The organism is Litorisediminivivens sp. KMU-197 (assembly GCF_056858395.1).
This window is the reverse complement of record NZ_JBXEQG010000004.1, coordinates 390,807-444,736: the sequence shown is the minus strand read 5'-3', so window position 1 is coordinate 444,736 and position 53,930 is coordinate 390,807. Positions and strand designations below refer to the sequence as shown.

The window sequence follows — 53,930 nt, the reverse complement described above, 5'->3', positions numbered from 1 at the left end:
GTCGAACGCTCCGACTTCACTGTCCGGGGCGTTTCTTTTTGTCCGGACCCCAGAGCCATGATGCCCGCCAGCTCACCCACGAGCTCAATTGCCAAAGCATCGACTTCGGGCACCATTCTGATCTCCGTCTATACCCGTCACGGTTTGGTGCCGTCCCCGTTTCTCATATGCGCAGCCTAAGCTTCGACGGCCAAGGGACCTTCTCCGTCACGCAGCCGTCAGATGCCGCATCATCCCATCGCCTGCTCAGCCTGCCGTCGCGCCTCCCGTCAGCTCTTGCATCATCCGCATGGCCGGAAGCTGGGCCGCGGCTGGGTCGTAGATGCGGCCCGAGAACAGTTCCGCGATCTCGGTGGGGCGGTCGAAATGGGCGAGCTTGAGGAAGGCCAGAGGGTAGTCCCAAAAGGTGTTGATCAAGGTCTCGACCCGGTTCTGACCGCCGGCCACAAGGTCGCGGTAGCGCTGCATCCTGGCCGCCGCATCGTCCGGGGCGAGTGTCAACGCGGCCTCGATCGCCGGAGCCGCGAGAGCGGCCTCCTTGAGGGCGTTGGAGACGCCGAAGGAGAAGATCGGGTCGGAAAAGCGGTGCGCGTCTCCCAAGCAAAGATGCCGAGGCCCGGTGAATTCCGCGATCCGGTGCGAGTAGTTCGAGGTGCCCCAGACCTCGGAGACGGGCCGCGCCCCGGCCATGCGACCGGACAATTCCGGGTTGAGATCGTCCAGCGCCTCGGCCAGGAACTGCGCGGGCGTGCATCCGGAGGCGCGGTAGCTTTCGCCGGGGACCACGACACCGACGCTGGTGGTGGTCGAAGATATCGGGATGATCCAGGCCCAGTGGTGTTTCCGGCTGTAGAAGATCTGGGTATTGCCGTCATGGGGCGGAGCGTCGCGCGCGACATGGGTGAACTGGCCGTAGAAGGCGACTTGCTTGCTGTAGCTGCCCCGCTGGCGCGGCCCGGCCACGCCGGCGCGCGATAAAAAACCCGACAGACCCGAGGCATCAACGATGAAATCCGCGGCCAGCGTTTCGGTCCCGCCGTCGTAGTGGCCGAGGATGACGCCATCGGGCAGGCCCTTCGCGTCGCGTGTCACGGCGCGCGCGGTGGCCTGACGCAGCGTGCAACCGGCATCTTGGGCGGCGTCGAGCAGCATCCTGTCGAAGTCCGGCCGCCGCACCTGCCAGGTGGTGCCGGGGATCAGCTCTCCTTCGGCGCCGGGCTGGGCCACCGGCACCCAGAAGGCGGTGCGACCGTTCGGGCCATAGACGGACACGCCGCGCTTGGTTGGAAAATCCATCCGCTCGAGCGCGGTGCCAAAGCCGAGATCGCGCAGCATGACGCCGCATTCGCCGCTCAGAGATTCGCCGATATGTTCGCGCGGAAAGGGGCATTTCTCGACGATGACACAAGGGATGCCCTTGCGGGCGAGGCGCAGCGCCAGGGTGCTTCCCCCTGGCCCGCCGCCGATGATCACCACCCGTGGCGCAGAGGTCATGACGCGGCCCTCATGCGCGCCAGCATCGCATACATGGCGGAGGGGGTGATGAAATTCTCCTCGATCACGTCCTCGAGCGGAATGGACAGGCCCTGGCGTTCCTCGATGGCGCTGATGAGCTGCATGATCTGGAGACTGTCGAGCAGACCCATCTCGAGTATCGGGCTGTCGGGCGCCAGCGGCGCACCCTCGTACCTGAGCTCAGTCGCGATCCACTGGTTGAAAAAGGTCACGAACTCAGGTTCGGTCTGCATGGTCTAGTCCTTCGATCTGGTGGCGTAGGGTGGAGCGATCGGTTTTCCCGGTCGAGGATTGTGGCCAATCGGCGCGGATTTCAACCCTGTCCGGCATGGCGGACCGCGGCAGCCACGCCGCAAGGGCAGCTTGCAGGTCCGTTACGCTCAGCCCGGGTGTCGCAGGAGAGACCGCCAGCACAAGATCGGGCCGGGGGCCGCAGGCATTGACGACAAGCGCCGCCGCGGCCGAGACACCGGGATGCGCGAGCGCCGCGGATTCGATTTCGCCAAGCTCGATCCGGTGGCCGCGCAGTTTGACCTGACCGTCAGCGCGACCCAGGAAGTGCAGCACACCCTCGGCGTCGCGGCGCACCAGGTCGCCGGTATCGTGGCGCCGCGGGGTCTGGTGCGCGGGCGGTTCCCCGGCGCCGGTGACATAGCCCAGCATGACGCCCGGCCCCTCTACGACCAGCGTTCCGGCAGCGGACACCGTCAACGTCGTGGCGGGATCGCAGGCGCGTCCGATCGGCAGGGGCGCGTGATCGCTGGCCGGCAGCGCGTCGATTAGATGACAGGTCACCACGTTGGTCTCGGTCGGCCCGTACAGGTTGGCCAGATAGGGCGGCGCATCGCCCGAGAGGATGCGGCGCGCGGTCCCCGCCGTCAGAACCTCGCCGGCCGAGAGGACCCAGCGCAGAGCGCGCGCCCCGGGGCTCTTGGCGAAGAACCCCAGTCCGGCCAGCATCTGCAACTGGGTCGGGACCGCGTAGAGCAGGGTGGGGCGCACCGCTGCGGTAATTTTCGCCACCGCGCCGGGCATCCGGGCCTCGGCGGCCGAAGCAAGATACACCTCGGCGCCGAGCATCTGGCTGGCATGGAGGTCAAGCACCGACAGGTCGAAATGCAGCGGCGCGAGGCTGACGAAGCGGTCCTTGCCGGTCAGGCCGAACCGCCGCACCGCCCAGTCGATGAACACGCTCAGGTTGCCATGCGACAACAGCACGCCCTTGGGCGGCCCGGTCGATCCGGAGGTGGCGAGCATCAACGCGGGGCTGTCGGGGCCAAGCACCGCTGGCGGTCGCGGCGGGCGCAGGGGCATCGCATCCGTCGCGTCGCAGGGCAGGCGCAACCAATGCTCGGCGCGCGCCGAAAGGCTGGCTGAAAGCTCGGGCGTCGTCACCACCAGCCGCGGGGCGAAACGCGCGATCATTTCGTCCAGCCGACGGGGCGGGGCCTCTGCATCCACGACGGTGGCCACCGCGCCAGTGCGGAAGGCCGCGAGAATGCCCAGCGCTGCGACCGGCCCCTTAGGCAGGACAAAGACCACGCGATCCCCCGGACCGAGGCCGATCTCCGACAGCCATCCGGCGAAGCCGTCGCGCAGGGCGGCGGCGCGGACCTGATCAAGTGCGCCGTCTGAGCCCCAGCGCAGGGAGATGCGCGCCGGGTCGGGTTGGCGCGCAAGCAGCCGGTCGACAAAGAGCGGGCCGGGCGCGGTCATTGGGCGGGTCGCGTCGCGATGGCGCGAAGCTGCGCGGTGGCGGTGCCCGAGGCGGTCAGAACGCCCATGGTGTCGGCCACCGCCGTCGCCAGTCCCATCTCGTCGCGCCAGCCAGCGCCAGCGGCCAGTTCCTGGCACTTCTGGGCAAGGCTGGCCAGGGCCTCGGCCACGACGAATTTGGTCACCGCCGGGGTCCGGATCGCATCGCTTCCATGCACGACGCACCAGGCGCCGCGGTAGAGCGTCCAGCGCGCCGCCTCAAGACGGGCGGAAACCTCGGCCAACGCCAGCCCGAGCGACTGGTGTTCACGTGCGGGCCGCTCCAAATGGCGTTCGAGCGCTACAAGGTCGCGCTGCGCCGCACCGACGAAACCGGCAAGGATGCAGGACCGCTCGGCGCGCATTGCGGTGAGCGTCGCCATCAACCCTTGGCCCGGACGCCCGACCAGCGCTTCGGGCGGCAGCCGGACACCGTCGAGCGTGACCTCAGCCATCGGCGACCCGCGGAGGCCGATCGGGCCCCCGATGGCGCGGGTCCGCAGCCCGGCCGTTTCGGCGGGCACGGCGAAGAGCGAGGTGGCGAAGGCCGGGCTAGCGGCGTCCGGGTGACGGGCATTGACCAGCAGGACATCGGCGAAGCTGCCGTTGGTCACGCAGGTCTTGGCCCCGTTCAGGCGCCATCCGTCACCGTCGCGCACAGCCAGGGTCGCGAGATTGGCGGTGTCGGACCGGCCGCCCGGTTCGGTCAGCGCCAGCGCGCCCACCGCCGTGCCGCGGGTCAGCCGGTCCAGCCAGGTCGTGGCCGCCGGCGAGGGCGCGAAGGCCCGCAGGGTCATCGCTACGCCAAACAGATGCGCCCCCATGGCGAAAAGCGCCGAGCGCGACACCCCGGCGCGACCCAGCGCCTCGTGAACCAGAACTGCTGTCAGGGCGTCGCATGCGCCGGTCTCGTCCGCAGCGGTCAGCCAGCCGTGATCGCCCGCCGTCGTCCAGAACCCGCGCGAGGTGGTGGCGGGCAGGGGCGCCAGCCGTGCCGCATCGGCCTGGGCCTTGGCCTGGAGGTCGCGCTGACGGAGGCTGGCGGAGAAGTCCATGCTCAGGGCCCGGTCACTTCGCGGGCCTGAAGGGGGCGCTGGAGATAGGTGTTCAGATACTCTCTGGGGATCGCACCACGGCTGTTCAGCCACAAGGTCTCAACCCAGTCGCGGTAGCGGCTCAGCAGCAGAGTCGTCGTCTCTTCCAGCGTGGCCTCCTGCGGCACTTGGCCAAGCGCGTGCCCGAAGGATATCTGCAGCGTGCCCTCCGGCGTCAGGTGGTTCGAATATGTCAGCAGGAGCGGCTTGCGCTTGTGCGCGAGATGACAGAACCCTTCGGCGAAGTGATGATCGCGGCCAAGAAACGGCAGCTTCCGCCCGGTGCCCTTCCAGACGTCGGGCAGGATGTGCACGAGATGGGTCTTTGCGACCAGCGCGTCGTCACAGGCCTTGAAAACGGCCGCCGGAAACATCGTGCTCGAGGGCAGGTGCCGGAAGGTGTCTTTCATGCGGATGGTCAGGGCTCCGTCACCGACGTTCACGATCGGAACCCCGAGGTGCGAGAGGGCGGCCAGACACAGCCAGCCCACGCCCACATGGCTGCCGATTAGAAATACCGGGCGGTCTCCGTGCAGCGCCGCGTCCAGCAGATCGCGGTTCTTTAACCGCACCTTGTCGCGCAGGTCGGGCCCGGTGTCCTTCGCCAGCTTGTTGCCCAGCAGGCTCTGGAGGGTCAGCCATTCGGTCAGCCCGGCAAAGGCCATTTGCTCGGGCGGCACGCACAGCCCCTGTTCCCGGCAGAACCGCCGCAGCGGGGCGAGATCGAGGCCATCGAACAGCGGATGCGGCGCGTCCCCCGCCATCTGGCGTGCGACGCGCCCCAGATAGGCAAATGCGCCGTCCCAATCGAGACCCTGCAAACGCCCAAGTTCGTTGTCCCCGAACCCTTCGGCCTGTGCAACACCCAGCAAGGCAATGTGGGCATGGATCTCGGCCAAGGTCTTGCCGGGACCGGTCACGTCCCGATTGATGATATTATGCAGCAGCGGGTTGATCTGCGGCGCGGCGAAGTCGCCCTTGGCGTCCAGGTAGCCTCGGGTCGAAAAGTCCGGCGAAGGGTCCCAGCCCATCCGCCAGCCCGTCACGGCGTAATGTATCGCCGCTTCCTCGGCGGGGATACCATAGCGCGTCTCATAGAACGGACCGTCGACCTCGTCCCTGATCGCGGCGACGGTTCTCATGACAGGATCGTCGTCTTCATGCGGGTCACAGGCGCCGATGCTGCGCGCGTGTGCTGCGGCGTTCGGTGCGCGGCCCTCGTACTGGCCGAATCCCAGGTAATGCAGGAAACCGTCATCGCTGTCGGAGATGTCCGGGTTGGCCCGGGCATAGAACGCGCGCGAGAACCCGGGATTCGGGTCGCGCTTGTCACCACGTCGCCGAAGATAATGCGCGCTGAGCTCGAAAGGCGTCTCTCCCTCGGGCAGTTGCGAGATGTAGTGATCCCGATCGATGTAACGCTCCAGTAAGAATTCGACCGCCTCCTCGTTCGGAGCGAAGGTTGCAATGGGTCCCTTTGCATCCCGCCCTGCATCGGCGCCTGCGCTGTCCGTGCGCAAGTAATGGTGGAACGGGTTTTCACCGGTATGTCTCAGCTCGGGGTAAGCCTGCAAATGTCTGCTGGCCACGAAGTCGACGTTCGGCGCGCGGCCTTCGCGCCAGCCGTTCGTGCAGAAATGCCACAGCGGATCGACCTTGGCCCGGGCCACGTCCGGATTGGCGCGCAGGTAGAAGCCGGCGTCGAAGGCCGTGGCGACGAGTTCCATTTGCTCGCGCAACAGCCGCTCTGAATCATCCTGTTGCACGGCGGGGGCTGTCGCGACCGCCGGCCCGACCTCTGGCCCGACCCCCGGCCTGAGCGCGCGGCCCTCCGCCTTGCCGTGGCGGATGTAATGCAGCAGGGGATTCATCCCCGCCTGCCGCACGTCGGGATTGGCCTGAAGGTAGCCTTCGGTCGAAAAGCCCGGCGCGGGGTCAAGCCCCGCCTGCCACCCGATCCCCAGGTAATGCGACAGCGGATCCATGGTCAACGGATCATCGAGCTGCCCGGAATAGTATGCCGCATCAAAATACTCGGCCAGAGCCGCGACCATTCCATGGTCGTCCTCGCGCATGGGAACCTGCCTCACGATGTTCGCTCAGTCGGCCGGTTCTGCGACAGGCGCTCTTGACTGAATTTGACTGCAATGTTTTGAGATACAAAAGAAACCTATGTTCGGAGACAGGCCATGTCCCATCTTGTCATACACGCGGGGCAGCATAAGACAGGCACCACATCAGCGCAACATCGTCTTGCGGCCAACCGCGCGGTTCTGGCCCGGCATGGGATTGTCTATCCGGACACCACCGGCACCGACGCGCATCACGCGATGGCCGGCCGCGGCACGGGGCCTTCGGAGGCCCTGTCCGGGGAACGCGATTATCACGCCCTCTGGCAGGCGGTGGCCGACCGGCATGCGGACTCCGATGACGTTGTCTTGCTGAGCAGCGAAGTCTTCAGTGCCGATCTGTCCCACCACGGACCCGAGGGCGACGGGCTCGGCCCTTTGCTGAAAAGGTTCGACCGGGTCACGGTCGTGTTGATCCTGCGGCAGCCGATCGCGCTTCTCCAATCGCTGTTTCTCATGAAATCGAGCACACCGTCCGCCGCAAGCTGCGCCGGGTTCTTCGCCTATGCGGTCTCGCCGGGCCGCGCCGTGGGTTTCGGAGCGGAGTTGCTGGACATGATCGGGCAACGCTTCCCCGGCGCCGATCTGATCTGCGCCTCCTACGAGCCGCTGGCACAGACGCCCGACGGGGTGCTCGATTTCATTCTCGCCGCCACCGGCAGACCTGTCCGCGGTGCTGACCTGCCCGCGAGCGGTGAGGCGTGGCAGAACCGGACCGGGCTGCCGCTCCCGACCTACATGGCGCGCTGCATCGCCGACCATCCGATGTCCGTGGACGACAGATTGATCGGCTATGCGCAGGAGGCCCTCGAGGCGCACTTCGGCCAGCTGCCCGGCACCACCTGTTTCACGCGGATTGAACTGGCGCGCTACGCTCCGATCCTCGCGGAATGGCGCGAAGCGCTGCGCGCGCGGCTTGGCCCCGACACCCTGGTCGAGCCATTCAGGATGCCTGCCTACGACGGCTTCCTGCACCGTGATGACCTGACTCAGGGCAGCTGGCTGGAAGTGTGTCGCGTGCTCAACAGGCTGCGTGAGCTTCAGTAAAACTTTTTGGAGGCGTCGCCAGTGTCCTCGGCCGCGTCGAGTATCATCAGTTGCTGGCCGCAGGTCCATCCCGCCAAGGCCATGACCCTTTCGATGGCATGGGCGAGCGTGCCATCGAGTTGCCCGGCCTCCTCCTCGAAATCTTCGGTCTGAATGTCCAGATCGGCGAGCGGTTGCAGCGCAGACAGCCGGGCATAGAACATGGAGCCGGCGATAAAGTGCCCCTGCTGGCGACAAAACCCGATATCGAGATTCAAGCGCCGGACCAGGGCGCTGACATGGGTGCCATTGCGCAGGATGTAGGGGGTCAACGGTAGCACATGGCCAGCGGGACCGGCAAAGCCGATGTCCTTATGGCTCTGCAGCATGTCGGTCGCGAACCGCATGTTGGCCGGGTCGGTCAAAGGCCGAAACAGGGCATCCGCCCAATCGTTGCCATCCGTCCGGTGTGGCGATTTCTTGGTATGGAGTTTCAGAACGTAATCGTGGCCCTCTTCGGTGAGCCTCGGCAGTTGGGCGAGAAAGGGCGCGATGTCTCGTCCACGATTTTCGACCACCTGAATTTCGTGTTCCAAGCCGGACCGCGCCAGTTCCGCCACGATCTCTTCTTCCCGCGCCGATATCGTGGTGACGTAGAGCTTCATTGGCCAATCCGAGGCGGCCAGCAGTTCGAGAAGGCGGCGGGCGACGTCGGGGTAGAAGGCATGCAGGCAAACCGCCAGAGTCGTCTGTCGCGGACCGCGCGGAATGGTGGCGAGGCCGCCGTCGGTTCGGCCCTCTTCTTGCGCTTCGCTACGTGCGGTCTTGGCGCTCGCCGACGAGCCGACGACGACCATGTCGTTGAGTGCAGGCAGGCCGAAAGGCCCTGGCGCAACCTGCGGAAAGCCGTTGATCCGCCCTTCGGTCAAGAAATCGAAAAACGGCCGATTGGGCGAATGCCCCGACTGCCGCCGACGCGCGGCCCAAGTATCGGGGTGGAACCTCGGCGAGGGTGAGCGCCCGCGCCCATCGCCTAGCGAGGCAAAATCGAGGATCGCCTGCCACGGTGACAGGTCGGCGGTCTCGGTCTGATCCGACAGATGCGCGGGATCAATCCACTCGGAAACCTCGTGATCCAGCGTTTCCGCGCGCAATTGGCCGAGTGCCTCATCTATCCCGGGGGACAGCCACGGGCTCAGCGAGACATCCAAAGTCGAGATCACGTCCAGAGCCTGCCAGGCCGTGGCCATATCCGGCCTCAGATCTGGCCGCATCCGCAAAACATATGCGAAATCGATCAGCGGGTGCGGCCATGGCCGAGACAGCGGGCCAGCAAAGGCAAAATCCAGCAATTGCGCGACGGGATCGTCGATCTTGTAGAGCCGGGCATAGTGCGCCGTATCGATCAGCGGGAATAACGCCGGCCGCGCTGTCGCTGGGACAAGGGGGTAGAGGTCAATCAGTTCTTCCGGCAGGAAGATCTCCGCACCCGTGACCCGCCGTGCCGTATCCTGACAGATCAGGTTTCGGTTCAGCACGACTAAGAGCAGATCGAATAGGGGCTTCAGGTCGCGGTCTGTGTTCTGTGTCATCACGAGCCAGTCGTCGAAGCTTCCTCCGGCTTCGCCAAGACGATCGGGGGAGGGGGCGGTGGCGTGAGGCTCAGAAGCCGCCGCCATCGGGCGAGCGTCTCCATTGCGGCGCGGTTGGGCGCACGGCCTTGCCTCTGACCCTCGCCACGATAATGATCCAGTGCCGATTGGTAACGGCCCTGAGCGACCGCCCGCCGCGCTTCGGGATAGGTGTCGAGATACCAGAGCTCGTCGAAATTGCGTGGCATGGCGCGCATTCCCGCGAAATAGCCCGTCTCCGAGAAATGCTCGGTAACGGTCTGCGCTTGGCCCCAGTCCAGCTCGGCCTCGTGCTGGTAGGCCTGCATGTATTCGCGCTCGTTTAACGGCATCTGCGAGAGCGTCATGCTCAGCAGCCCGCGCAGCAGCGCCCCGTCGATTTCCACCCGGTCGACGGTTTCGAGGCGCTCGTCCTCGGGCAGACCCAGACGGCGCTCCAGGGCCGCGAGATCGGGATAGACGTCAGTCATGGCTGAAGCCTTGCACCGAAACGAGCACCACGCCAAGGCGACGGTCGTCCGGGTCCGGGGCGCGCAGCGACCGCGAGCAGCGAATCGAGAGGTTGAAATCGCTGGTTTGCCGGTCTGCAGGCAGCGCCACCTCCAGCGCGTGAAAACTGATCTCGGGCACGGCAAAGACGTGGCTGGCAAGGTGTTGCCTTCCGGCGCGAACCGCCACCTCTTGCGTGACCCCGTCGGCATCGCGAGTGGCGGGGCGGTAGATCTCCAGGCGCAGATGCGTGACCGCGGTTTCCAGTCGTGACCACTGCAGTACGACGAAGGGCGTAATCCAGCCATCGCTGTACCAGGTTCCGCAAATCGCCGTCGGAGCGCTGCTGGGAGCAGCGAGCATGTTCATGTTGCTTGACCCCCTCGGCAGATGCGCCTGCCTGCGCTTTGATAGTATGATCGCAATTTATGTTCAATGTTTTCAATGTTCAAAGGTGGCAGAGTATGCGATGGAAAGTCAACCTTCCAACTGGCTCGGCTTATGATGGTTGCGCCTGGCCTGAAGCTGGGTTTGCAACTCTTGCAAGCTTCGGGCCATGTGTTCTGTCCGCGTCGCATCCAGTTCAAGGGAGCGCAGTTCCGCCAGGTATTGTTCGGCGATAGGCAAATGACGGGCCGCTTCGTCAGTGTCTCCGGTCAGGATTGCGCGGCTTGCGGTCAAGAGCGCGATTTGCATATGCGCCAAGGCAAGCTGCCGAGTTTGGTTTTCGAGCAGACGCCCAACTGCGTGCCCGGTCGCGGCCAGCCATTCTTCTTCAATCAGAAACGGGCCAGCGCCCTCTTGCGGGTCGCGGAATTCGATCTGCAGATGTTCGGAGGCCGGCAACAGGGCGTTGATCGCTTCTATGTCGGCAGTATTTTTTTCAATGAACTTGCGTTGAAATTCAAGCGATGGCACGCGGTAGCCAGCCTTAGGCGAAGGAACCGAGGACTTGAGCGCGAGCTTCATCTTAGTGCTCGCGCGGCTCCCTTTCGGACTAACGGATTTGATGAAAATATACTCCGGTGCACGCAGTGAACGGTTGCTCATGAAATCGACGGGGTTTTCCAACAGGTCCTCGCTGACGCCAAGAATGTTGGCGAGAAGCGGTTTGATGCCGGTCGCGTGGCGGCTGTAGTTGTAGGTTTCAAGGCTGTAACCCGGAAGGTCCAGAGGGTTTTCGAGATAGTATCTGACGCCGCCGAGCCTACCCTTGGGAGTGCCATTGCGGCATGGTTTCATTTTTTCGTTTGGCCGACCGATGCCCTGAGAAACCGCTGAAATGTAAAAGGCGATCGGGTCGCGGATCATCATCACAACGCGCACCCGGGTGATGGCGTTCACCGAACAAAATTCCTGAAGTTTCCGAAACATCGGACTGTCCGAATTGGACAGAGGTTCGAAGAAATGTTCGGAGTGCAACACGATCTTTGGCAAGTCCGGCGCGAGCGGCCTGTCGCCGCCCTTCATCAGGACCTCGTGGTTGCCTGTTGGTATCTTCACAGGTCTCTTTTCGCCCTGAAGCTCATGAAAGCTCGGGCAGGGGTAGTGAAGACCCGCAGCGCCGAGGCGGTTGGCATTGTGCGCCAGTAGCGCTTGGGCATAGGTCGTGCCGGTCTTGCCGTGTCCGATGAAGATTAAGAGTTCACGGGAATGCATGATGTTTTCCGGTACTGTTAATAGTCCGAGAAATGTGGCAGATGAAATACCGAGTATCTATCACGATTTCTGTAGCACGGGCCCGGTATGCACCAGCACGAAAAGCAGGCTCTTTTGCGTCAGGCGAGGGTCGACTGGGATTCGCGGTGGGCGCAGCCCCGGATGAAGGCGTTCTGGTTGGACGAGGCTCTGCCACCAGAAGTTGAGGCGATGCTCGACAAAGGCTGGCTGCAGCCCGGCGAGGCGGTGCTTGACGTCGGTTGCGGCGACGGGCGCATAGCCGGCGCACTGGCCCACCGCGGTTTCGTGGCCACCGGGATCGACGCATCGCATTCCGCAATACGGCGAGGACAACGGGCATTCCGCGATCAGGCTGTCGCTCCGACGCTTCGAGTCTTCGATATCTGTAACAGCAGCGGTCGTCTCGGGCTTTTCGACAAGGTTCTAGACCGGGGCTGTCTTCACTGCATTCCCGAACCGATCCTGCCAGATTACTTCGCGGGGGTTGCCCGGCAACTCAAGCCGACAGGCCAGGTCTGTATCCTTTACAGAACGTCGTCGGCAGCCCAGGAATCCACCTCCGACCTTGTCGCAGTTCTGTCGTGGGCCTCGGCTGGACTTTTTGACATTCAGGACGTCGTCGCGACGCGCATCACTGGTAAGTCCCAGGAGGTTCCGGCAGTGGCCCTTCACATGCGACGCTGCGGCGCGTGATGATTTGAGTGGTGCCTGTCGGGGCGATTTGACCGGTCTATATCTTAATTTGCTCGAGTGATGGAAAGCGTACGAGCTTCGGTCCTTAAAACGCTTGCGCGCGGCCGGCCTTGGGTTGAATTCGACCAGCCTGGATGGCCTGTGCGGCCAGCGTCAAAGCCCGAGCGGCTGCTTCATCGGCTTGCCGGACAATCAAGGTGGTCCGCCTTGCCGAGGGTCATCACTTTCCCTTCACCGCCTGGCCCCTAGCCTTATCAACCCGCGCTTTTGGAGTATCCCGGCTTATCCGAAAACCGTCTGGGCGATACACCGGCACTCGATGGGACCATGATTGAACCAGTCGATACCATGATCCGTGCTGGCAGCATGCAAGGGTTTCGCCTGATGCTGTACTCCTTGAACGTCGATCCAATGCCGATACTGGAGGCCGCCGGCCTTTCCAGCGCGATGCTGGACACCAGGGATCAGATGATCGACGTCCGGACATACCGGCGGGCCCTGAACCTGGCGGCAGCCAAAACCGGCATGCGGGATTTCGGGCTACAACTGTCGCAACGGCAGGCATTCGACAAGATGGGTGCGGTTGGGTACCTCGCGCGTCATGCCCCGAACCTGGAAAAGGCGATCGAAAACATCATCCGGTTTCTCAGGGTTCATGACACGGGCTCTGCCACGCAGTTCGAGGTCAGCGGTCCAACTGCCCTTTGGACCCATGTCCTGTTGGGATTGGGCGAAGAACCGGCCGTGCAGCAGAACGAGCTTGCACTCGGGCTCACGGTGAACTTCATCCGGTCTTCTCTCAGTGAGAGCTGGTCGCCTTCCGCGATCTATTTCGACCATTCCGAACCGCCCGATCTGAAACCGTTCACTGCGGTGTTCCGCTGCCCGATCTATTTCAACCAGCCGATCAATGGCATGGAATTCCCCGCATCCGATCTCAAGGTGCCGCTCCGGCAGGCCGACGAGGGGCTTTACGACGTTCTGGAACGCTATGTGAGTTCGATAGATGACGGACTTTCATCGAGCTTCGTTGCGCAGGTCAGAAAGATCATCCAGGAGAATATGGAAAGCGGCAACATCAAGATCGACGCGGTGGCCGAGATCATGAACCTCAAGCGCCACGTCCTGCAACGTCGACTGAAGGGATAGGGGACGACCTATCAGGCCCTTCTCGACGATGTCCGCTACGAACTTGGCTGTCGCTATCTCAGGGATACGGCATCGCCGATCGCCGATCTCCGAGATCGCGGCGATCCTCGGCTATGCCGAAACGGCGGTCTTCACCCGCGCCTTTGCCAGACGGTCGGGCGTGACGCCGAGTTCGCGGCGGCAGCAAAACTACTGATGTCCGAGCTGCGCGGATGAGACACCATCCTCAAAGCCGCTTTTGATCCTTTGCACAACGACTGTTGCTCAGGATCAACCGCGACTCACTTTCATGCGCCACAAGGTTGCCAGCTTGGAGGTGCATGACGACCGAACTTACCCAGACATTGGCCAGTGAACTGTTTGCCGCCCTGCGGGACGAAACGCCTATTGAACCGATTGCCCTACGGGCACGTCCGCGAACGCCACGCCAAAGCCTTTGAGACCAAGCGTAAGTCCATCCGCGCGGCCATCACTCATCCACAAGCCAGCGCGGCTTGAGCAGGAGAGCGAGCATGAAACTCAAGTCAGACGTCGTCGCTGTCGGCCCGATCAAGACTGGTGCCCGCGCCCTGTGGAGGGCCACCGGCACCCGGGCCGACGAGTTCGGAAGCCCGATCATCGGGATTGCCAACTCCTTCACCGAGATGGCGTCAGGCCATGTGCACCTGGCAGCGCTGGGCCGCCTTGTCGCGACCGAGATCCGTGCCGCCGGCGGGGTGCCCAAGGAGTTCAACACCATCGCCGTCGATGACGGCATCGCCATGGGCCACGAGGGAATGATGTACTCGCTGTCCTCGCGCGAGGTGATCGCGGACGCCATCGAATACATGGCCAACGCCCACGCCATTGACGCGCTGATCTGTCTGTCGAACTGCGACAAGATCACTCCGGGCATGCTGATGGCCGCCAACCGGCTGAACATCCCGACGATCTTCGTCTCGGGCGGGCCGATGGAGTCCGGTCGGTTCGTGTATCGCGGCATCGAAAAGCGCATCGACGCCATCGACACGATCATGGTCGCCGGGGACAAGGACGCCACGCAGGCCGAAATCGACGAGGTCGAGGACAGCGCCTGCCCGACCTGCGGGTCCTGCGCCATGCTCGGCACCGCCAACTCAATGAACTGCCTGACCGAGTCGCTCGGTCTGGCGCTGCCCGGCAACGGCTCAATCGTCGCGACCCACAAGGACCGCGAGAAGCTGCTGAAAACGGCAGGCCGCCGCATCGTGGAAATGGCCAAGGCCTACTACGGCCAGAACGACACCAGCGTTCTGCCCCGCTCGATCTGCGACCGCGCCGGGCTGGAAAACGCCATCCGGCTGATGATGGCGATGGGTGGGTCGACCAACACCGTCCTGCACATCCTCGCGGTTGCGCAGGAAAGCGGCGTCGATTTCAGCATCGACGATTTCGACCGCATCAGCCGCGAGACGCCGGGTCTGACGAAGCTGTCGCCCTCGGCCGAGGAAATCTTCGTCGAGGACCTGCACCGTGCTGGCGGCGCGATGCGCATCCTCGCCGAGCTGGACCGCAACGGCCTCTTGAACGGCGATGCCTCCACCGCCTTCGGCAAGACCATCGGCGAGATGGCCGCCGAATGGGACATCACTGATTCCGCTAATGAAGAGGCGCGCGAGCTTTACCGCGCGACCCCGGGCGGCATCCGCTCGATCCGCGCGTTTTCGCAGGACAGCCGCTATGACGAGCTGGATCTCGCCAGCAAGGATGGCGTCATTAAGGACATGGAGAACGCCATTTCCGAAGAGGGCGGATTGTCCGTGCTCTACGGCAACCTCGCGCCCGACAGCTGCGTGGTGAAATCCGCGGGCGTGCCGGCGCACCTGATGCAGTTCCGTGGCACCGCGCTTGTCTATGAAAGCATGGAGGATGCGCTGGCCGCCATTCAGGACGGCACCGTTCAGGCCGGCCACGTGGTCGTCATCCGCTACGAAGGCCCGACCGGCGGGCCGGGGATGCGCGAGATGCTGACCCCGACCGGCATGATGAAGGCCCGCGGTCTGGGCGACAAGGCGGCGCTGATCACCGACGGCCGCTTTTCCGGGGCCACCTTGGGCCTGTCGATCGGGCATATCTCGCCCGAGGCGGCCTCCGGCGGCATGATCGCCCTGATCGAGGACGGCGACGTGATCGAGCTGGACGTTCCGGGCCGGGGTATTCACCTCGACGTCGATGACACCGAGATCGAACGCCGTCGTACCGAGAAGATGGCACGCGGGGCAAAGGCGTGGAAACCGGTGAACCGGGTCCGCAAGGTCTCGACCGCGCTGCGCGCTTACGCGCTGCTTGCCGGTTCGGCCGACAAGGGCGGCGCGCGCGATCTCGACATGCTTGCAAAGCTTGAACAGTACGCTGCCGCCACGGCGGCCGAGCGGATCGCCGTCAATTCCTCAAGGGCGCAGAAACCCGAGGAAGCCTTGCCGGGATAATTTCCGGCGCCCTCCCGCTTACAAAATTTCCCTCAAGGCCTCCGACGGTTACCCGCGGAGGCCTTTTTCTTAAGGTATGCGCCAATCCCGGACACCGCAGAACGGTGTCCGGTTCGTCCGCCATCGAACGTCAGGCACGGCAAAGCTTCGTCATGTCGCAACAATCCGCAGTAATGATGTCGCGCGCACCCGGCGTGAAGGCATGGCACAACCGCTCGGTCTGGCGCACGGTTTGGAAGGGCCGGGCGCGTTGGTAGTGACCGGTCTTCGGATCTCTGGGCCAGGATGCCAGAACCTCCGCGACGGCGCGGCGATGGGCGAAAGGCAGGGCGCGCAAGGTCCAGGCACCGGGATAGAAGCTTTCGGTCGGGGTGCCCTCGGCGAGGATCACCTCGTGCCGGGGCAGCATCAGGTGGACATAGGCAATGTGTTGGCGGCCCTGCATCTGGCGCACGCCGGGCAGGCCGGTGAGGCCCTTGGCCGGGCAGAGCAGGCCGGGACCGCCGGTGCCGTCGGGACGCAACATCCGGTGCTGCGGCGAGACCATGAGATCGGCCTTGGGCAACCCGTCGCCGAGAGACCCGGCAGGAAACAGGATCGGCTTGTTACGGTCGTACCCCTTGCCCCAGACATGGTCGGTTCGGCAGATCCAGCACACCGGTTGAAATCCGTTGTCGAGGGTCAGGACCCTGTCGCCAATTTTCAGGGTTTCGACCGGGAGGTCGCCGCTGTTGGTGGCGATGCGTGTGCCGGCCGCGAAGCAGACCACGAGATCGGAAAAGGCGCTGTAGGCGACACTGGCGCCTTCCTGATGGTTCGAGATCGTGTAGGTGACACCGGGGATCAGGGGCGTTTCGGAGACGATTGCATAGTTGAGGCCGTTCAGCGGCAGGTCGTTTTCGACGGGTTCGGCATTTTCGAACACGAGGTAGACGGTAAAGGGCGGGTCGCCGTTGTCGGGTGTGACGTCGAACTGGAAGCGGGGCGAGATCGGGGCGCCATCCGTGAAGATCGTCGATTGCGGCGCCACGACCTGATCTGCGTCGACGGCAAGATCCTCGAACGTGGCGTCATTGTCGATGATGCGCAGGACCTCTTCCCAGGCCGGAGCGACCGTGAAGCTGTGACTGCCCGCAGGATCCTGGTGCAATTCCCGGTTGGTGGCGTTGAGCGTCGTGTTCTGTGTGAGGATCGCGTATGCCATTCGCCCCCCGTGTCGCTGCGACCGGCACAGGCTACGGCCTGCCGCCTAGCCGCAGGTGAACGCGCGCGGGAAACTTGCCGACATTTTGAAAGAATTGCGGGGTGGACCGAACCGAGGCCGTAAAAGGCGCGGCCGGCCGGTGCAGGAGGCGCGCGGGGCCCGCCGTTCTGGGCAGGCCCCGCGGGCGATCAGGTCGAGGAAGAGGCGTTCAGCGCGGTGTTCATCAGCGCGCGGATCTTGTCTTCGCGGGTCTCGGCGACGATGCGGCCAAGCTCTTTGTCGCCCTTCAACACGACCAGGGTCGAGCGGCGCGGAATGCGCATGCGCTTGGCCATCTGCGACTTGCCGTAGGTGTCCCAGTCAACGTCGATGAAGGTTATGTTGGCCTCGTAGGCGGGGTTGTCCTGTTTCAGCTTCGCAATGATGTCGCCCTGCCGGCGGCAGGTGCTGCACCAGGGTGCGGTGAAATCGAGAAATACGGTGTCGCCGCGGTCGAGCCGTTGTTGCAGCAGCCCCGGACGGTATTCCAGCGCTTCGGCGCTGGCGATACCCGGAAGGCCAGCAAGCGTGGTGGCGCCGGCAAGGAGGATGAAATCGCGTCTCAGCATGACAGGTCCTTTGTTCAGAGCGTGACGGAAAGGTCGATGAGCCAGACGGGCATGACGTCCAGCGCCCAGGCCTCGATGTAATGGTGCAGCCGGAACAGCAGCATGGTTCCGACCACGATGAAGACAGCGCCGAGGATCGGCCTTGACACGTTGGCGAGACGGCGCAGGGCCGTCGTGTTGCGGGTGACATAGGCCAGCCCGACGATCAGGGTAGAGACGCCGGCCGCAAAAAAAGTCATGATCGCGGCGGCCTGGCCGAGGTTTTCGCCCTGCGACGCCAGCGAGATGGCGCCGCCGAGGGTCGGGCCGACACAGGGGCTCCAGACGGCGCCGAGCAACAGTCCACCGACGAACTGACCGTGCGCGGTGGTTTGGTCAATCCGGTCCATCGGCGCGTCGGCGCGAGCGGCGAGACCGGCGGTCGCGGTGGAAAACGCCGCAGAGAAGCGCGGGACGAGGAGGATGGCGCCGAACAGGATCATCAGCGCGGCGCCGGCCTGTGCGATGTCGTCCGAGGTCAGCCCGACGAGGTGGCCGAAGGCGGTGACGGAGACGCCGAGGGTGACGAAGGACAGGCTCATTCCCGCGGCCAGCCAGAGTGGCCCGGCGCGACCTGATTGCAGCGCCGAGGCGAGCACGATCGGCAGCACCGGCAGGACGCAGGGATTGATCAGGGTCAACAGCCCGGCACCATATGCAAACAAGAGCTCCATGGGGGATTAGTTGCGTCTGCGCGTTGAAATGTCACCTGACAAGTGGGTGAAGATCTGTGCGGGCGCACCGGCCTCACGGGGTCAGGCGACCGTGCGGGCGATCTTGGGAGCGCGTTGCCGGGACAGCTGGACAGCGAGGATCCCGGCGCCGATGATGGCGACGCCGATCATGTCGAAAAGCCCGAGGTGTTCGTCCAGCAGCACCGCGGCGACGGCGACCCCGAAGAACGGATTGAGGAAGTGGAAGGTGGCGGCCTTGACCGCTCCGATCCGGTTGACCAGCGTGAACCAGACGAAGGTTGCCAGCAGGCCGGGCACGAAAGTGGTGTAGAGGAAAGCGAGGATCAGCGGCCGGGTCAGTTGGACCTCGAAGGGATACTCAAGGGCGGCGGAGGCCACGGCAAGGATCGTGGCGCCGACCAGCATTTGCAGGCCGACAACCATCATCACGTTGCCGCCGGACGAGGCGCCCCGGACCGAGAGGGTCGCGATCGTCAGGGCGATGGCGCCAATGACGCAAAGGGTGACGCCGTAGAGATCGACCCCGGCCCCGAGGCGCGCGCCCATGATCAACGTGACACCCCCAACGCCAGCGACGAGCCCGGCAGTGGCCAGCGGCGGAAGCCGGTCGCGGAAGAAGAGCCAACCCGCCAACGCCACCATCAGCGGCATGGACGATGCGATGATCGAGGCCAGCGAGGCTTCGACGGTCTGCATGGCGACGAAGTTCAGTCCGAGGTAGACGGCGTTCTGGCAAAGTCCGAAGATCAGCGTCGCCTTCCACTGGGCGCGGGTGAGGCGGAAGCTCTGGCCCATCGCAAGGGCTATGGCGATGCCGATCACGCCCGACAGCAAGAAGCGCAGGGCGAGCGAGCCCATCGGTGGCGCATAGGCGACGATGATCCGCGCCGAGGTGAAGGCGGAGGACCACATGGCGGCAAAGGCCAGTCCCATCAGGATTGCGCGGATGTCCATGAGGCTCGGTTTAGGGGGGAAACGCAGGGATGAAAAGTGGGCGTTCGTCAACCGGCGTACCGGGCGAGACGCCCGAGGGCCACCGACAGTCCTTGGCGTCATGGAAGCAGGGTTGAGCGGCTATCCGGCGTTCAATTGGGCGTTTCGGATTGCGGGGTAGGCGGCGGTGAAGGTCTGGTATGCCTCGGCGAAGGGCGCGGTCAGGGTTGTGTCCGGGTCTATGGTGCGGGCGATCCGGGGTGGGGTCATGATCTCCTGCCACGGTTCGCCGGTGGCGGATCGCGCGAGGCGGGCGGCGCCGAGGGCGGCCCCGAATTCGCCGGAGACGGGCAGGTGAAGGGGAATGCCCAGCACCGTTGCAATGAGCCGGAGCCAGTACGCGGAGCGGGTGCCGCCGCCAATGGCGGTGAGGTGAGGAAGGCTTGCCCCGGTGCGCTTGAGGGCCTCGTACGAGTCGCGCAGGCCGAAGGCCACGCCAGTGAGGATCGCGCGGGTCAGGTCATCGCGGGTCGTTGCGGTGGATAGGCCGGTGAAAGCGCCCCGGATTTCAGTATCGTTGTGCGGAGTGCGTTCGCCGGAGAGGTAGGGCAGGAAGCAGGGCTGGCCGGGAGGCTGAAGAGCGCCCAGATTTTCAGTGAGCTCGGCGGGGCGCGCGCCGGTGATCCGGGCAAGCCAGTTCAGGCTGTCGGTGGCCGAGAGCATGACGCCCATCTGATACCATCGGCCGGGAACCGCGTGGCAGAAGGTATGGACCGCGGTTTCCGGTGCGGGGGCATAACCGTCGCGGGCGGTCAGCAACACGCCGGAGGTGCCCAGCGAGACGAAGCCTTGTCCCTCTTCGAGCGCGCCGATGCCGCAGGCGGCGGCGGCATTGTCACCGGCTCCTCCTGCTATGGTGACAGAACGCGTGAGGCCCCATTTGCGCGCAAGGTCGGGGCGGAGTTGCCCGGCCGGGGCGCAGCCTTCGACGAGGCGGGGCATCTGCGCGCGGCTCATGTAGGAGGCCGCAAGGAGCCTGTCGGACCAGTCGCGCCTGCCGGTGTCGAGCCAAGCGGTGCCGGCGCTGTCGGACAGGTCGGCGACGTGATCGCCTGTCAGGTAGAGGTTGAGGTAGGCCGCCGGCAGCAGGACTTTGGCGATCCTCGCGAACATCTCGGGCTCGTGGCGCTGCATCCAGACCAGTTTCGGCGCGGTGAAGCCGGGAAAGACGATATTGCCCGAAAGGGCGCGGTTCTCGTCGGTGTCCAGATTGGCGGCCTCGGCGCTGGCGCGGGTGTCGTTCCACAGGATGCAGGGCCGTAGGACGGTGTCGTCGGCACCGAGCACGCAGGCACCGTGCATGTGCCCGGCGACGCCAATGCCCTGCAGTCGAGCGAAGGCCGGGGTTTGGCGGAGCTCTTCGACGGCACTGTCGAGCGCGGCGATCCAGTCTGCGGGGTCCTGTTCGGACCAGCCGGGCCGGGGATGACGGGCCTCGTAATGGCGCTCTGTCGAGGCCAGGGGCGTGCCGTTCTCATCGGTCAGCAGCGCGCGCAGGCCGGAGGTTCCGAGGTCGATGCCGAGGTAGGTCATGCGCGGGCCGTCCCGAAGTGGTGTCGGGCGCATGATAGGCGGGGCGGACGCCGGTGCAAGGCGATCCGTGCCGCTGCTGTGCCGAAATTGCTGCCGGCAGGGCACCGAACCAACGCCGCCTTGGTGCTTTCAGGTTGCATCCCATGGCCGAAACCGACAAAACCCGTGACGCGCGCGGAGGCCCCGGGCGCAGCCCCGACGACTGCCAACGAGGCGTCATGAAACGCATCCTCTTCGCCCTGATCGTGGGACTGGCCGGCGCTGCCGTGCTGGTCTGGCTGGGCGTCTGGCAGGTGGAGCGATTGGCGTGGAAGGAAGGCATCCTCGACGCAATCGAGACCCGCATCGCCGCCGATCCGATCCCGCTGCCGGAGCACCCGGACGTTGCGCTGCACAAGTATGCGCCGGTCGAGGCGGCTGGATTTCTGGGGCCGTCGCTGCGGGTGCTGGTCAGTCGCAAGGGGCTTGGCGCGGGCTATCGCATCGTATCTGCCTTCGGCGTCACCGAGGACGGCCAGGTCCGCAAGGTCCTGCTCGACCGCGGTTTCGCCAAGGACTATCCCGCCGAATCCATTCCCGTCGCGGCCCCGGTGACGGTCCTCGGCAACCTGCATTGGCCGGACGACATGACGCCCTCGACGCCGGAACCTGACATTGCGGGCAATATCTGGTTCGGGCGCGACCTGCCGGCGATGGCAGCGGAACTGGGCACCGAGCCGGTGCTGATCGTCGCGCGCGAGATGCCCGGGTTTACCGATATCGAGCCGATGCCCATTGGCACCGAGGCAATTCCCAACGATCACCTGAAATACGCCATCACGTGGTTTTCGCTGGCCGCGCTTTGGCTGGGCATGACCGTCTTCTATATCTACCGCGCCACCCGAAAGGACGCCTGATGAAATACATCTCGACGCGGGGCAAAGCGCCCGAACTGACCTTCGAAGAGGCGATGCTGAGCGGGCTGGCGCGCGACGGGGGACTCTACGTTCCTGCCGAAATCCCGCAGATGAGCGCGGGCGACATTGCCGCGCTGGCTGGTCTCAGCTACGAGGAAACCGCGTTCCGCGTCATGCGCCCCTTCGTCGGCGACAGCTTCACCGACGCGCAGTTCCAGAACATCATCGCGCGCGCCTATGCTGGCTTTGGCCACGGCGCCCGCGCGCCGCTGGTGCAACTTGCGCCCAATCACTTCCTGCTTGAGCTGTTTCACGGGCCGACGCTGGCCTTCAAGGACTTCGCCATGCAGCTTATCGGCCAGTTGTTCGAGGAAGCCCTGAAACGGCGCGGCGAGCGGGTGACCATCGTCGGCGCGACCTCGGGCGATACCGGGTCGGCGGCGATCGAGGCGTTCCGCGGGCTTGACGCCGTCGATGTCTTCATCCTGTTCCCGCATGGCCGCGTCAGCGAGGTGCAGCGCCGCCAGATGACCACGCCGTCAGAGGCCAATGTCCACGCGCTTGCCGTCGACGGCAACTTCGACGATTGCCAGGCCCGGCTGAAGGACATGTTCAACCACTTCGACTTCCGCGACGAGGTGCGGCTGGCGGGGGTCAACAGCATCAACTGGGCGCGGGTGCTGGCGCAGGTGGTGTATTACTTCTCCTCCGCCGTGAGCCTCGGCGCGCCGCAGCGCAAGGTCAGCTTCACCGTGCCCACCGGCAACTTCGGCGACGTTTTCGCGGGCTACATCGCCAAACGCATGGGCCTGCCGATCGACCGGCTGGTGGTGGCGACCAACCAGAACGACATCCTGCATCGCTGCCTGACCTCCGGTGCGTACCGCAAGGGCGAAGTGCATGCCTCGATCAGCCCGTCGATGGATATCGAGGTCTCGTCGAATTTCGAGCGCGCGCTTTTTGACGCCTATGACCGTGACGGCAATGCCATCGGCCAGTTGATGGACGAGCTGGGCCAGGGCGGTTTCAACGTCAGCCAGGGCGCGCTTCAGCGCCTGCGTGAGCACTTCGATAGCGGCCGCGCCAGCGAGGAGGAAACCTTCGCGACAATCGCCCATGCCCGAAAGACCATGGGCGAACTGCTTTGTCCGCATTCCGCCATCGGCGTGAAGGTGGCCGAGGATTGCCGCGACCCGCAGACCCCGATGATCACGCTGGCCACCGCGCACCCCGCGAAGTTCCCTGACGCGGTCGAAAAGGCCGCAGGCCTGCGGCCGGGGCTTCCACAACGCATGGCGGACCTGTATGAGCGTCCCGAACGGGTGACGCGGGTCGACAACGACCTTGCCGCCCTCGAAACCCTGATACGAAAGAAGATCGCCACTTGACGGTAGAACTCCACACGCTTTCCAACGGCTTCCGCGTCGTGACCGAACATATGCCGGGGATGGAATCCGCCGCCGTCGGCATCTGGGTCTGCGCCGGTGGCCGCGCCGAGCGCGAAGAGCAGAACGGCATCGCGCATTTCCTCGAACACATGGCGTTCAAGGGAACGAAGACCCGGTCGGCCTTGCAGATCGCCGAGGAGATCGAGGACGTCGGCGGCTATATCAACGCCTATACCTCGCGCGAGGTGACGGCCTATTATGCCCGCGTGCTGAAGAACGACGTGCCGCTGGCGGTGGACGTGGTGGCAGACATCCTGCTGAACCCGGTGTTCGACCCCAAGGAGATCGAAATCGAACGCGGCGTGATCTTGCAGGAGATCGGGCAGGCCCACGACACCCCCGACGACGTGATCTTCGACTGGTTGCAGGAGAAAGCCTATCCGGGGCAGGCGCTGGGCCGCACCATCCTTGGCCCGCCCGAACGGGTGCAGGCCTTCGGACGCGACGACCTGTCGGGGTTTCTCGAACAGCACTACGGGCCGGACCAGATGATCCTTGCGGCGGCCGGTGCGGTCGATCACGCAAACCTTGTGCGGCAGGCCGAGACATTGTTCGGGCACATGACCCCGCGCCGCAACAGTCCCGACAGCCCGGCACGTTTCGGCGGTGGCGAAAGCCGCAACGTCAAGACGCTGGAGCAGGCGCATTTCGCGCTGGCATTTGAAAGCCCCGGCTACCGCGACGATGCGATCTATACCGCGCAGGTCTATTCGGTGGCGCTGGGCGGCGGCATGTCCTCGCGCCTGTTTCAGGAAATCCGCGAACATCGCGGGCTGTGCTACACCATCTTCGCGCAGGCTGGTGCCTATGCCGATACCGGTATGACGACGATCTACGCCGGCACGAGCGGTGAGCAGTTGTCCGAACTGGTCGGCCTCACCATCGACGAGATGAAGCGTGCCGCCGACGACATGTCCGAGGCCGAGGTCGCCCGTGCCCGCGCACAGATGAAGGCCGGATTGCTGATGGGGCTGGAAAGCCCGTCGAGCCGTGCCGAACGACTGGCTCGGATGATCCAGATCTGGGGCCGTGTACCGGAGCTGTCCGAGACCATCGCCAGGATCGACGCGGTCAGCGTGCCGGGCGTGCGCGACTTTGCCGGACACCTCGCGGCGCAGGCCCCTTCGGCCATGGCGCTTTACGGGCCGGTCGATGCCGCGCCGGATCTCGCGGGGCTGAACGCCCGGCGCGCTGCCTGATGCTGCTCGCGCGGCGTCGGATACGGCTGGAGACGGACCGTCTTTTCCTGCGCGCGCCGCTTCATTCGGATTACCGCGACTGGTCGGGCCTGCGCGCCACCAGCCAGGATTTCCTTTCGCGGTGGGAGCCGACCTGGGCCGGCGATCACCTGACCCGCAAGAGTTTCACCAACCGCGTCTACTGGGCGCAGCGTGCTGTGTCGAACGGATCGGCGCTGCCGCTGTTCCTGATCCGCCGCGACGACGAGGTGCTGTTGGGCGCGATCACGCTGGACAACATCCGTCGCGGCCCGGCGCAGTCCGGCACCCTGGGCTATTGGATCGGCAAGCCGCACGCCCGCTATGGCTATATGCGCGAAGCGATCCTCGCAGTGGTGCACCACGCCTTTCAGAAAATGGACCTGAGCCGCATTGAGGCCGCCTGCCTGCCCGAGAACACGGCCTCGCGTGGGCTTCTGGAAAGCGCAGGCTTCAAGTACGAGGGCGTCGCGCAGAGCTATTTGCAGATCAACGGGCGTTGGCGGACGCATGTATTGTATGCGGCGCTCAGGATGGACCGACGCGGAAAATCCGACGCGGGGTTGTGAGGCCTTGCAAAGGCGCCTTGATCGCAACGCGGCGGGCGTCAGCCGGCCGTCGTCGGATCTATGATCGTGCGCACCTCGGTGATCTTGGTGGCTGGAAATCCGCTGAGTTCCGCGTGATCCTTAACCGCCTTTTCGTCCTCGGCCAGATAGACGCAGAAGGTTTTGTCGCCGGTCACGTAGGAGTGCTGCCATTGCACGCGCGGAGCCAGTTCGCGTAGCGCATCGTTGGATTTCCGTGACGCGATGCACAGTTCCTCGCCATTCATGCCACCCACACCGGGCAGGTCGCGTTCGATAATATACTTCTTCATGAAGATACCTCATGACTTCTGTGGATTCGTTGGCAATGCATCACTCTGCATTACCATACGTCATCTAGCTACTGTTCTGCCTCCGCCTCCGCTACGCAGTGGCAGCATGTCCGAATATTGATTTCGGGTTTCCGGGCGCTCAGCGCTAAACTCGGCAGCAATCACAGGAGGCCACATGTTCCGCTGTCTCGTCGCCATTGCCGCCGCAAGCTTTTTCGCATCTGTCCTGCATGCCCAGGACCGTCGCCCCAGCCATTGCATCGCCATCGCGGATGCCGCCCCCGGACTGCATTACCTTCACAAGGCGGCTTGGTCGGACCCCGTGCCAGACTATTCGGTCCGCATCCATTATATTCAGCACGCCGCCTTCCTGATCCGCACCCGGGGCGGAATCAATGCGGTTACCGATTTCACCGGTTTCATCGGCACGACGCGGATGATCCCCGACGTGGTCACCATGAACCATGCCCATACCAGCCATTGGACGCCGGCGCCTGACCCGGCCATTGCTCATCCGTTGCAGGGCTGGGGCGACACCTTCGGCGAGGGGATCGAGCATTACGTGGACCTTGGCGAAATGGTGATCCGCAATGTCCCGACCGACATTCGCTCGGGCGGCGGGGTGGAGCCGAAGGGAAACTCGATCTTCGTCTTCGAGGTCGAGGGCCTCTGCATCGGCCACCTCGGCCACCTGCACCACGAACCCGACGATCAGCAATATGCGGCGCTGGGCCGGCTTGACGTGGTCATGGCGCCGGTCGATGGCGGGATGACTCTGCCGCTGCCGACGATGATCAAGACGCTGAAACGGCTGAAAAGCTCTGTCGTGATCCCGATGCACTGGTTCTCTGACTACGGGCTGGAGCAGTTCGCCGCCGGCATGGCCGACGAGTTCGACATTCAGCGCCCCGGCACTTCGTCGATCGAGGTCAGCCTCGCCACGCTGCCGCCGCGACCCACGGTGATCATGCTGCGCCCGTCGTGGCTGCGCGACGAGTAGCCAATCGACCGCCGAGCGGTTAGTCAGGCAGGCAGGAGACCGCCATGCCCGACCTTTGCCCCGCCGACGCCGGCTTTGCCGAAGCGCTTGCCGCCGATCTGCCCGACGACACCCTGCGCCGGCCCGAGCCGCGCTATCTTGAGGAACCCCGCGGCCGTTGGCAGGGGCAGGCGGGCTGCGTTGCCCTGCCGCGCAGTGTCGATGAGGTGTCGACCATCGTCCGCGCCTGCCATGCGGCACATGTCGGCATCGTGCCCTACGGCGGCGGAACGGGCCTTGTCGGCGGGCAGATCATGGCCGGGGGGCCAGCGCCGCTGATCCTGTCGCTGGAGCGTATGAATGGGATCCGTGCCGTCCATCCGGAGGAAAATATCCTCATCGCCGAGGCCGGTGCCATCCTCGCCGATGTGCAGGCCGCCGCCGAAGATGCCAACCGGCTGTTCCCGCTGTCGCTGGCCGCCGAGGGCTCCGCCCGGATCGGCGGCTGCCTGTCCACCAACGCCGGCGGGGTCAACGTGTTGCGCTACGGAAATGCCCGCGCGCTCTGTCTCGGGCTCGAGGCGGTGCTGCCCGAAGGCACGGTCTGGCACGGGCTAAAGCGGCTTTACAAGGACAACACCGGCTATGACTTGAAACACCTGCTGATGGGCGCCGAGGGCACGCTGGGCGTCATCACCGCCGCCAGCCTGAAACTCGTACCGCGTCCCGCCCGAACCGGCACCGCGATGATCGCGGTTCAGAACCCTGCGGCGGCGCTGTCCCTGCTGGCGCTGGCGCGGGATATCGCGGGCGAGACGGTCTCGGCCTATGAACTAATCTCGCGTACCTCTCTCGACTTCCTGACCGAAACGCTGCCCGACATCCGCCAGCCCTTTGCCGACAAGCCGGGCTGGCTTGTGCTGGTCGAGCTTGGCATGGGCCGCCGCGACGATCCCGCAGCGACGCTGGAAGCGATCTTTGGCGAGGCGCTAGAGCAAGGGCTGGCCTTGGACGGCGTCATCGCCCAGAGCGAGGCGCAACGAGCGGAGTTCTGGTCCCTGCGCGAGCATATCCCCATTGCCAATCGAACCATCGGCGCCATTGCCTCGCACGATATTGCGTTGCCCTTGGGCGTCGTGGCCGGTTTCATCGCAAAGGCCCCCGAGGCTTTGGCGGAATTCGGTGATATCCGGATCAACTGCTTCGGGCATCTCGGCGACGGCAACCTGCATTACAACGTCTTCCCCGCCAAAGGCCGCGACCGGTCGGACTACCGCGACCGGCAGGCGGGAATCCAGCAGACCGTGCATGATATGTGCACCCAGATGGGAGGCTCGTTCAGCGCCGAACACGGGCTGGGGCGGCTGAAGGTGCCGGATCTGGAACGCTACGGTGAGCCGGCGAAACTGGCTGCCATGCGGGCAATCAAGGCGGCGCTGGACCCGCGCGGCATCATGAACCCCGGCGCGGTTCTGCGGCCTATGGCTGATCCGGTCATCGAACAGTCCTGACGCGCCGGTAATTCACCCCTGCCGACCGGGGATTCTTGCGCTTGTACCGAAGCTGGCTTAGATCACCCCCATGAAGCTGCCCATCCTCATCCACCCCGATCCACGGCTCAAGAAGCTCTGCGCACCCGTGCCCGACCTGTCGGACGATTTGCGCAAGCTGGCCGACGACATGCTGGAAACCATGTACGCCGCGCCCGGTATCGGCCTGGCCGCGCCGCAGGTCGGTGTGATGGAAAGGCTGATCGTGCTGGATTGCGAAAAGGAAGAGGGCGCCGCGCCGAAACCGGTGGTGATGTTCAACCCCGAGATTGTGGCCAGCTCGGACGAGGAGAACACTTACGAGGAAGGCTGCCTGTCGATCCCCGACCAATATGCCGAAGTGACCCGGCCCGCCGAGGTCACCGTGCGCTGGCTCGACCGTGACGGCAAGCTGCAGGAACGGGACATGGACGGGCTCTGGGCGACCTGCGTTCAGCACGAAATCGACCACCTAAACGGCAAGCTCTTCATCGACTACCTCAAGCCGCTCAAGCGCCAGATGATCACCCGCAAGATGCAGAAGCTGAAGCGCGAACGGGCGCGCGCCATATGAGCCTGCGGCCAATCCGGCTCTGGCCCGACCCGGTGCTGCGGACGGTCTGCGCGCCAGTGGACGAGGATGTCTCGGCGCTGATCGCCGATATGTTCGACACCATGTATGACGCCCCCGGGCGCGGGCTTGCAGCACCGCAGGTGGGCGTCCCGCTACGGGTGTTCGTGATGGACACCGGCTGGAAAGAGGGCACGCCGACGCCGGTAGCCTGCATCAATCCTGTGGTGGTCTCGGCCAGCGCGGACCGGGTGGGCGGTGACGAGGCCTGCCTGTCGATCCCCGGCGTCGCGGCCGAGGTCATGCGACCGTCTGCGGTCACCCTGCGCTTCACCGACGAGACCGGCGCCGCACAGGAACGCCATCTGATCGGGGCCGACGCGAAATGCGCGCAGCACGAGTTGGATCACCTTGACGGCAAGGTGATCTTCGACCGGCTGGAGCGCGATGCCGCAGCCGCGCTTCATGCCCGGTACGCAGAGGTCTCGCCCGCATGACCCGCAAGGTGATCCCCTGGCCCGACAAGCGCCTGCGCATGGCTGCCGCGCCGGTCGAGGCAATCACCGACGACACCCGACGGCTCTGGGACGAGATGATCGAGGTCATGGAAGCGATGCCCGGCGTCGGTCTTGCCGCCCCGCAACTGGGCGAGATGGTGCAGCTGGCGGTCGTCGATGCCTCCGAAGAGCGCGGAAAGGTCATCCGCATGGCCAACCCTGCAATTCTGCATGCCTCGGTACAGTTTCGCGAGCATGAAGAGGCCAGTCCGAACCTGCCCGGCGTGTCCGCCAAGATCAAGCGGCCCCGCGCGGTGACGGTCAGGTTCCTGAACGAGCGGGGCGAGATGGAAGACCGTGACCTTGTCAGCCTTTGGGCGACCAGCGTGCAGCACCAGATCGACCATCTGAACGGACGGATGTATTTCGACCGGTTGAGCAAGGTAAAGCGCGACATGTTGCTGCGCCGGGCGCGGAAGACGCCATGAGGGTGGTCTTCATGGGCACTCCTGAGTTCTCGGTGCCGGTGCTGGACGCGCTGGTGGAGGCCGGCCACGACATCGCCGGCGTGTACTGCCAGCCGCCGCGGCCCGCCGGCCGTGGCAAGAAGGATCGCCCGACTCCGGTGCATGCCCGCGCGCTGGAACTGGGGCTCGAGGTGCGCCACCCGGTGTCGGTGAAAGGGGACGAAGCACAGGCAGACTTCGCGGCCCTGCAGGCGGATGTCGCCGTTGTGGTGGCCTATGGCTTGATCCTGCCGCAGACGGTGCTGGACGCGCCGAAACATGGCTGCCTGAACATTCACGCATCGCTATTGCCGCGTTGGCGCGGGGCGGCGCCGATACACCGCGCGATCATGGCGGGCGACCGGGAAACCGGCGTCTGCATCATGCAGATGGAGGCGGGACTGGACACCGGGCCGGTGATGTTGCGCGAGGCTACCGCGATCACCGCGCGCGATACTACGGCGGTGCTGCATGACCGGCTGTCGGCGATGGGGGCACGGCTTATCGTGGAGGCCCTGGCGCGGCTGCCTGCGCTGACGCCCGCGCCGCAGCCCGAGGAGGGCGTGACCTATGCCAGCAAGATCGACAAGGCCGAGGCAGCCATCGACTGGACGCGCCCGGCGGTAGAGGTCGACCGGCAGATCCGCGGCCTGTCACCCTTTCCCGGTGCTTGGACCATGGCTGACGGGACGCGGATCAAGTGCCTGATGTCCTCGGTGGCCAAAGGGCAAGGCACCCCCGGCCTTGTGCTGGACGATGCGTTCACCGTGGCCTGCGGTGACGGCGCGGTGCGGCTGGAGACCTTGCAGCGCGCGGGCAAGGGGGCGCAGGATGCGGAGACCTTCCTGCGCGGTATGGACCTGCCTGCGGGCACGATATTGGGGGACGGCTGATGTTTCCGGTTCTGATCGGCACCGTGGTGATCGCGGGGATCGTGGGCTACGTGTCCGAGAAATCGGGGTTTACCCACAATGGCTATCTGCAAAGCATCATCATCTGCATCGGCGGGGCGTTCCTGGCCTATTTCGTGCGGATCATGTTCGGGATCGGCTTCGGCTCGCCGGGGCTGAACGCGATTGCCTCGTCAATCGGGGCGCTCGTCATCGTGCCGTTCCACTGGCGGAAGTAGGGCCACGTCAGGGACCGGGCTGACCCGTCGAACAGGCGGGGTCTGCCATGCGGGCGCCATTGGTACCTCGTCTCACATGCGGCTTGCCTCCCGCGTGTTTGCAAAGCTAACCTTCTTGGAAAGCAAATCAGCAAAGCGACCCAAATGGCCATTCAGAAACTTTATGCCGGAGCCAAGTTGCGCGAGACGCGCACGCGGCTTGGCCTGACCCAGAAGGACTTCGCCGCCAAGCTGGGCGTGTCGCTGCCCTACCTGAACCAGATGGAGAACAACAACCGCCCGGTCTCGACCACCGTGGTGCTGGCGCTGGCGCAGGAATTCGGCTTCGACGTGACCGAACTCAATTCCGGCGATGCCGAGCGGCTGGTGTCGGACATGCGCGAGGCGTTGGCCGATCCGGTGTTCAACCAGGATGAACCCGGAGCACCGCCGTTGGCCGATCTACGGCTCACCGCCTCGAACGCGCCGGCGCTGGCGCGTGCCTTCCTTGAATTGCACCGGGCCTACCGACAGACCCACGAAAGGCTGGCCTCGCTGGACGCGGCGCTGGGCCACGAGGGCGGGGGATTGCAGTTGAGCCCGTGGGAGGAGGTGCGGGACTTCTTCCACTATTGCGACAACTACATCGATGCGGTGGACCGTGCGGCAGAGAACTTCGCGGCCTCGGCCAAGCGTTCCGACGTGCCCGCCGCCGCCGAAGCCTGGCTGAACGTGCAGGGGATCACCCTGCGCCTTGCCGATACGGACCAGCTGCGGAACTTCGACCGGTCGACCGGCACGCTGACCCTGTCGGACCGTACCACGCCACAGACGCGCAATTTCCAGTTGCTCCTGCAACTGGCCTTCCTGCAGCAGGACAAGTTGCTGAACGCAACGCTCGACCTTGCGCGGTTCCAGTCCGATACCGCGCGCGAGATCGCGCTGCTGGGGCTGGCGAATTATTTCGCGGGAGCGGCGTTGATGCCCTATACGCCTTTCCTGCAGGCAGCGCAGGACACGCGGCACGACCTGGAGCGCCTTGCCGCTCGGTTCGGCGCCTCCATCGAGCAGGTGGCGCATCGGCTTTCGACCCTGCAAAGGCCGGGCGCCAAGGGCGTTCCGTTCTACTTCGTTCGTGTCGATCAGGCCGGCACGATCACCAAGCGCCACTCATCCACGCGGCTGCAATTCGCCCGCTACGGTGGGGCATGTCCGCTGTGGAACGTGCATCGCGCCTTCGAGACGCCGGGGCGCTTTCTGCGACAGCTTGCCGAAACGCCGGACGGGGTGCGTTACATCTCGATCGCGCGCGACATCTCGAAAAGTGGCGGGCGCTACGGGGCGCCGGTGCGGCGCTACGCGATGTCACTGGGTTGCGAGGTCGAACACGCCGGGCAGCTGATTTACGCGGACGGTCTGGATGTCGGGCGCGACGCGGCCTTCGAGCCTATCGGAATATCCTGCCGCATCTGCGAGCGGACCAATTGCCACCAACGCTCGATTCCGCCGCTGGAGCAGCGGTTGCACGTTGAGCCGGACCATCGCGGCGTGCTGCCTTACCAGATCGAGTAGCGCGCCTTTTGCACGCCGCTCCGGTCCCGGCGCGACCGGTTTTCAATCGTTGTCAGCGTACGAAAAAGGCCGGGCGCATCACACGCCCGGCCCTGTTTCGCAATGGTAGCTTGATCAGGTGTACTTGCGGATCTCACCCGACTTCAGCCGCGACAGGTAGCTGTCCAACTCACGCTTTACGATCGGCATCAGGAAGTAGAGCGCGAAGATGTTGACCACCGCCATGGCAAAGATCGCCGCATCCGAAAAGTCGATCACCGGGCCGAGGCTGGCCGCCGCGCCGATCACCACGAAGACGCAGAAGATCACCTTGAACATTAGTTCCTTGGTCTCACCCTCGCCGAACAGGTAGGTCCAGGCCTTCAGCCCGTAATACGACCACGAGATCATCGTAGAGAAGGCAAAGAGCACTACTGCCAGTGCGAGGACGTACTGGAACCAGCCGAAGGAGGACGAGAAGGCCGCCGAGGTCAGGGCCACACCCGAATTGTCACCCACGGTCTGGATCGTGCCGCCTTCGTTTACCATGTAGAGCCCGGTCTGGGGATCGACCATCAGCTGCCCGGTGATGATGATCACCAGCGCGGTCATGGTGCAGATCACCACGGTGTCGATGAAGGGTTCGAGCAGCGACACGAAGCCTTCGGTGATCGGCTCCTTGGTGCGCACCGCCGAGTGGGCGATCGCCGCCGAGCCGACGCCGGCCTCGTTCGAAAACGCCGCCCGCTTGAAGCCCTGGATCAGCGCGCCGACCATGCCACCGGCGACGCCGAGGCCGGTGAAGGCGCCCTGGAAGATCTGGCCGAAAGCCCATCCGATCTGATCGAAGTTCATCAGCAGGATCACGATCGCCGTCACCACGTAGAGCACGCCCATGAAAGGCACGACCTTCTCGGTCACGCGGGCGATGGACTTGATCCCGCCGACGATCACCGCAAAGACGATGGCAGCGAAGATCAGCCCGGTGATCCAGCCGGGATAGTCGCCCACTACATTGGTCAGCTGGGCATGGGCCTGGTTGGCCTGGAACATGTTACCGCCGCCCAGCGCGCCGAGGATGCAGAAGATCGAGAACATGACAGCGAGGATCTTGCCGCCCGGCAGGCCGCGCTCGGCGAAGCCCTTGGTCATGTAGTACATCGGTCCGCCCGACACGTGGCCGTCGGCGAACTCGTTGCGGTATTTCACACCCAGCGTACATTCTGTGAACTTCGACGCCATGCCCAGAAGACCGGCGAGGATCATCCAGAAAGTGGCGCCCGGCCCGCCAATGCCGACGGCGACGGCGACACCGGCGATATTGCCGAGGCCGACGGTGCCCGACAGCGCCGTGGCAAGCGCCTGGAAGTGGCTGACCTCACCGGCGTCGTCGGGATCGGAGTAGTCGCCTTTGACCAGCCGGATGGCATGGCCGAAGGTGCGGAACTGCACGAAGCCGAAGTAGAGGGAGAAGACGGTGGCGGCGACCACCAACCACATCACGATCCACGGGAAATCGGTCCCGGGAAAGGGGCTGAAGATGAAGCTGACGAACCAGCCGGTGGAATTTGCGAAGATCTGATTGACCTGTTCGTCAATCGACTGGGCCATTGCGGGGGCGGCTGAAATCAGCGTGCCCGCACCCGCGAGCGCTGAGGCTTTTGCGAATGATGTCATGGGGATCCCTGTAAATCTGTTATGGTACAATGGTGACCGGCGCCGGCGCGGCCTGGGCCAGCGATCCGGCGACCGATCCGAACAGCCGCGTTTCCAGTCCTGAATGGCCGGTGCGCCCGATCACGAGGTGCGATGCCGTCTCGGCCCTGGCGATCTTGAGCAGCGTCTCGGCGATATGGCCGTATTTCATGACCGTGCGCACCTCGACGCCGCTGTCCGACAGCGACTTGAGAAGCGGCGCGATCAGCGCGGTCTCGGCCCGCCGCAGCTCTTCGACGCGGCGCTGGTGGCGCTCTTCGATCTCTTCCGGGGTCAGGAACGAATAGGGCGACCATTCCAGCACATGGGCCACGACCACCGCGTTTCCCTGTGCCTGAGCGGTCTTCACCGCGAAGTCGACCGCCCGTCTCGAGCTATCGCTGCCGTCATACCCGACGACGATTGTTGAGGACATGTCACTCTCCCATTTTTTCGCCCCCTTCCTCCCGGGGGCATGGCGCACCATAGACACACAACCTGAGGGTTGTTGTGCGTTGTGGCCCCGGTCTGCGCGGCAAAACGGCGAATGATCCCGCCAGTCGGCCCGAAATTAGACGAAAATTGCGTCTGCGGCGATTTTTACACGCGATAACTCTGTGCCGGTCCGGGCGGTTGCATGGTCTGCTTCGTGGGGTGATAGTCCGGTTCGGGGCAGGACCGGGGGCATCATGCGGATCGCGACCTACAATGTGGAGTGGTTTGACGCGCTGTTCGACGATGCCGGGCAGCTGTGGTCCGATAGCGCGTGGTCGGCACGCCACAAAATCACGCGGCTGCAGCAGACCGAGGCGCTGGGCATCGTGTTCACCGCGCTAAACGCCGATGCTGTCATGGTGGTCGAGGCTCCGGATTCGCATTCGGGCCGCGACGGGGTCCGCGCGCTCGAGACCTTTGCCGAGGCTTTCGAGTTGCGCACCAATCGCGCCATCATGGGCTTCGAAAACACTACCCAGCAGGAAATCGCGCTGCTCTATGACCCACAGGTCGTTCAGGTCCGCCACGCTCCGGGCGACAGTCCGCGTGCTCCGCGTTTCGACGGCGCACTCGAAATCGACCTCGATTTCGACGCGCGCCGTGACCGTGTGCAATTCTCCAAACCACCACTGGAACTTGAGGTGCAGACGGCAAGCGGCACTTTCCTGCGCCTGATCGGAGCGCATCTGAAATCCAAGGCGCCGCACGGGGCCAAGAGCCATGACCAGATCATGCGCCTGTCGATCGCCAACCGCCGCAAGCAGCTAGCGCAGGCAATGTGGTTGCGGCGGCGCATCGAGGATCACCTGTTGGCGGGCGACAGCCTGATGGTCATGGGCGACCTCAACGACGGTCCGGGGCTGGACGACTACGAAGAGCTTTTCGGCCAGTCCTCCGTCGAGATTATTCGCGGTGACGACACCGACGGTCCGAGGCTCTATGACCCGAATGCCAATATCGCGCTGCAGCAACGCCTGGGCGCACAGCCGACGTCTGCCCGGTTTTACATCCAGGGGCAGGAACGCTATCTGGAGGCGCTGCTGGATTACATCTTCGTGTCGCCGGACCTGCGCGCGCGTAGGCCGAAGTGGCGAATCTGGCATCCGTTCAACGATCCCGCCTGCTGGCAGACACCTGAATTACGCGAGGCGCTGGTGGCAGCGTCGGACCATTACCCAGTGACGGTGGACATTGATGTGTAGTGCAGGTAGGCGGCTTTGCTTCCGGAGCCTCCTACGCGTTCTTGAACAGAAGAAGGATTGGACATGGTGAAGTTGGCGGCCGCCGCGTACCCGATGGATTTTCTGGAAAGCTGGGCGCAATACGAGGACAAAATCGCCGGCTGGGTGGCCGAGGCGGCCGGGCAGGGCGCGGACATGCTGCTGTTTCCCGAATACGCTGCGATGGAACTGGCGACCCTGGCCGGGGCCGAGGTGGCGGGCGACCTTGAGCGGGCGTCTCGCGCTGTATCGGAGAGGGTCGCGGCTGCCGACCACTTGCACGCCCGGCTGGCGGCAGAGCATGGCGTTCACATCTGCGCCGCTTCGGGGCCGGTGTTCGACGGGCGCGACAGGCCGGTGAACCGGGCACGGCTGTTCACGCCCTCGGGCGCCGTGGGCCTGCAGGACAAACAGATCATGACCCGGTACGAGCGCGCGCCCTGGGGTGTGGTGCCGGGGGATCCGCTGTGCCTGTTCGACACCGATCTGGGCCGGATCGGAATCCTGATCTGCTATGATTGCGAGTTTCCCCTGTTGGGGCGGGCTCTTGCCGAGGCCGATATCCTGCTGGTGCCGTCCTGCACCGAAGCGCTGGCCGGGTATTGGCGTGTCCGCATCGGCACGATGGCGCGGGCGCTGGAAAACCAGTGCCTTGCGGTGATGTCCTCTACCGTCGGCGCCTGCCCATGGTCCGAGGCGGTCGACACCAACACCGGCGCAGGCGGCATCTTCGGGCCGCCGGACATTGGGTTTCCGTCGACCGGCGTGTTGGCCGAAGGCCGGCTCAACGTACCCGGCTGGACCTATGCCGAGATCGCGGTTGACGCGGTGGCGCGGGTGCGTCAGGAGGGCGTCGTGGCCAACCGTGTCCACTGGGCCGAGCAGGAGACACGCGATCTGACGATCAAAAAGCGTGACCTGCGCGCTATTGCCCCTTGAAAATCAGGCGACAAGCGCTCATTTAGTCGACGCCTGGCCCCATGTGCCGGGATGTTTAACCAAGGAGAGACCATGGCCAAGGAAGAGATGCTCGAATTTCCCGGTGTCGTGAAGGAACTCCTGCCTAATGCGACATTTCGGGTCGAGCTGGAAAACGGCCATGAGATCATCGCACATACGGCAGGCAAGATGCGCAAGAACCGCATCCGTGTTCTGGCTGGCGACAAGGTGCAGGTCGAGATGACCCCCTATGATCTGACCAAGGGTCGGATCAACTATCGTTTCAAGTAACCGGGGTTCCGGTGAAGTTCATCCTGGGATCGGGAAGCCCCAGACGGCGTGAGCTGCTGGGGCTTTTGGGCGTGGTGCCGGGCGAGATCCGCGCGCCGGACATAGACGAGACGCCCGTGAAGGGCGAACTGCCGCGCGTCTATTGCATGCGCATCGCACGGCAGAAAGCCGAGGCGCTGACCGTCGGCGCGGGCGAAGTTGTTCTCTGTGCCGATACCACGGTCGCGTTGGGGCGGCGCATCATGGGCAAGCCCAGGGATGCCGGTGAAGCGGCGGAGTTCCTGACGAAACTGGCCGGTCGACGGCACCAAGTGATTACCGCTGTCGCCGTGCGCACCGAGGCCGGGTCTTGGGAGCGTGACGTGGTGAGTGCGGTCAAGATGAAACGGCTCAGCGATCTGGAATTGAACGCCTATCTCGCGAGCGGTGACTGGCGGGGCAAGGCCGGCGGCTACGGCATTCAGGGGATGGCCGGCGCTTTCATCCCGTGGATCTCGGGCTCCTATCCCGCGATTATGGGCCTTCCGCTTGCGGAAACTGCGGGCCTGTTGCAGGCGGCGGGTTATCCGCTCTACCAGGAGGCGGCATGAAGGGACGGCAGATTGTTCTGGACAATTACGGCGGCCGGGAAGCGGCGGCCCTGCTGGTCGACGGCCGGTTAGAGGACCTGCTGATCGACGGTGAGGGCGCGCGGCCCGGTGCGATTTATCGCGCCCGCGCCGACCGGCCGATGAAAGGGCAGGGCGGCATGTTCCTGACCACCCCGGACGGGCCGGTATTCCTGCGGCAGGTCAAGGGACTGAAGCCCGGTCAGCCCCTGCTGGTGCAGGTGACGGGGTCGGCAGAGCCCGGCAAGGCGGTGCCGGTCACGCAGAAGCTGCTGTTCAAAAGCCGTTATGCCATCGTCACGCCGGGGGCGCCGGGGCTAAATGTCTCGCGCCAGATCCGCGACGAGGACCTGCGCGATGCGCTGCTGGAGATTGCGCACGAGGCAATGCCCGACCGCGACATGGGGCTGATCCTGCGCTCGTCTTGCGCCGTGGCCGACCCGGAAGAGATCGCCGAGGACATCCTTGCCATGATTGGGTTGGCCCGCGATGTGCTGGCCGATGCCGAGGGCGGCCCCGAGAAGCTGACCGAAGGCGACGGGCCTCATGTGATGGCCTGGCGCGAATGGGTGGAACCGGCGGACGTGGAGACGGAAGCCGGCGGATTCGAGCGTCTTGGCGTACTCGACCAGATCGAGGACCTCCTGTCGCAGCAAGTTCCGCTGAAGGGTGGCGGGCATATGTATATCGAACCCACCCGCGCTCTCGTGGCCGTGGATGTGAACACCGGCGGCGATACCTCGCCCGCGGCCGGTTTGAAGGCCAACATGGCGGCAATGCGCGATTTGCCGCGGCAGTTACGGCTGCGCGGCCTTGGCGGGCAGATCGTGATCGACGCCGCGCCGATGGCCAAGAAGGACCGCCGTCCGGTGGAGACCGAGCTGCGCCGCGCACTCAAGGCCGACATGGTCGAGACCGCGCTGGTCGGCTGGACCAACCTCGGGCATTACGAGTTGCAGCGCGCCCGGGTGCGGGCACCTCTGACGGAGGCAACATGAGCTGCCCGATCTGCCGCAAACCTTCGGACGAGAAATGCCGGCCGTTCTGCTCGAAACGCTGCGCTGACGTCGACCTCGCGAAATGGCTGACCGGCTCATACGCCGTGCCGATGGAAGAGGACGACGAGTTCAGCGACAATTCGGCGTCGCAGGGACCGAACGACACGATCCATTAAAGGCGTCTCGGGAAAGCCCGGATGTTTCAGGCGCTTGCGCAGGCGATCGTTGACTTGGCCCCCGATCCCGATAGCCTTGACTTGCTAGTGACATCGCAACCGGGCACGGGGGACAGGATGATTATAAAAACGGCATTTTGGTTCGCGGGATTTATCGCGCTGGGCGCAACACAGGCGATGGCCTGGGGCGACATCTACAGGGGCGACGGCGCCACCAAGGCGGGCGAGACGCTGGTCCATCCCTATCCTGCGGCGGCGAACCACTGTCCGGCCGGACTTCAGCCGGTTTTGGCGAACGGAGAGATCTGCTGCGGCAGACCGAACACCACCGTCCCATATTACAACGCGCCGTCGCACCCGATGCAGCGATCGCATCAGCCGCGCATCTATCACATCGAAGGCATCAAGGGTGCGGTCTACAGGTAATCGCGAAGGCCGATCCGGACTTGGCATCCGCCACCCGTCCGCGTATACGCGCGGCCTGATGTTTGATGTGTGCGGCACAGGCTGCGCACCCCGAAGGAGCCCGATATGCAAGGCAGCGCCAACCTCAATATCATGATGAAGACCGCGCGCCGCGCGGGCCGGTCGCTGGTCAAGGATTTCCGCGAGGTCGAGAACCTGCAGAGCGCGTCGAAATCCGCGGGGGATTTCGTCACAAAGGCCGACATCGCCGCCGAGAAGATCATCCGCGACGACCTGATGGAAGCGCGTCCCACCTATGGCTGGCTGGGCGAGGAAAGCGGTGAGGAGCCGGGCAAGGACCCGACCCGGCGCTGGATCGTCGATCCATTGGACGGCACCTCGAACTTCATGCACGGGCTGCCACACTGGGCGGTGTCGATCGCGCTGGAGCATAAGGGCCAGATCGTTTCGGCGGTGGTGTTCGACCCCGCCAAGGACGAGATGTTCGTGGCCGAGAAGGGCGGCGGTGCCTGGATGAACGACACCCGCGTGCGGGTTTCGGACCGGCGCAAGATGGACGCGGCGCTGTTTGCCACCGGGGTGCCCTTCGGCGCGCGCCGGGGCCTGCCCGAGACGCTGACGGACCTGGCCCGTCTGATGCCGGTCTGCGCCGGCGTGCGTCGCTACGGAGCCGCAGCGCTGGACCTCGCCTATGTGGGTGCCGGCCGTTTCGACGGCTACTGGGAGCGCGGCGTGAACATCTGGGACGTGGCCGCTGGCCTGCTGATCGCGAAGGAAGCCGGCGCGCTGGTCGAATCCATCGCGCCGGATGGTGATCCGCTGGAAGACGGCTCGCTGCTATGCGCCAATGAAGCGCTTTTCAACCAGTTCGCCAAGGTGCTGCGCGACTGAAACGGACCGTAGCCCCGGACCTGCTCCGGGGCCTCACCTCGTGGTTTGGCAGGAGGTCCCGGATCAGGTCCGGGACGACCTTTGCGAAGCCCGCGCCGACCGGGCGCGCCGGCCTCATCCCTCGAAACATTCCGCCATCGTCTCGGACATTGCGCCGATCAGCGCCGGGTAGAATCCCGGCCCGGGCTCCAAGCCACTTCCGAGTGGGTCCAGCACGCCGACACGCGCCCCCGTCGCCTCGGCCAAGGTCTCGGTCAGCCCGCTCTGGAACTGCGGCTCGGCGAACAGGCACACGACACCTTCTGCCGTGATGCGATCCTGCAGGTCCCGCACGCGTCCGGGGCCCGGCGCGGCGGCATCGCTTTCGGCGATGGTCGCGGCGACGTACAGGCCAAAGCTCTTCTCGAAATACTGATAGGCGTCATGGAAGGCCACGTAGGGCGTGTCGAGGTGCGGCGCGAGACGGACTGAGGCGGAGTCGGCGGCAGCGACGATCTCGCTGGCAGCAGTTTCGGCATTGCGAAGGTAGACCTCGGCATTCTCGGGGTCGAGGTGGGCCAGGGTCTCGGCGATGGTCTCGGTCCAGAGCACGGCGTTGTCGGGGGCGAGCCAGGCGTGGGGATCAATGCCCTCGGCGGCATGGCCATGTCCGTCGTGGTCATCGTGATCCGCATCGTGGCCGTCTGCATCTTCGTGATCGCCATGATCCGCACCGACATCACCGCCGCGCCATTGGAGCAGCAGCGTACCGGACACGTCGGTCAGCTCCAGCGCAGTTGCGTCCGACAACGATTCCAGCGTCCGCTGCAACCACGGTGTCAGGGCCGGCCCCATCCAGACGACGAGGTCCGCTTCCTGCAGGTCTCTGGCCTGCGAAGGACGCAAGGCGAAATCATGCGGCGAGGCGGTGGATGGAACAATCAGATCGGGTGTCCCGACGCCCTCCATCACCCGGGCCACCAAGCCATGGATCGGAGCGATGTCAGTGGCGACCTTAGGAACGTCAGCCCAAGCGGGCACGGCGACACAGGTCGTCAGGAGAGCGAAAATACGTGTCATGCTGGATGTTACCTTATAACGATTGCCGGCTTGATACATGTCATATTATAACGTAACAACCCCGAGATTACGGTATGGAGGTCCCATGCGAGCGGTTGGTTTCGAACAGCACGATCACACAAACTGCATCTCCGGCGGCATCGAGGCTGCGGCAGCACATTGCAGGGCGCAGGGGCTGAACCTGACGCCGGTGCGGCGGCGCGCGCTCGAGATCCTGTTGACCGAGCATCGGGCAATGCGGGCCTACGACCTGCTTGAGATCCTCGGGCAGGAGGGCTTTGGCGCGCAGCCGCCGGTGGCCTATCGGGCGCTGGAGTTCCTGACCGCCAACGGGTTCGCGCACAAGATCGAGCGGCTCAACGCCTTCGTCGGCTGCGCCCATCCCGGTGCCGATCATACCCCTGCCTTCCTGATCTGCCGGGCCTGCGACGCGGTGGCCGAAACCCGTGCGCGTCCGGCGATGGCGCTGCTGCGTGAGCTGGGCGCCGAGGCCGGGTTCGACGTGGAACGTGCGGTGATCGAAGCCGAGGGCCTGTGTCCCGCCTGCCGCGAGGCCGCGCCGGTATGAGCCTCATCGCATTGCAGGGAGTCAGCATCCGCCATGGCGCCCATCCCGCGCTAAGCGGTGTGGATTTCGCAGTCGACAAGGGCGAGATCGTCACCGTCGTCGGCCCCAACGGTTCCGGCAAGTCGACGCTGCTGCGGGCGATGATCGGCGCGCTGAAGCCCGGTTCCGGCCGCATCACACGCGCAAGCGGGCTGCGCATCGGCTATGTGCCGCAAAAGCTGCACATCGACCCGACTCTGCCGATGAGCGTGTCGCGGTTTCTGGGCCTGCCGCATGGGGCCGGCCGGGCCGCGCGCCGCACCGCGCTGGAGCGGGCCGGGGTGCCGGACCTTGCCAAGCGGCAGATGGCGGGCCTGTCCGGTGGCCAGCTGCAACGGGTGTTGTTGGCGCGCGCCATTCTAAACGATCCGCACCTTTTGCTGCTCGACGAAGCCACGCAGGGGCTCGACCAGCGCGGTTCGGCCGCCTTCTACCGCCGGATCGAGGAGGTGCGCGCCGAGATCGGCTGCGCAGTGGTCATGGTCAGCCACGAGTTGCACGTGGTGATGAGCGCGAGCGACCGGGTGGTTTGTCTCAACGGCCATGTCTGCTGTGAGGGTCGTCCCGAGGTCGTGGCCTCGGCCCCCGAATACCGCGCACTGTTCGGCACCGGAACGCAGGGCGCTCTGGCGCTGTACCGGCACGAACACGATCACGCGCACGACGAACACTGCGATCATGACCACGAGGCCGCGGAATGAGCCTACTTGACGATTTTCTGGTCCGTGCCGTGCTGGCGGGCCTTGGTGTGGCGCTGGCGGCGGCGCCTCTGGGGTGTTTCGTGGTCTGGCGGAGGATGGCCTATTTCGGTGATGCCACGGCGCATGCGTCGATCCTCGGCGTGGCGCTGGCGCTGGCGTTTTCGGCTTCGCCGCTGCTAGGGGCGCTGGTGGTGGCGCTAGTGATGGCCTCGGCGGTCTCGGCGCTCAGCGGACGCGGTTTCGCGGTCGATACCATGCTGGGGGTGGCGGCGCATTCGGCGCTAGCCTTCGGGCTGGTGGCGGTGTCCCTGATCGAGGGCGTGCGGATTGACCTGATGGCCTATCTGTTCGGCGATATCCTCGCGGTCAGTCGGGGAGATCTAGGAATTATCTGGGGAGGTGCGGCGCTGGTGGTGGGCTTGATGCTCTGGCGCTGGCAGGCGTTGCTGACCGCCACCTTGAGCGAGGAACTGGCCTGGGCTGCGGGCATCGACCCGCGGCGCGAGCAGATCGTCTTGACCTTGGCGCTGGCACTGGTGGTTGCGGTGGCCATCAAGGTGGTGGGGGTGCTGTTGATCGCGGCGATGCTGATCATCCCCGCGGCGGCGGCCCGCCCATTGTCGCCCACGCCCGAACGCATGGCCGCGATCGCCGCGCTGGTGGGCGCCGGCGCTGTGTTGGGAGGCGTGCAGCTGGCGCTGGCGCTTGATTCTCCGACCGGGCCTACCATCGTCTGCACCGCGGCGCTGATCTTCGCGGGCACCTCGCTGGTGTCGGTGTTCAGGGGCGGGAATACCTGACTGGCGCGGGGGCGCAGCGCGGTCCGAGGGTAGGGTTTGCCTTACGTTCAGGAAAGACTCGTTGACTTTGCCGGGTGCCCTAACCGACGATAGGCAGGCAATTTTTTGCCGACTGCTTATCGGAGGCTTTGCCCCGCATGTTTTACGCCATCGTCTTTCTTTTCGGATTTGCCGTCCCGAGCGGGTTGATCGTGATTGCCGCCGGCAACGCCAGCCTGCAAAGCGTGGCCGCGCTCTGCGCCGGGGCAAGCGCCTATTCGCTGATGGCGATCAACCTGTTCCTTGCCACCCGGCCGCCGGTGATCGAGGGCCTAGCCGGCGGGCTTGACCGGCTCTATCAGGTGCACAAGTACACCGGTGTCTCGATCCTCGCGCTGGTGTTGTTTCACGAAGGCGTCGGGATGGACCTGCAGGGCCAGATCGTGGCGCAGGGTCTGGCGCGCATCTCGGTCGAGGTGGCCAAGGTAGTCTTTCCGATCCTCGTAGTGCTGCTGCTGATCTCTTTCATCAAGCGCGCACCGCAGGCGATCGTCCGCAAGCTGCCCTTTCTGAACCGAGATCTGATCCCCTATGGAATCTGGCGGTGGTCGCACCGGGTTCTCGGGCTGCTATTCATTGCGCTGACCTTCCACCAGTTCTTCGTCAAGGTGCCGTTCAACATGAATGCGCTGGCCTCGCAGTACCTCATGATAATGGCTGCGGTTGGCATCGTCAGCTTCATCTACACCCAGGTCCTGGCCTTCAATCGCCGCCGTCCTTACGACATCACCCATGTCGAGAAGCACCCGGCCGCAACGATCATCGATGCCAAGCCGCGTGGCCGCGGCATCCGCCCGAAGCCCGGGGCCTTCGCTGTCATTTCGATCAAGCGCAGGGGCCTGCGCGAGCCGCACCCCTTCACCATCTCCGGGACCGGGCCGAACGGAGAGGTTCAATTCTCGATCCGCGGTCTGGGAGACTATACGCGCCGACTGCGAGACCTTGTCCAGGTCGGCGACAAGATGACGGTCGAGGGCGGGTATGGCCGGTTTAACTACGAGAAAGGCAAAAGCGAGCAGCTCTGGGTTGCCGGAGGCATCGGAATCACGCCGTTTCTGGCCTTTGCCGACAGTCTGACCGCGAATGAGAGCAAAAACATCAAACTCGTGTATTGTGTGAACAAGCCGGAAGAGGCCGTCGGCCTTGACCGACTCCGTGCTGCTGAGCAACGATGTGAGGGGTTCGAACTCGATCTGCATGTCAGCAAGACCGATGGCCGTCTCACAGCCAAGGTGTTGGCCGACAAGGCGCCGTTCGACCTCGACAAAGCCGGTTTCTGGTTCTGCGGACCCGCACCTATGCGGGCGGCAATTTTATCGGGACTGAGAAGCATCGGGAAATACCCGGCTTCCGTCCATTTTGAAGAATTCGAATTCCGTTGAAAGGACTATCACCATGAGACACCATTTGACCCTCGTCCTTGCGGTATTTGCCTCTGCCGCCGCAGCCCAGGACGCCGAGCTTTTCGCCCCGGGCGCCTATGCCGATTACCAGCCAGACCTCGACAACGGGCGGACCATGTATTTCGCTGCCGGATGCGCCACCTGCCACGCTGTGGACGGCGACGACACCATCCTTGCCGGCGGGCAGGAGATGTCGACCAATTTCGGCGAGCTTTATGCCCCCAACATCACGCACCACAAATCGGCCGGCATCGGCGAGTGGAGCAACCACATCTTCCTCAACGCCGTCCTGCGCGGAACCTCGCCCGAGGGCGACAAGTACTTCGGCGCGGTCTTCCCCTATCCGTCCTACAGCCGGATGAAGCCCGAGGACGCGCTGGACCTGAAGGCCTATATGGCGACGCTCGAAGTGTCCGACGCCAAGAGCCGTGAACACAACATCTCGTACCTCAGCGAGTTGATCCTCGACCGCTATTCCTCGCCCCGGGGCCCGATCCAGCCGATGTCCGATCCGCAGATGGCACGGGGTCAGTACCTCGTTGAAGCGGTGGGCCACTGCGCCGAATGCCACACGCCCCGCGACACCGGGCTGGGCCTCAAGTACGATCTGGACGAAACCCGGCCCTACGAGGGCGAATTCGGCCTGCTCGGCGAACATGCCCCAAACATCACCAAGGACCGGCTGTCGAAGTTTCCGCCCGAGAATTTCATTATCGGTGCGCTGGCCGAAGCCAAGAAGCTGAATGGCAGCCCGATGACTGCGCCGTCGATGCGCCGCATTGCGCGCCAGACCGCGCATCTGTCGATCGAGGACCGCGCCGCGATCTATGCCTACCTGTCCGGCAAGAACGTCGATGTCGCCAGCCTGCCCGGCGGCGCCAGCCCGGCACCGTCCACCGCATCCTCGGGTGAGGGGTCTGCCACCGTGGAGTTGGCGGCCACCGATCCGGTGACCTTGCCCGACATCACACCGCCGCCCGAGGCGGTCGAAGAGACCGACGAACCCGTGATCCCAGATCACACCGGCGCCGACCGTCTGGTCAAGCGGGTCGAGGCCTATTGCGAGGCGAAGGAACCGGTGATGCCGGTGACGCCACAGCCGGTCAAGGCAGAAGCCGCAGCCCCCGCACCGGCGCCTGCGACGGGCAAGACCAACGCCATCGATCCGGAACTGGTGGCCGAGGCCGATCAGCTGATCGAAACGTACTGCCGTGCCTGTCACGCGCCGGGCTCGACCTACTATGGCCCGTTTCCGACCGGCGACATCCACGACATGAAATTCGAAGCCAAGGTGCTGATCCCCGGCGATCCCGACGCCTCGCCGCTCTATGAATCGGTGGTGAACGGGCGGATGCCCAAGGGCAAGAAGATGAGCAAGGAAGAGCTAGACGTGCTGGGCCGCTGGATCGTCGCGCTGGGCGAAGAGGGCAAGCCGGCGGCGACCGAGACCGCTGCCGCGGCAGCACCCGCTGCGACCGAGACCTCGACGCCTACGGCGGCCCCGGTGGCCGCCGAGCCGCGCGAAGAGGTTCCGGCGCCGCTGTTTGCAGGTTTCGACCGTGAAGAGCGCCTGCTCGCCATTACCCGCGACATCAACGAGGTCGAGAAGCGCGACCGCCGCTATATCCGCTACTTCACCTTCTCCGAGACCCCGCTGGCCGAAATGGACTGCTCGGACAAGGGCGCGCTGCGCAACCCGATGCATTACCTGCATGCGGGTTTCAACAAGCTGATCAACTCGATGTCCAACGGTCCGCGCGTGGTGCCGGTGCACCCCGTGCCGCATACCGAGGGCGCGGTGGTCCGCATCGACCTGCGGGATTACAACTGGACCGAGGACGACTGGCTGTCGCTGTCCACCGGCGTCTACACGCAAGAGGTGTCAAATGCCGAGTTCACCGAAGAGGCCTGGCGCAACCTGGCCGCGGTCTATCCCTATGCGATCGATCCCGAGCATGACCCGATCCTGAAGACCGTCGCCGACGCCACCGGCACTTTCGTGCCGGTCATGCGGGCCGATTGGGTCGCGCGGTTCGCAACCCAATCGCCCTATTACGACATCCTGCTCGATCTGACCGCCGACATCCGTGACATCGAGCACCGCATCGGCATCGACGTCGACCGCGAGATCCTCGATGTGCGGTTGATCCGGGCCGGGATGCTGCCGGGATCGTCGGGCGTGTCGGATCACAACCGGATGCTGGAACGCTTCGACCTGCCGCGCGGCGGCTACTACTGGAAATCCTACGATTTCGCGGGCAGCCACGGCGAACAGTCGCTGGAACTGCACCCCGACGGCCCGAAAGAGCTGAGCCGGACCGCGACGGGCACGGCATCTTTCGAGCACGACGGCGGCGAGATGATCTTCTCGCTCCCCAATGGGCTGCAGGGCTACTATCTCTCGACCAACCTGGGCGAACGCCTGCTGGTCGGCCCGGCGTCGATCGTGTCATTCCGCGAAAAGCCGATCGGCAAGGGAGTCGAGGTGGTCAACGCCCGGTCCTGCTTCGACTGTCACGCGAACGGCATGATCGAGAAGGCCGACGAGGTGCGAGATGCAATCAGCGCGTCGAGCCGGTTCTCGCGTCACGAGCTTGAGATGCTGCTTGAGATGTATGTCGATAACGAGACGCTGGACAGCTATTACAAGAAGGACTCCGACGCCTTCCTGTCGGCCCTGCAGCAGCTCAACGCAACCGAGACCGCTTTGAGCGGCAAGCCGATGAGCCTGCGGGCCCCCAATGAACAGGGCAGCGAGATCGTCACCTATCTGGCCGACATGCACTTCCATTCGCTGGGCCTCCGCGAGCTGGCGCGCAACTTCTATATGGACGAGGACGAATTCCGTGAGAATTCCCGCCGCATGGGCGATCCGACTCTCACTGTGGTGGTCGGCGACTGGTTGTCGCGGTTGGACGCGGGCGGGCGGATTCAGCGCTCCGAGGTCGAGACCTACTATGCCGACATTCTCGAGCGTATCTCGCACATGCGTCCCTACCGGCCTGCGGATACCTACGCCGAGGTGGCTCACGAACCCGAGGTCTACGAGGATCCGGGCGAATACGAGCAACACGTCGCCAAGGCGGTCGAGAAGGTGGTGAAGCAGGAAGCCGTCTACGAGGAACCTGCGGTCACGGAACACGTGGACTACGAGCCGCCGAAGGCCCCGTCTAAAGACCGCCTGACGCTGGCGATCCACGTCGACCGGAACGAATATTACGTCAACGACCTTCTGGAATTCACCATCGAGGCGAACCAGAAATGCGAACTGCAGATGTTCTACGTCGAGGAAAGCAAGAACATTGAGGAACTGCCGCCGCAGCTTCTCGGGCCGGCTTTCCTTGAGGCAGGCGAACGCCGCACCATCCCCTTTGAAGGCTCGGGCCTGCAGATCCGCTTTGACGAACCGGGCCAGGGAGAGACCATGCTGGCCGTGTGCCGTGTGGGCGGGCTGGGTCATGAGAAGATGACCGCGGAAGGCGCGCTCGATTATGCAAAGTCGCATTTCCAGCCGCTGACCCGAGGGATTGCCATCGAAGCGGCGAAAAAGGTCGAGAAGGACGGAGGACTGACTGCCACCAATCACGTGACTTTCCACGTCTACGAATAAGGAGGACAAGTCGATGATCCGCAAAACCCTCTATGCCGCGCTTTTGGTTGGCACCGGGTTGCCTGGCGCGGCCCTGGCCGACGCCTGCACTGACGGGCTGAAGGCCCTGCGTGCAACCTATGCCGCCGGTTCGCTGGACGAGATACTCGGTGCCCTTCAGGCGGTGCGTTCGGGCGGCGTGTGTAACAACGCGACGGCCACTCTGGCTGTTGGTCAGGCGTCCGGCGTCATCGCCGGCCGGGCCGGGCGCTTTGTCCAGTCTGGCGACCTTGACCGTGCCGAACAGATCGTCTCGCGCGCGCCCGGGCTGCATTGGGCCGTGCAGGCCGTGCGGGGCGACATCGCCGCCAAGCGCGGAGACCGCGGCGAGGCGGCACAACTCTACAATGCCGCGCTCGACACGATCACCGATCCGGCGCTGACCAAGTCGAACCCAAACCTTGTGCCCGCGGCCGAGCGGCTGACGCGCTTGGCGCAGGAGAACATGATGCTGGCCGGCACGCTGGAAAGCACGGTCACGCGCGGTGGCGCGGCCACCGGCGTGCTGCGCGCAGCGACGCGTGGCATCGCCATCGAAAGCTACAGTGAGGCACCTGCCTACAAAGAGCCGGTTCCGGTCAAGAAGCCCGAGCCCGAAGTCTACGCTGAGCCGCCGAAGCAGGAGCCGGTTTACGCGGAGCCTCAGAAGGAAGAGCCGGTTTATGCTGAGCAGCCGAAACAGGAGCCGGTCTACGAGGAGCAGCCGAAGCACGACCCGGTTTATGCGGAGCAGCCCAAGCAGGAGCCTGTCTATGCGGAGCCTCCGAAGAAAGAGCCGGTTTATGCTGAGCCGCCAAAGAAAGAGCCGGTCTACGCCGAAACCCCCAAGCCTGAGCCTGTCTATGTCGCGCCGCCCAAGCACGAGGTGCACGAAAAGCTCTATGGAAGCGGCAAACAGGAGGATTACGCCACCGCCGACGCCGTGGCCAAGGCAACGACGACGGTCTTCCTGCCGATCAAGTTCGCCAGCAATTCGCACGATCTCGACGGCAAGGCCCGCCACGAGGTCGACTTCATCGGTGCCTTTCTGGCCTCGAACGGAGTCCGCGAGATCACCCTTGTGGGCCATACCGACGAACGCGGGTCAGACGATTACAATCTCGATCTGTCGTTCCGCAGAGCGCAGGCCGTGCGCGAGTACTTGACCTACTATCTCTCACGGTATGGGGCGGAGACGTACATTCACGTCGACGGCAAGGGCGAGCGCGTGCCTCCCAAACTGTCGGACCCCTACCTGTATTCTATCGAGGAACGCCATGCGATTGCCCGACGGGTGGAACTTGTCCTGCACCGTTGATCTGCGGGCCGGCGCCCTCACTTTTGCCTTGACCCTTGCCGCGGCCCCCGCGGCCTGGGCGGCGCAGTTTGGCATGGTGGTCGGTATCGACGACTACAAGGCGTTTTCACCTGTGGGCGTGGCGCAGAAGGGAACGCTGACGGACCTTCAGGGCGCCCTCAACGACGCGCTGCGCATCGCCGGTGCCATGCGCAGCGTGCACATTGACCTGCCCGACAGCCGTCTGCTGATGGATGATCGCGCCACCGTGGAAAATTTCCTTGCTGGCTGGCGCGAGATGATCGACCGGGCCACGCCGGGGGATACGCTGATCGTCACCTTCTCGGGTCATGGCGGACAAGAGCGTGAGACGAGCGATCCCTTCGACGAGGTGACGGACAACAAAGACGAAACGATCATGTTCTACGACTTCGATCCGGAGAACCCACGCCGGGGGCGGCTTTCGGACGACCAGCTTCGCGAGATCCTGAAGGAAGCCGAGGCCTATAACGTGATCTGGGTGATGGACAGCTGTCACTCTGCCGGGCTGACCCGCAATGTCAACGCCGGCGCCATCGGCATCACCCGCAACGGCGGCGTCTGGGACGTGGGCATCGAGCCGCTGGTCGACGAGATCGTGGCCACCGAAGGCGACGACGAAGGCGACGCGCTGCCTCATGTCACCCAGATCCTCGCCACCGCAAGCGAGGATCGGCTGGTCACAGAAACCCGGTTCGACGGCAAACCGCACGGTGCGCTGTCGTGGTTTTTCGCGGATGCCATCACTGGTGCCGCCGACTCCGACGGGGACGGCAACATGACCCGGGCGGAAATCTCCGAATTCCTCGAGGATCGAGTGTTCGCGCACATGAAACAGCAGCAGCAGCCGCGCATCCTGCCGCGGGGTGACAGCCGCAAGCTGCTGACGTTGAACGAACCGCCGCCCGCACGGCCCGCACCCGCACCCGCCGCCCTGCCGGAGCCGGCCAATGCCCCGCCGCCCGATGCCATTGCCGTCCTCTTCGAAGGTGCCCGCCCTCCCGGGCTGCGCGACGGCTGGTTCGAAGTCACGGCCACCCCAGATTTGACATTCGAGGCGCTTCCCGGCGGCAAGTGGGACGCCTTCAACCACACGGGCGACCGGATCGCCACCATCGACGGAGCCGACGCCTGGCGGATGATCGCCCGCTCGAAGGCGCTGAAGAACATCCTCAAATCGAAAAAGTCCGACATCAAGCCCATCGGCATCCAGTCCGGACAGAACGGCACACTCAACACCATCGGCGACATCGTCAGCTTCCGGTTTTCCCCGCCCCGACCGGATCTGGGCTATATCACGCTTTTCAACGTCGCCAGCAGCGGTGCACTGCAGTATCTGCATCCGCTGCGCAGCCGGGATGATCCCGTCGGCGCTGGCGGCTTTCCAATCCAGTTTCGCGTGACCGAGCCCGTGGGTGTGGATCAACTGGTCGCGATCTTCTGCGACCGACCGCCCCTTGATCTGCGCCGCATGCTTGAAGAGTTCGACGGCAAGACTGCGCCAGATGACGATACGCTGCCCCTCGCGCTGAAGCGCGGCAACTGCCAGACCGGCGTCATCGGCCTTTATACGGAAAAGGGCTGATCCGATGCCGCGTTTTGCCATGATCTCCTGCCAGTCGGCATCGATGCCTGTCACTGGGGCCGCGGCGCGGACGATCTGCGATCAGGCTGCGCTGGCGGTCCGCTGGCCAAGACACGCGAAAGGAAAAGACCATGTCTTCTGACTTCACGCGATTTCTCGGGTTGATGACGGCGGTCCTGATGTTCCTTGCCGGTCCCGCCATGGCCGAGCGGCGGGTGGCGCTGGTGATCGGCAACTCGACCTACGCCAATGCTTCGACCCTGGCCAATCCCAAGAACGATGCCCGTGCGCTGGCCGGCAAGCTGGATGCGCTCGGGTTCGAGGTCTTTGCCCATGAGGACCTCGGCGGGCAGCAGATGCGCATCGCTCTCGGGCAGTTCACCGAAGTTGCCTTGAACGCCGACGTGGCGCTGGTGTTCTACGCCGGTCACGGCATCGAGATGAGCGGGCGCAACTACCTCATCCCGATTGACGCTGCGATGCGATCCGAGGCGACAGCGCAGTTCGAAGCAGTGGCACTGGACGATGTCATATCGGCGGTGACCTTGGCTGGTACGCTAGGCATCGTCATGCTCGACGCCTGTCGCGACAACCCCTTCGCGGCCGCGATGAAACGCAACAGCGGCACCCGGTCGCTGTCGCGCGGGCTGGCCCCGGTCAATGTCGAGGGCGAGCGCGGGCTGATCGTCAGCTTCGCCGCGCAAGAGGGCAGCACGGCCGAGGATGGCGACGGCATCAACAGCCCTTACACCGCTGCCTTGCTCGAGGTGATTGACGAGCCGGGGCTAGAGGTCGGCCGCCTGTTCCGCAAGGTACGTGCGCGTGTGCGCGAATCCACCAAGGGCGGGCAGGTGCCGGTTGAGCGTATGCAATTGCCCGACAGGGCAATCTACTTTGTCCCCGAAGACGCCGCCCTTGCGCCTGTTACGCCGACAGCGCCGGCACCTCGGCGGCCCGTGGATCGCGACCCAATGGCGATCTATCTCGATGCCGTGACCAGTGGCGCGCTCGAGCCTCTGGTGGACTTCGCCAGCCGGTATCCCGATCATCCCCGTGCCGAAGAGGCGCGGTCGCTGATCAAGCTGATGCAGGACGATGCCTATTGGAAGACTATCGTTGCGGAAGATAGCGCGCAGGCCTACCGCCGCTACCTGATCGTTTTCTCCGACGGTCAGCACGTGGACGAAGCGACCCGGCGGCTTGCCACCCTGACCAAGCCCGCTGCGCCTGAGCCGCCGAAGGCTGTGGAACCGGTGGTGCAGACGCCCCGTATGACCGCGCCTACGGCCTCGTCCGGTCCGAGCTTCGATTGCCGCAAGGCCTCAAACCCGGTGGAACATGCGATCTGCGGCAGCGCCCATCTGTCGCGACAGGACAACGATCTGCTTGCCGCGTACACGACGGCGCGCGGCAACGGCTGGGTCAGCTCGTCCGAGCAGCGGTCATGGATCCGGCAGCGCAGTGCCGCCTGCAACGGCGCCGGCTGGAGCGTGTCGGACTGTGTCGACACCGTCTCGGGCGACCGGATCAACGCGCTGCGTTCGGGCCGGGAATCGGGCAACGTGAGGCCAGGGTTCAACTGCGCAAAGGCCGCCACCCGGGTGGAGCGCGCGATCTGCGCCAGCGACATCCTCGGCCGACAGGACCAGCTTCTGCTGCAAAGCTACAAGGCCGCACGCAGCCGCAACAGCTCTGCCGCCGCAGGGCAGGGCGACTGGATCCGCCAACGCGAACAACGCTGTGCTGGACAGAACGACGTCGCGGTCTGCGTGGCCTCGAACACCGCTGCCCGCTTACGCGAGCTGTCAAGATAAAGGGAAACCGCAATGCATATCATGACCATGGCCCTGTTGTGCTGGGTCGGTCTCGTCACCATGGTGCAGGCGGAAGAGCGCGTGGCTCTGGTGATCGGTAACTCCGACTACGCCCATTCGACGCCGCTTGCCAACCCGGTCAACGACGCCCGCGCCGTCGCAGAAAAGCTTGAACGGATCGGATTCGAGGTCAGCCTGCATGAAAACCTTGGTGGGCAAGCCTTCCGCGTCGCGCTGGGCCGTTTTGCCGAAAGGGCTCTTGGCGCCGACCTGGCGCTGGTGTTCTACGCCGGTCACGGCATCGAGATGTCGGGATCGAACTATATGATCCCGGTCGATGCCGAGATGCGCACAGAGGCGACCGCCGTCTACGAAGCCGTCAACCTCGATGCGATGCTGACGCCGGTGCGTCAGGCCGGCAAGCTGGGTATGGTGCTAATCGACGCCTGCCGCGACAATCCCTTCGCCACGTCAATGAAGCGCATCAACGGCACCCGTTCGCTGAGCCGTGGGTTGGCGCCGGTGTCGCTGGATGGAGAAAGCGGGCTGGTGGTGAGCTTCGCCGCCGAGGCTGGCAGCACCGCGGACGATGGCGAGACCGATCACAGCCCCTACACCACGGCGCTTCTCGAGGTGCTGGACGAACCGGGTCTGGAAGTCGGCCGGATGTTCCGCAAGGTGCGCGGGCAGGTCAAAACCTTGACCAAAGGCCGCCAGGTCCCGATTGAGCGGATGCAGTTGCCGGACCGGGAAATCTACCTGGTGGCTCTGCCTGGGGGGCAGCCCGCCGCGCCTGCACCAGCCCTGAAACCGGCAGCCGAAGATCCGATGGTGGCCTTTATCAATGCCGCACAGAGCGGCCGGAAGGCCGATCTGGAGGCCTTCGTATCGCGCTATCCCGACCATCCCAAGGCCGAAGACGCGCGCAACCTGCTGCTGGCCATGGCTGACACCGAGTTCTGGGAGCGTACCACCGCCACCGACAATGAAGATGCTTATCGGACCTACCTGATCGTCTTTCCCAATGGTCGTTACGCCGGCGAGGCGAAACAGAAGCTCGCCGCCTATGCCGAGCCGGTGCCCGCGGCCCCGACGCCAGCCCCGGCTCCGGCACCGAAAACCACGCTGCGCGCGCTGTCCTGCGATGAACTCTGGTATCAGCGCAACGCGATCTTCGACAGATACGGCTACTGCTTCAAGGGCGCGCGCGGTAAACGGACGTTCGACAATTCCGACTGCCACACCTCGGCGCCCAGCCTCAGCCGCGCCGATATCGACCGCGTCAACGCGCTGAAGAACGAGGAAGGCCGCAAGGGGTGCTGAACAGGCTACGTCACGGGCTTCTGCTGCTGAGCTT

General features: G+C 64.7%; 53 protein-coding genes (1 of these 53 only partly in view). 35 read left to right on the top strand and 18 right to left on the bottom strand.

Annotation, left to right across the window (positions count from 1 at the left end; genetic code table 11):
* Nucleotides 1–246: 246 nt before the first annotated feature.
* From AC04PT_RS12240 to AC04PT_RS12220, 5 genes are read right to left on the bottom strand one after another with little or no spacing between them, the layout of a single operon-like run.
* Entirely contained in the window at nucleotides 247–1,494 is a 1,248-nt protein-coding gene (locus AC04PT_RS12240; protein ID WP_482873966.1) for an NAD(P)/FAD-dependent oxidoreductase, read from the bottom strand.
* Nucleotides 1,491–1,748 carry an acyl carrier protein gene (locus AC04PT_RS12235; RefSeq protein WP_482873965.1) on the bottom strand — a complete coding sequence of 86 codons (258 nt, stop codon included), beginning with the start codon at nucleotides 1,746–1,748 and terminating at the stop codon, nucleotides 1,491–1,493. The genes AC04PT_RS12240 and AC04PT_RS12235 overlap by 4 nt, the downstream gene beginning before the upstream one ends.
* The gene (locus AC04PT_RS12230) at nucleotides 1,732–3,231 is read right to left on the bottom strand and encodes an AMP-binding protein (protein WP_482873964.1); all 1,500 of its coding nucleotides are present in this window, start codon (nucleotides 3,229–3,231) and stop codon (nucleotides 1,732–1,734) included. The genes AC04PT_RS12235 and AC04PT_RS12230 overlap by 17 nt, the downstream gene beginning before the upstream one ends.
* Nucleotides 3,228–4,325: an acyl-CoA dehydrogenase family protein gene (locus AC04PT_RS12225; protein ID WP_482873963.1), complete on the bottom strand. Its 1,098-nt coding sequence runs from the start codon at nucleotides 4,323–4,325 to the stop codon at nucleotides 3,228–3,230. The genes AC04PT_RS12230 and AC04PT_RS12225 overlap by 4 nt, the downstream gene beginning before the upstream one ends.
* Before the next feature lie 2 nt (nucleotides 4,326–4,327).
* Nucleotides 4,328–6,439 carry a lysophospholipid acyltransferase family protein gene (locus AC04PT_RS12220; RefSeq protein WP_482873962.1) on the bottom strand — a complete coding sequence of 704 codons (2,112 nt, stop codon included), beginning with the start codon at nucleotides 6,437–6,439 and terminating at the stop codon, nucleotides 4,328–4,330.
* 114 nt (nucleotides 6,440–6,553) lie between these two features.
* Here AC04PT_RS12220 and AC04PT_RS12215 point away from each other — a divergent pair, with 114 nt between their 5' ends.
* Entirely contained in the window at nucleotides 6,554–7,540 is a 987-nt protein-coding gene (locus tag AC04PT_RS12215; RefSeq protein ID WP_482873961.1) for a hypothetical protein, read from the top strand.
* Here the strand turns inward: AC04PT_RS12215 and AC04PT_RS12210 are convergent.
* The 4 genes from AC04PT_RS12210 to AC04PT_RS12195 form a co-directional block, all read right to left on the bottom strand.
* A complete protein-coding gene (locus AC04PT_RS12210) occupies nucleotides 7,534–9,198 on the bottom strand; it encodes a rhamnan synthesis F family protein (RefSeq protein ID WP_482873960.1) in 1,665 nt (554 codons plus the stop codon). The two genes, AC04PT_RS12215 and AC04PT_RS12210, sit on opposite strands and share 7 nt — an antisense overlap.
* Nucleotides 9,111–9,620 (bottom strand): hypothetical protein, encoded by a 510-nt coding sequence (locus tag AC04PT_RS12205; protein WP_482873959.1) that lies wholly within the window; start codon nucleotides 9,618–9,620, stop codon nucleotides 9,111–9,113. The genes AC04PT_RS12210 and AC04PT_RS12205 overlap by 88 nt, the downstream gene beginning before the upstream one ends.
* The gene (locus AC04PT_RS12200; RefSeq protein WP_482873958.1) at nucleotides 9,613–10,008 is read right to left on the bottom strand and encodes a hypothetical protein; all 396 of its coding nucleotides are present in this window, start codon (nucleotides 10,006–10,008) and stop codon (nucleotides 9,613–9,615) included. Before AC04PT_RS12200 ends, AC04PT_RS12205 begins: the two co-directional genes overlap by 8 nt.
* Nucleotides 10,009–10,116: 108 nt before the next feature.
* The gene (locus AC04PT_RS12195) at nucleotides 10,117–11,298 is read right to left on the bottom strand and encodes a hypothetical protein (RefSeq protein ID WP_482873957.1); all 1,182 of its coding nucleotides are present in this window, start codon (nucleotides 11,296–11,298) and stop codon (nucleotides 10,117–10,119) included.
* 87 nt (nucleotides 11,299–11,385) lie between these two features.
* Between AC04PT_RS12195 and AC04PT_RS12190 the strand changes: the two genes are divergently transcribed.
* From AC04PT_RS12190 to ilvD, 4 genes are all read left to right on the top strand, one after another.
* On the top strand, nucleotides 11,386–12,012 hold the full coding sequence (locus tag AC04PT_RS12190; RefSeq protein ID WP_482873956.1) for an SAM-dependent methyltransferase: 627 nt from the start codon (nucleotides 11,386–11,388) through the stop codon (nucleotides 12,010–12,012).
* A 348-nt stretch (nucleotides 12,013–12,360) separates the two neighbouring features.
* Nucleotides 12,361–13,161, top strand: a complete 801-nt coding sequence (locus tag AC04PT_RS12185; RefSeq protein WP_482873955.1) for an AraC family transcriptional regulator — start codon at nucleotides 12,361–12,363, stop codon at nucleotides 13,159–13,161.
* A gap of 43 nt (nucleotides 13,162–13,204) precedes the next feature.
* Complete coding sequence (locus tag AC04PT_RS12180; protein ID WP_482873954.1) at nucleotides 13,205–13,357, top strand: helix-turn-helix transcriptional regulator; 153 nt, start codon at nucleotides 13,205–13,207, stop codon at nucleotides 13,355–13,357.
* Between the two features lie 316 nt (nucleotides 13,358–13,673).
* Entirely contained in the window at nucleotides 13,674–15,608 is a 1,935-nt protein-coding gene (gene ilvD / locus AC04PT_RS12175; protein ID WP_482873953.1) for a dihydroxy-acid dehydratase, read from the top strand.
* A gap of 130 nt (nucleotides 15,609–15,738) precedes the next feature.
* Here the strand turns inward: ilvD and AC04PT_RS12170 are convergent, their stop codons facing one another.
* From AC04PT_RS12170 to xylB, 5 genes are all read right to left on the bottom strand, one after another.
* A complete protein-coding gene (locus AC04PT_RS12170; RefSeq protein WP_482873952.1) occupies nucleotides 15,739–16,812 on the bottom strand; it encodes a Hint domain-containing protein in 1,074 nt (357 codons plus the stop codon).
* A 188-nt stretch (nucleotides 16,813–17,000) separates the two neighbouring features.
* Nucleotides 17,001–17,420 (bottom strand): thioredoxin family protein, encoded by a 420-nt coding sequence (locus tag AC04PT_RS12165; protein ID WP_482873951.1) that lies wholly within the window; start codon nucleotides 17,418–17,420, stop codon nucleotides 17,001–17,003.
* Between the two features lie 14 nt (nucleotides 17,421–17,434).
* Nucleotides 17,435–18,133 (bottom strand): cytochrome c biogenesis CcdA family protein, encoded by a 699-nt coding sequence (locus AC04PT_RS12160; RefSeq protein ID WP_482873950.1) that lies wholly within the window; start codon nucleotides 18,131–18,133, stop codon nucleotides 17,435–17,437.
* A gap of 81 nt (nucleotides 18,134–18,214) precedes the next feature.
* Nucleotides 18,215–19,108: a DMT family transporter gene (locus AC04PT_RS12155; protein ID WP_482873949.1), complete on the bottom strand. Its 894-nt coding sequence runs from the start codon at nucleotides 19,106–19,108 to the stop codon at nucleotides 18,215–18,217.
* Nucleotides 19,109–19,228: 120 nt separating this feature from the next.
* Nucleotides 19,229–20,680 carry a xylulokinase gene (xylB, locus tag AC04PT_RS12150; protein ID WP_482873986.1) on the bottom strand — a complete coding sequence of 484 codons (1,452 nt, stop codon included), beginning with the start codon at nucleotides 20,678–20,680 and terminating at the stop codon, nucleotides 19,229–19,231.
* 218 nt (nucleotides 20,681–20,898) lie between these two features.
* Between xylB and AC04PT_RS12145 the strand changes: the two genes are divergently transcribed.
* From AC04PT_RS12145 to AC04PT_RS12130, 4 genes are read left to right on the top strand one after another with little or no spacing between them, the layout of a single operon-like run.
* Nucleotides 20,899–21,576, top strand: coding sequence for an SURF1 family protein (locus tag AC04PT_RS12145; protein ID WP_482873948.1), 678 nt, complete (start codon nucleotides 20,899–20,901; stop codon nucleotides 21,574–21,576).
* Nucleotides 21,576–22,964 carry a threonine synthase gene (gene thrC / locus AC04PT_RS12140; RefSeq protein WP_482873947.1) on the top strand — a complete coding sequence of 463 codons (1,389 nt, stop codon included), beginning with the start codon at nucleotides 21,576–21,578 and terminating at the stop codon, nucleotides 22,962–22,964. The genes AC04PT_RS12145 and thrC overlap by 1 nt, the downstream gene beginning before the upstream one ends.
* On the top strand, nucleotides 22,961–24,223 hold the full coding sequence (locus AC04PT_RS12135; protein WP_482873946.1) for a M16 family metallopeptidase: 1,263 nt from the start codon (nucleotides 22,961–22,963) through the stop codon (nucleotides 24,221–24,223). Before thrC ends, AC04PT_RS12135 begins: the two co-directional genes overlap by 4 nt.
* Nucleotides 24,223–24,810 (top strand): GNAT family N-acetyltransferase, encoded by a 588-nt coding sequence (locus AC04PT_RS12130; RefSeq protein ID WP_482873945.1) that lies wholly within the window; start codon nucleotides 24,223–24,225, stop codon nucleotides 24,808–24,810. The genes AC04PT_RS12135 and AC04PT_RS12130 overlap by 1 nt, the downstream gene beginning before the upstream one ends.
* A gap of 38 nt (nucleotides 24,811–24,848) precedes the next feature.
* On the opposite strand, the gene AC04PT_RS12125 is transcribed toward AC04PT_RS12130, so the two are convergent.
* The gene (locus AC04PT_RS12125) at nucleotides 24,849–25,121 is read right to left on the bottom strand and encodes a DUF4242 domain-containing protein (protein ID WP_482873944.1); all 273 of its coding nucleotides are present in this window, start codon (nucleotides 25,119–25,121) and stop codon (nucleotides 24,849–24,851) included.
* Between the two features lie 175 nt (nucleotides 25,122–25,296).
* Here AC04PT_RS12125 and AC04PT_RS12120 point away from each other — a divergent pair, with 175 nt between their 5' ends.
* The 8 genes from AC04PT_RS12120 to AC04PT_RS12085 all read left to right on the top strand — a co-directional run bounded on the left by AC04PT_RS12120 (nucleotide 25,297) and on the right by AC04PT_RS12085 (nucleotide 31,883).
* Nucleotides 25,297–26,121 (top strand): MBL fold metallo-hydrolase, encoded by an 825-nt coding sequence (locus AC04PT_RS12120; protein ID WP_482873943.1) that lies wholly within the window; start codon nucleotides 25,297–25,299, stop codon nucleotides 26,119–26,121.
* Between the two features lie 44 nt (nucleotides 26,122–26,165).
* Nucleotides 26,166–27,611 carry an FAD-binding oxidoreductase gene (locus tag AC04PT_RS12115; protein WP_482873942.1) on the top strand — a complete coding sequence of 482 codons (1,446 nt, stop codon included), beginning with the start codon at nucleotides 26,166–26,168 and terminating at the stop codon, nucleotides 27,609–27,611.
* 70 nt (nucleotides 27,612–27,681) lie between these two features.
* Complete coding sequence (def, locus tag AC04PT_RS12110; protein WP_482873941.1) at nucleotides 27,682–28,203, top strand: peptide deformylase; 522 nt, start codon at nucleotides 27,682–27,684, stop codon at nucleotides 28,201–28,203.
* Nucleotides 28,200–28,697 (top strand): peptide deformylase, encoded by a 498-nt coding sequence (def, locus tag AC04PT_RS12105; RefSeq protein WP_482873940.1) that lies wholly within the window; start codon nucleotides 28,200–28,202, stop codon nucleotides 28,695–28,697. Before def (AC04PT_RS12110) ends, def (AC04PT_RS12105) begins: the two co-directional genes overlap by 4 nt.
* Complete coding sequence (gene def / locus AC04PT_RS12100; RefSeq protein WP_482873939.1) at nucleotides 28,694–29,185, top strand: peptide deformylase; 492 nt, start codon at nucleotides 28,694–28,696, stop codon at nucleotides 29,183–29,185. Before def (AC04PT_RS12105) ends, def (AC04PT_RS12100) begins: the two co-directional genes overlap by 4 nt.
* On the top strand, nucleotides 29,182–30,096 hold the full coding sequence (fmt, locus tag AC04PT_RS12095; RefSeq protein ID WP_482873938.1) for a methionyl-tRNA formyltransferase: 915 nt from the start codon (nucleotides 29,182–29,184) through the stop codon (nucleotides 30,094–30,096). Before def (AC04PT_RS12100) ends, fmt begins: the two co-directional genes overlap by 4 nt.
* Nucleotides 30,096–30,332 (top strand): hypothetical protein, encoded by a 237-nt coding sequence (locus AC04PT_RS12090; protein ID WP_482873937.1) that lies wholly within the window; start codon nucleotides 30,096–30,098, stop codon nucleotides 30,330–30,332. Before fmt ends, AC04PT_RS12090 begins: the two co-directional genes overlap by 1 nt.
* A 144-nt stretch (nucleotides 30,333–30,476) precedes the next feature.
* Nucleotides 30,477–31,883 (top strand): helix-turn-helix domain-containing protein, encoded by a 1,407-nt coding sequence (locus AC04PT_RS12085; protein WP_482873936.1) that lies wholly within the window; start codon nucleotides 30,477–30,479, stop codon nucleotides 31,881–31,883.
* 114 nt (nucleotides 31,884–31,997) lie between these two features.
* Here AC04PT_RS12085 and AC04PT_RS12080 read toward each other — a convergent pair whose 3' ends face one another.
* Both AC04PT_RS12080 and AC04PT_RS12075 read right to left on the bottom strand, forming a co-directional pair.
* A complete protein-coding gene (locus AC04PT_RS12080) occupies nucleotides 31,998–33,539 on the bottom strand; it encodes an alanine/glycine:cation symporter family protein (RefSeq protein ID WP_482873935.1) in 1,542 nt (513 codons plus the stop codon).
* A gap of 19 nt (nucleotides 33,540–33,558) precedes the next feature.
* Nucleotides 33,559–33,993 carry a universal stress protein gene (locus AC04PT_RS12075; RefSeq protein ID WP_482873934.1) on the bottom strand — a complete coding sequence of 145 codons (435 nt, stop codon included), beginning with the start codon at nucleotides 33,991–33,993 and terminating at the stop codon, nucleotides 33,559–33,561.
* 253 nt (nucleotides 33,994–34,246) lie between these two features.
* On the opposite strand from AC04PT_RS12075, the gene AC04PT_RS12070 reads away from it, so the two are divergent.
* The 8 genes from AC04PT_RS12070 (at nucleotide 34,247) to AC04PT_RS12035 (ending at nucleotide 39,601) form a co-directional block, all read left to right on the top strand.
* On the top strand, nucleotides 34,247–35,254 hold the full coding sequence (locus AC04PT_RS12070) for an endonuclease/exonuclease/phosphatase family protein (protein WP_482873933.1): 1,008 nt from the start codon (nucleotides 34,247–34,249) through the stop codon (nucleotides 35,252–35,254).
* Nucleotides 35,255–35,320: 66 nt separating this feature from the next.
* Complete coding sequence (locus AC04PT_RS12065; RefSeq protein WP_482873985.1) at nucleotides 35,321–36,211, top strand: carbon-nitrogen hydrolase family protein; 891 nt, start codon at nucleotides 35,321–35,323, stop codon at nucleotides 36,209–36,211.
* Nucleotides 36,212–36,283: 72 nt separating this feature from the next.
* Nucleotides 36,284–36,502, top strand: coding sequence for a translation initiation factor IF-1 (gene infA, locus AC04PT_RS12060; RefSeq protein ID WP_011455993.1), 219 nt, complete (start codon nucleotides 36,284–36,286; stop codon nucleotides 36,500–36,502).
* 11 nt (nucleotides 36,503–36,513) lie between these two features.
* Nucleotides 36,514–37,092, top strand: a complete 579-nt coding sequence (locus AC04PT_RS12055; protein ID WP_482873932.1) for a Maf family protein — start codon at nucleotides 36,514–36,516, stop codon at nucleotides 37,090–37,092.
* Nucleotides 37,089–38,108: a ribonuclease E/G gene (locus tag AC04PT_RS12050; protein ID WP_482873931.1), complete on the top strand. Its 1,020-nt coding sequence runs from the start codon at nucleotides 37,089–37,091 to the stop codon at nucleotides 38,106–38,108. The genes AC04PT_RS12055 and AC04PT_RS12050 overlap by 4 nt, the downstream gene beginning before the upstream one ends.
* Nucleotides 38,105–38,284 (top strand): DNA gyrase inhibitor YacG, encoded by a 180-nt coding sequence (locus AC04PT_RS12045; RefSeq protein ID WP_482873930.1) that lies wholly within the window; start codon nucleotides 38,105–38,107, stop codon nucleotides 38,282–38,284. The genes AC04PT_RS12050 and AC04PT_RS12045 overlap by 4 nt, the downstream gene beginning before the upstream one ends.
* A gap of 21 nt (nucleotides 38,285–38,305) precedes the next feature.
* Nucleotides 38,306–38,710: a hypothetical protein gene (locus AC04PT_RS12040; RefSeq protein WP_482873929.1), complete on the top strand. Its 405-nt coding sequence runs from the start codon at nucleotides 38,306–38,308 to the stop codon at nucleotides 38,708–38,710.
* A gap of 105 nt (nucleotides 38,711–38,815) precedes the next feature.
* Entirely contained in the window at nucleotides 38,816–39,601 is a 786-nt protein-coding gene (locus AC04PT_RS12035) for an inositol monophosphatase family protein (protein ID WP_482873928.1), read from the top strand.
* A 114-nt stretch (nucleotides 39,602–39,715) separates the two neighbouring features.
* On the opposite strand, the gene AC04PT_RS12030 is transcribed toward AC04PT_RS12035, so the two are convergent.
* Nucleotides 39,716–40,660 (bottom strand): zinc ABC transporter substrate-binding protein, encoded by a 945-nt coding sequence (locus tag AC04PT_RS12030; RefSeq protein WP_482873927.1) that lies wholly within the window; start codon nucleotides 40,658–40,660, stop codon nucleotides 39,716–39,718.
* Nucleotides 40,661–40,745: 85 nt separating this feature from the next.
* Here AC04PT_RS12030 and AC04PT_RS12025 point away from each other — a divergent pair, with 85 nt between their 5' ends.
* The 10 genes from AC04PT_RS12025 to AC04PT_RS11980 all read left to right on the top strand — a co-directional run.
* Entirely contained in the window at nucleotides 40,746–41,228 is a 483-nt protein-coding gene (locus AC04PT_RS12025; protein ID WP_482873926.1) for a transcriptional repressor, read from the top strand.
* A complete protein-coding gene (locus AC04PT_RS12020) occupies nucleotides 41,225–41,968 on the top strand; it encodes a metal ABC transporter ATP-binding protein (RefSeq protein WP_482873925.1) in 744 nt (247 codons plus the stop codon). The genes AC04PT_RS12025 and AC04PT_RS12020 overlap by 4 nt, the downstream gene beginning before the upstream one ends.
* A complete protein-coding gene (locus AC04PT_RS12015; RefSeq protein ID WP_482873924.1) occupies nucleotides 41,965–42,768 on the top strand; it encodes a metal ABC transporter permease in 804 nt (267 codons plus the stop codon). The genes AC04PT_RS12020 and AC04PT_RS12015 overlap by 4 nt, the downstream gene beginning before the upstream one ends.
* Nucleotides 42,769–42,905: 137 nt before the next feature.
* Nucleotides 42,906–44,189 carry a ferredoxin reductase family protein gene (locus AC04PT_RS12010; RefSeq protein WP_482873923.1) on the top strand — a complete coding sequence of 428 codons (1,284 nt, stop codon included), beginning with the start codon at nucleotides 42,906–42,908 and terminating at the stop codon, nucleotides 44,187–44,189.
* Nucleotides 44,190–44,202: 13 nt separating this feature from the next.
* Complete coding sequence (locus AC04PT_RS12005) at nucleotides 44,203–47,820, top strand: c-type cytochrome (protein WP_482873922.1); 3,618 nt, start codon at nucleotides 44,203–44,205, stop codon at nucleotides 47,818–47,820.
* Between the two features lie 13 nt (nucleotides 47,821–47,833).
* A complete protein-coding gene (locus AC04PT_RS12000; protein ID WP_482873921.1) occupies nucleotides 47,834–49,156 on the top strand; it encodes an OmpA family protein in 1,323 nt (440 codons plus the stop codon).
* Entirely contained in the window at nucleotides 49,140–50,759 is a 1,620-nt protein-coding gene (locus AC04PT_RS11995) for a caspase family protein (protein WP_482873920.1), read from the top strand. Before AC04PT_RS12000 ends, AC04PT_RS11995 begins: the two co-directional genes overlap by 17 nt.
* A gap of 131 nt (nucleotides 50,760–50,890) precedes the next feature.
* Nucleotides 50,891–52,573 carry a caspase family protein gene (locus AC04PT_RS11990; RefSeq protein ID WP_482873919.1) on the top strand — a complete coding sequence of 561 codons (1,683 nt, stop codon included), beginning with the start codon at nucleotides 50,891–50,893 and terminating at the stop codon, nucleotides 52,571–52,573.
* 12 nt (nucleotides 52,574–52,585) lie between these two features.
* Nucleotides 52,586–53,896 (top strand): caspase family protein, encoded by a 1,311-nt coding sequence (locus AC04PT_RS11985; protein ID WP_482873918.1) that lies wholly within the window; start codon nucleotides 52,586–52,588, stop codon nucleotides 53,894–53,896.
* Nucleotides 53,890–53,930 carry the beginning of a M15 family metallopeptidase gene (locus tag AC04PT_RS11980; RefSeq protein WP_482873917.1) on the top strand. 793 nt of this gene lie beyond the right edge of the window, so 41 of the gene's 834 nt are visible here — the first part of the coding sequence; it begins with the start codon at nucleotides 53,890–53,892; its stop codon lies off the right edge, out of view. The genes AC04PT_RS11985 and AC04PT_RS11980 overlap by 7 nt, the downstream gene beginning before the upstream one ends.

Bases quoted from the DNA above. Each gene is read 5' to 3' on its own strand.
- AC04PT_RS12240 (WP_482873966.1), bottom strand. From the start codon at position 1,494: ATGACCTCTGCGCCACGGGTGGTGATCATCGGCGGCGGGCCAGGGGGA.
- AC04PT_RS12235 (WP_482873965.1), bottom strand. From the start codon at position 1,748: ATGCAGACCGAACCTGAGTTCGTGACCTTTTTCAACCAGTGGATCGCG.
- AC04PT_RS12230 (WP_482873964.1), bottom strand. From the start codon at position 3,231: ATGACCGCGCCCGGCCCGCTCTTTGTCGACCGGCTGCTTGCGCGCCAA.
- AC04PT_RS12225 (WP_482873963.1), bottom strand. From the start codon at position 4,325: ATGGACTTCTCCGCCAGCCTCCGTCAGCGCGACCTCCAGGCCAAGGCC.
- AC04PT_RS12220 (WP_482873962.1), bottom strand. From the start codon at position 6,439: ATGCGCGAGGACGACCATGGAATGGTCGCGGCTCTGGCCGAGTATTTT.
- AC04PT_RS12215 (WP_482873961.1), top strand. From the start codon at position 6,554: ATGTCCCATCTTGTCATACACGCGGGGCAGCATAAGACAGGCACCACA.
- AC04PT_RS12210 (WP_482873960.1), bottom strand. From the start codon at position 9,198: ATGGCGGCGGCTTCTGAGCCTCACGCCACCGCCCCCTCCCCCGATCGT.
- AC04PT_RS12205 (WP_482873959.1), bottom strand. From the start codon at position 9,620: ATGACTGACGTCTATCCCGATCTCGCGGCCCTGGAGCGCCGTCTGGGT.
- AC04PT_RS12200 (WP_482873958.1), bottom strand. From the start codon at position 10,008: ATGAACATGCTCGCTGCTCCCAGCAGCGCTCCGACGGCGATTTGCGGA.
- AC04PT_RS12195 (WP_482873957.1), bottom strand. From the start codon at position 11,298: ATGCATTCCCGTGAACTCTTAATCTTCATCGGACACGGCAAGACCGGC.
- AC04PT_RS12190 (WP_482873956.1), top strand. From the start codon at position 11,386: ATGCACCAGCACGAAAAGCAGGCTCTTTTGCGTCAGGCGAGGGTCGAC.
- AC04PT_RS12185 (WP_482873955.1), top strand. From the start codon at position 12,361: ATGATCCGTGCTGGCAGCATGCAAGGGTTTCGCCTGATGCTGTACTCC.
- ilvD (WP_482873953.1), top strand. From the start codon at position 13,674: ATGAAACTCAAGTCAGACGTCGTCGCTGTCGGCCCGATCAAGACTGGT.
- AC04PT_RS12170 (WP_482873952.1), bottom strand. From the start codon at position 16,812: ATGGCATACGCGATCCTCACACAGAACACGACGCTCAACGCCACCAAC.
- AC04PT_RS12165 (WP_482873951.1), bottom strand. From the start codon at position 17,420: ATGCTGAGACGCGATTTCATCCTCCTTGCCGGCGCCACCACGCTTGCT.
- AC04PT_RS12160 (WP_482873950.1), bottom strand. From the start codon at position 18,133: ATGGAGCTCTTGTTTGCATATGGTGCCGGGCTGTTGACCCTGATCAAT.
- AC04PT_RS12155 (WP_482873949.1), bottom strand. From the start codon at position 19,108: ATGGACATCCGCGCAATCCTGATGGGACTGGCCTTTGCCGCCATGTGG.
- xylB (WP_482873986.1), bottom strand. From the start codon at position 20,680: ATGACCTACCTCGGCATCGACCTCGGAACCTCCGGCCTGCGCGCGCTG.
- AC04PT_RS12145 (WP_482873948.1), top strand. From the start codon at position 20,899: ATGAAACGCATCCTCTTCGCCCTGATCGTGGGACTGGCCGGCGCTGCC.
- thrC (WP_482873947.1), top strand. From the start codon at position 21,576: ATGAAATACATCTCGACGCGGGGCAAAGCGCCCGAACTGACCTTCGAA.
- AC04PT_RS12130 (WP_482873945.1), top strand. From the start codon at position 24,223: ATGCTGCTCGCGCGGCGTCGGATACGGCTGGAGACGGACCGTCTTTTC.
- AC04PT_RS12125 (WP_482873944.1), bottom strand. From the start codon at position 25,121: ATGAAGAAGTATATTATCGAACGCGACCTGCCCGGTGTGGGTGGCATG.
- AC04PT_RS12120 (WP_482873943.1), top strand. From the start codon at position 25,297: ATGTTCCGCTGTCTCGTCGCCATTGCCGCCGCAAGCTTTTTCGCATCT.
- AC04PT_RS12115 (WP_482873942.1), top strand. From the start codon at position 26,166: ATGCCCGACCTTTGCCCCGCCGACGCCGGCTTTGCCGAAGCGCTTGCC.
- def (WP_482873941.1), top strand. From the start codon at position 27,682: ATGAAGCTGCCCATCCTCATCCACCCCGATCCACGGCTCAAGAAGCTC.
- def (WP_482873940.1), top strand. From the start codon at position 28,200: ATGAGCCTGCGGCCAATCCGGCTCTGGCCCGACCCGGTGCTGCGGACG.
- def (WP_482873939.1), top strand. From the start codon at position 28,694: ATGACCCGCAAGGTGATCCCCTGGCCCGACAAGCGCCTGCGCATGGCT.
- fmt (WP_482873938.1), top strand. From the start codon at position 29,182: ATGAGGGTGGTCTTCATGGGCACTCCTGAGTTCTCGGTGCCGGTGCTG.
- AC04PT_RS12090 (WP_482873937.1), top strand. From the start codon at position 30,096: ATGTTTCCGGTTCTGATCGGCACCGTGGTGATCGCGGGGATCGTGGGC.
- AC04PT_RS12085 (WP_482873936.1), top strand. From the start codon at position 30,477: ATGGCCATTCAGAAACTTTATGCCGGAGCCAAGTTGCGCGAGACGCGC.
- AC04PT_RS12080 (WP_482873935.1), bottom strand. From the start codon at position 33,539: ATGACATCATTCGCAAAAGCCTCAGCGCTCGCGGGTGCGGGCACGCTG.
- AC04PT_RS12075 (WP_482873934.1), bottom strand. From the start codon at position 33,993: ATGTCCTCAACAATCGTCGTCGGGTATGACGGCAGCGATAGCTCGAGA.
- AC04PT_RS12070 (WP_482873933.1), top strand. From the start codon at position 34,247: ATGCGGATCGCGACCTACAATGTGGAGTGGTTTGACGCGCTGTTCGAC.
- infA (WP_011455993.1), top strand. From the start codon at position 36,284: ATGGCCAAGGAAGAGATGCTCGAATTTCCCGGTGTCGTGAAGGAACTC.
- AC04PT_RS12050 (WP_482873931.1), top strand. From the start codon at position 37,089: ATGAAGGGACGGCAGATTGTTCTGGACAATTACGGCGGCCGGGAAGCG.
- AC04PT_RS12045 (WP_482873930.1), top strand. From the start codon at position 38,105: ATGAGCTGCCCGATCTGCCGCAAACCTTCGGACGAGAAATGCCGGCCG.
- AC04PT_RS12040 (WP_482873929.1), top strand. From the start codon at position 38,306: ATGTTTCAGGCGCTTGCGCAGGCGATCGTTGACTTGGCCCCCGATCCC.
- AC04PT_RS12035 (WP_482873928.1), top strand. From the start codon at position 38,816: ATGCAAGGCAGCGCCAACCTCAATATCATGATGAAGACCGCGCGCCGC.
- AC04PT_RS12030 (WP_482873927.1), bottom strand. From the start codon at position 40,660: ATGACACGTATTTTCGCTCTCCTGACGACCTGTGTCGCCGTGCCCGCT.
- AC04PT_RS12025 (WP_482873926.1), top strand. From the start codon at position 40,746: ATGCGAGCGGTTGGTTTCGAACAGCACGATCACACAAACTGCATCTCC.
- AC04PT_RS12020 (WP_482873925.1), top strand. From the start codon at position 41,225: ATGAGCCTCATCGCATTGCAGGGAGTCAGCATCCGCCATGGCGCCCAT.
- AC04PT_RS12015 (WP_482873924.1), top strand. From the start codon at position 41,965: ATGAGCCTACTTGACGATTTTCTGGTCCGTGCCGTGCTGGCGGGCCTT.
- AC04PT_RS12010 (WP_482873923.1), top strand. From the start codon at position 42,906: ATGTTTTACGCCATCGTCTTTCTTTTCGGATTTGCCGTCCCGAGCGGG.
- AC04PT_RS12005 (WP_482873922.1), top strand. From the start codon at position 44,203: ATGAGACACCATTTGACCCTCGTCCTTGCGGTATTTGCCTCTGCCGCC.
- AC04PT_RS12000 (WP_482873921.1), top strand. From the start codon at position 47,834: ATGATCCGCAAAACCCTCTATGCCGCGCTTTTGGTTGGCACCGGGTTG.
- AC04PT_RS11990 (WP_482873919.1), top strand. From the start codon at position 50,891: ATGTCTTCTGACTTCACGCGATTTCTCGGGTTGATGACGGCGGTCCTG.
- AC04PT_RS11985 (WP_482873918.1), top strand. From the start codon at position 52,586: ATGCATATCATGACCATGGCCCTGTTGTGCTGGGTCGGTCTCGTCACC.